This is a genomic window from Treponema sp. OMZ 790, from assembly GCF_024181285.1.
Lineage (GTDB): Bacteria > Spirochaetota > Spirochaetia > Treponematales > Treponemataceae > Treponema_B.
Map to the genome: position 1 here is coordinate 2,708,577 of NZ_CP051201.1, position 56,653 is coordinate 2,765,229.

The following is a 56,653-nucleotide window of genomic DNA, read 5'->3' on the forward strand; positions in this document are numbered from 1 at the left end:
ATCTCACAATACTGCGAACGCTCCTCCATCAAAAGAGCAAGATTTAATTTGGTTATTCCGTCTTGAGGATTTAAACCTTCAAGAGAAAGCAATATTTCTTCAGCCATATCAAAATCGCCGTTTTTGGTTTTGATTATCGCAGCCTGAGTCATTTCCTTTCGTATATCGGGGCGGAGGAGATTAAATATCTTTCTGTAATATTGTATATGAATATTTTCGCGGTCATAGGCAAAAACCGTAAGCATTCCGGCAAGAATCATTTCGGGACTCATATCTTCGGCTTTGAATTCTTCTTTTTTTTCGGTCTCTGATAATCGAATCGGAAGAGGAATAGAAGGATCCAAGCCTTCAAAAAATTTTTCTACTTGGTCCGCAGGTATATTAACGTATAAAAGCGAATCTATGGGATTGTGCATTTTTTCTCCTAAATTTTGTTAAACTAAGATTTTTAATAATTTATTCTGCAGAAACTTGATCAGAGGCAGCATTTGGAGGAAGAGGATTTAAAGAAGGCTGCTCAAGTCCTTCAGATTGTGAAAAAGATTCTGCAGGAGCAACATCATCCAAAAAATCATCTCCAAAACCGGCCGATGATGATTTTCTAAAAACGGAAAAGTGTTTATTTAAATACATCTTATACATCATAGGAATACTTTGAGGATAATATTGAATTGCAACAGCAACCAGATCTTTTCTTCCTTCGACAGGTTCCGTTCTTATCGTTCTTCCCTTTATACCGAAAACCGAATGAGGATCTTCAAAGGTAAATCGGAGTATTACCTCTTTATTCATTAAAAAATTAGCCACACCTACAAGAAGTATTTTTGAACCTGAAAATGAAAGGTCTCTGATAATACATCGCCTCGGAACATTATCAACATATACAACAGTTCCTTTTTCAACAAGTCCTATTCTTCTGCTTATTTCGGGAGTAAGCATAACTCTTTCATTTTGACGTTTTTGCGAGTTTATATTGGCTTCAAGCAATAGACCTAATTTTTCAATTAAATCATCCGGAGCTCTTTGAGTATATTCAAAGGTTATTAAGACAAGGTCATGATTACCGGCTTCATAAGCAGAAAGACCTATCAATTTGGCAGCAACAAAAAATGAAAGAGAATCTTTTCCATCAGAATCAAAAAAAGCAAATCGTATATTTACTGACGTTATACCGCTTCTCAATTTGTCGATAAAACCACTTTTTTTGCCGCAAATTATTTTAGCCTTTGTCATAGAAGCCGAATTGATAATGCAGGGCCATTGTCCGCCGGAACAGCGTACAAAAACTTGCTTAGGATCAAAATTCAGGGTAGAAACAACTTCTTTTGAGAAAGTTACATCTATATCTTTATATAAGTTGTAATATCTGTTTAACTGCTGACTTACTGCAAAGGCCATATTTATATGATAATGGTTATTCGGTAAAAGGTCAATAAGGCTGTAATAAAAAACCCGGGAACACTACGGCACAAAAAGAATTAATCTACCGCTGCTTCCTTCCGGATCTGACGGGGTTCGAAAAACCTTTCTTGCATAGGCCCCGGGACGGAGAGAGAGGGATTCGAACCCTCGGTACCATCTCTGGCACACACGACTTCCAATCGTGTACCTTCGACCACTCGGACATCTCTCCAAAAGTTAAGGAATGCGTTTACGATTAAACCTTTTCTCCGTAGTAAAACGGAGAGAGGGGGATTCGAACCCCCGGTACCTTGCGGTACAACGGTTTTCGAGACCGCCCGATTCGACCGCTCTCGCATCTCTCCAAAAAAAAAGCCGGTTGAAAATAAAAATATTTTTTCCGCCGGCTATTAGCGAGGCTAGGCGGGTTCGAACTGCCGACCTTCAGATCCGCAATCTGACGCTCTATCCAGCTGAGCTATAGCCTCAAAAAATTGTTCGGAGTAGGGGGGATTCGAACCCCCGGTACCCGTAAGGGTACAACTCCTTAGCAGGGAGCCCGATTCGACCGCTCTCGCACCACTCCAGAGTTTGTACAATCACAAACATTAACGGAGCGAGAGGGATTCGAACCCCCGGTACCTCTCAGCACAACGGTTTTCAAGACCGCCGCCTTCAACCGCTCGGCCATCGCTCCAAAATGTAGATGGTATAATAACCCAAAAAACAGCTTTTTGTCAATAGGTAAAATTTTGTTTTTAAAGGTGAGAATTTTAGCCATAGTTATATATTTATCTATATAATTAAATATACTTAATGTTTCACGTGAAACATTTTATAGTCTTGTATCACATAAGGCTTTATGATAAGATAACATCGGAGCAATTTATGAACATAGTATCAGCAGAAAAGGCAGCAGAACTTTGTATTGGGAACAATATTATTTCGGGTTTTTTTTCAAAACCTGTAAAAAAAGATTCATCAATTCAAAAGATAAAATTAAGAAAAATCATTTTAAAAAATCAAGAACAATATCAGTTTGAAATCTTTGAAGGCACAAAAGTTTCTCATAAAAATCTTTTATTTCAAACTCTAAAAAAAGAACTCGAAAGTCTTTTTTTGGATTTTAAGATTGCAGAATTTAACTCTTCAAAAAATCAGTTTATTTTCTTACAAAATAATAAAGGCAATATTAGTTTTAAGACAAAACCTATAAAAAAAGAAAATCATCCAAATAAAGCAGATGTATCGTCAACCGAAATTTTTGTACATAACAAACAAAAAGAATATATTTTGAACACCTCAAAAATGCCTATCTTTTTAAAAAAGCTTAATTTTTTTACGGATGAAGGAAAAATAATTCAAAGCAAATACCATAAATTCCGGCAGATAAATAAGTATCTGGAATTTATAAAATCGGTTTTGCCCGAATTAAAAGATATTTTAAAAGAAAAGAAGGAGCTGCAGATTGTAGATTTTGGCTGCGGAAAGGCCTATTTAAGTTTTGCTCTTTACTACTATTTGACTGAAATTGAAAGGATGCCGGTTAAGATATGCGGCTTGGATCTAAAAGAGGATGTTATAGATTTTTGTAATAATTTAAGCAAAGAATGCGGTTTTAAAAATCTTATCTTTAAAGTAGGGATATAGGCCGATTTAAGTTTGATAAGGATCCGGATATGGTTATAAGCCTCCACGCATGCAATACTGCGACCGATTTAGCTATAGCAAAAGCAATCAAAAGCGGCACAAAAATAATATTTGCAGTTCCCTGCTGCCAACATGAACTCAACGCTCAAATTCGAAAAAATAAGGACAAGGTTATAAAGTCTTTTTCGCCTATGCTTGATTACGGTATTATTACAGAAAAATTTGCTTCCCTTATGACGGATACAATTAGAGGAAAACTCCTCGAATCGGAAGGATATAGGGTGAGCGTAGAGGAATTTATCGAAACAGAACATACTCCTAAAAATATCGTAATCAAAGCCGTAAAACTAGATGACAAGGCCAAAAACAAAGATATGATTGTTGAAAAAGGCAAAGCGGAATTTAAAGAAATAAAACAAGCTTTTTTAATTGAGCCTTGCTTGGAAAAGCTGTTAAATGAAAACTAAGAAAAACAATGGTATAGAGGAAATTATGATATACGAACAAATAGATAGTCCTATCGGAAAGATACTTATCATTGCCGATAACTCCGGTTTAAAAGAATTGAGATTTGTAAACAAGGATTCTGTCATACAGATTCCTGAATCAACTCAAAAAAATGTCGAACAAGCCGTAAAAATCTGCACTCAAGCTAAAGAAGAATTAAAACAATACTTTGAAGGAAGTTTAAAACAATTTACGGTTCCTCTTGCTCCTGAAGGTACAGACTTCCAAAGGTCTGTCTGGAAAGAGCTTTGTAGAATACCTTACGGAAAAATTTTATCATATAAGCAGATTGCTCTAAATTTAAATAATCCTAAATCCTACCGTGCAGTAGGAAACGCCAACGGGAAAAATCCTATACCGATTATAATTCCATGCCACAGAGTAATCTGCACCAGAGGAAAATTAGGCGGTTTTTCCGCAGGCTTGGATCGTAAAAGATTTCTTTTAAACCTAGAGCAAAAAGAATGCCAAATCGAGCTAATTCCTCTTGTGGATAACTTGTGATAAACTTAGGTTAAAATTAAGCATAAAAGCAATGTTTCACGTGAAACATTTTTATTTATAAGATAGGCAAAAATAAGCCTAAAATAGCTTTTTTTATGGAGTTTTTAGAAATTTATCGGCTTTTTTCTCCATTTTTCAACAAAAAGATATCGATATAAAAAGATTTTATAAAATATTCTAATTTTTGCTTGTGGATAACTTGTTTATTAAATTTGAATAACTGTGAATATGTTGCTCTTTACTTATTCTTTTTTAAGATAGCTTTTTTTAGGGATTTTAGAGCTTTTGCCAATTCGGGAGGGAGATTTTTATCAGGCTCAGCAGCTGATTTTTGACTATCTTCTTCAATATCCGTTGTCAAGCCGTTTCTAAGATTTTCAGATACATCAGCTTTTTTCTTTAGATCAAATTCGGTCTCAACAAAAACCGATATATTTTGTATACCCAATGCAGGATAAAATTTCTTAAAATTATATATTATTTTTTTCTTTCGCATTAAAAGCTGCTGGCTCCAGCCTGTATGTTCGGTTTTTATAATTACCGTATCATTTTTTATATCGTAAAGCTCGCAATAAGATGCTAATTTTTGGTCACCTATCACTTTTTCCCAACTTTCATAAACGGATAGAGCTTGTTCTCCATCCAGATTTGAAGCAAGTTCAAGCATTTCATTGAATTTTTGAGAAAAATTATCTACTATTTCTTTTGAGGTTTTAAAAAGCTTCATATTTTTTACTCATACAGATTTTCTACGGCATTTTCTATAAACTTGAACCCCTTGGCCTTCCAATCGGGAGCCTTATCTATATGTTTAAAAGCCTTTTCAATATCAGTTGTAAAACCGGTATGGCTGCTTATAAGCATTTCACATTTTCTTTGAAGGGAGGTTTCTTTTAATTTAAATAGGGAGCGGATATTTTGTGCAGTGTCAATGTTCCATAGGTCATACATACTGTAGCCGCCTTCATCATTCATTATAAGGCAATCCCCGGAAAAGATGATTTTATTGTTCAAGATATAAGCAATATGACCAAGTGTGTGGCCCGGGGTAAGAACAGCTTCTATGCAGCACCCATCCAAATTAACGGCTTCTCCGTCTTCAAGACAGGTATAATCTTTAAATATTTTGATAGGAGTTTTAAGGTTAAAAAAAAGCACTTTTTTGCGGAAATAAATCGACTTAAGGTATTTTTCTTCTTCCTTTCCTAAAAATATTTTTGCATTCGGGAAGATATTATCACATCTCCCGTCAATGCCGCCGGCATGATCTAAATCTAAATGAGTTAAAAAAAGGTATTTTACATCGTTTTTGTCTATATTAAGCTCTTTTAAACCCTTAATAAGATTTTCACTGTTTTTATAGCCGGAATCTATGGCTATATAGTAGTTTTGTGCTTTGATTAAAAAGACATTTACGTCCTTATCTCTTATACAAAAAATATCATCCGTGATCTTCCCTGTAGGTATGGGATTGAGCATATTTTTGCCTTTAGTAATTTTAGGCTTTACCGTAGTTCCGAAAAATTCTATTAAGTTCATGCGTTTTCCTTCAAAGTATTTATCATACCTCGTTACACATAATACACCCTATTTTTTGTGTTTGTCAAATACCTTTAATTTTTTAATTTCTTTTAAACCTGTAAAATAATTATCTTCAATACGCACCATTCTTAAAAATTCATCTTTCTTATTTGAATTCACATTTATTCTTGAACTTAGGTAAAATTCGGTCTCCGGTTTTTCTTCTTTTATAAGCACTTCTTGAGATTCAAGTTTATCATATTCTTTTTTATAATCAAACTTGAGCTTTTGAAAAACCTCATCTGTCAACAAACAAGGACCGCAAATCCTTAGCCTTTCTTCTACGTTATTTTCTCGGATGTCTAAATAGGCACTTCTTATTAAAAAGGCAAGGCTGTAGTTTTCACTATCAGAAAGACAAAGATCCATACCCTTCCTTGTTCCGCCCTTTAAGTGATTGTTTTTAGTTTTATGCACATATAGCCTTCCGAAATTGTTCTTTTGTTTTTCGTTGCGATGAACACAATCATCCTCAAAGCAAGAGTCTTTAAAAAAATAGGCTTCGAGTTCGATAGGATCAATTGTTACAACACCCTTATTTCCTTTTATTTTAAATACATACCCGGATAAAAGAGTGTGCATTATATCTTGCAATATAGGAATTATTTTTTCCTCGGATGTTTGTTTTAATAGAGCATCGATTTTTGTTTTTAGGTCTGAAAAGGTTATTTCCATATTATATTATTTTTTAATGTGTCTAAATATATTTCAAGACTTTCTTTTAAAGAAGCAATGAGGAGTTTTTTAAAAGGAATCTCATTATTGTTTTGCTGCCAATTTTCGATTGCATTTAAATATTCGTTTCGCAGGCTGACCTTTATGACTGCAGGCGGAAAACCGTACCGGATGAGGATGAGGTTCATAATTAAGCGGGCTGTTCTGCCGTTTCCATCGATAAAAGGATGAATACTAACCAATTTTGTATGTGCTTCGGCAGCGATAAGTACAGGATGTTCTTCTTTTTTGGAAAAAAGCCAATTAAAATAGTTATCCATTTCATCAAGAATTTTAAGCGGATCACAGAATTTATGAATTGCGCCGTTCTTCAATCTAACATAAACGGGAACTTTTCTAAAAATGCCGGCATTTTCGGTGTCGATGCCTTTTAGTATGAGATGATGAATATTTAAAATATCATTGCGGGTAAAATCGCTTAAGTTCTTCTTTGAAAGTTTTTCTATATAATCTATGGCTTCTTTATGATTAACGATTTCTAAGTGTTCCCGAGCGGATTTGCCTCCGATAGTTATACCGTCCAAGAGCACAATACGCGTTTCTTGAAGATTGTATGTATTTCCTTCTATCGCTGTAGAGTTATAGGTAAAATCGACATCAAACAGTCTTTTAAGGTTTTCAAGCTGTTTAACCGAAAGAGGCCGTAATAAATCCAATTCTGCCTTGAGTTTGTCGATTTCAAGCAGTTCCGATTTTAAGTCCATAGCCTATTATAACCTGAAAAATTATTTAAGAAAAGACGGGGAGGATTGCTTTTCTGATTGTATCAATCACCATGAAAATTGAAACTAATCTATAATCACTAATCATTGAAATAATCTTTTCAAAGCCTCATTGGGTTCCGGCGGATTATCTAAAGCAGCAATCATTAAATCTCGATCCCGATTAGAAAGTATAAGAGTTTCATTTTCTGTTAAATCTCTCTGTGCTTGTTTTAATGCAGTCGAAAGAATATATGAAGATAGAGAAATATGCTTAAGCTCAGAAGCTCTCTCAAGTATAGATTTTTGGTGGCTGCTGGCTCTCAAATCAATTCTAACATTTTTTAATGTAATTGCCATTTTCGTTACCTCCATATTAAATATATCATAATACCTGTAATTTGTACACACAATATGATATAAAATCAGGGCAAACGCATCATAGTTTTATCTTCGCAAAAAACATAGGCTGTTCAACCCGCCCTTCGCCGCTGTGCGGCTGCAAGAGGGGTATTCACAGCCTATTTTTTTGCTATTTTATTTACCCTCATGATGCATTTGCCCTTTTTTGAAAAATATGCGAAATTTTGTTCAAAATTTTGCACAGTAAGGAAGGCAACCGCTTCAGAAACATTCCGGTGCGGTTGCCCTGATTTATGAAGTTAATATTTTCGGTCTTTACTAAAATTGTATATCCAACTTCTTTTTCTTTTTTGTGCAGTCTTTAAGATACAAATTGATTAAATTTTGATAGTTATACCAAATCTTCTATAGCCCAATCCTCAATTAATAAACCTTCGACTCTTGAAAACTCCCCGACATTGTGTGTTACCAGTGTTCCGTTGTTTGCTAAAACTGTCGCTGCAATCATCATATCATTGGGACCGATTATCACACCATTTGAAGATAAAATTTTTCTTAATTTTCCGTATTCTACAGATGATTTTTTATCAAAAACTGCTGTCGGATATAAATCCAAAAACGGTTTATAAACTGAAATTGTTTTTTCATAATCACTGGAATTTCTTGCTCCATATTCAAGCTCGGCAAGCACAACAGACGGAATGACTATATCTCTTTCATGTTCTTCCAGTTTTTCTCCAATCTTGCGAAATTTTCCCTTTATAAAATATATTACAATGTTTGAATCTAAAAAATACTTCACATTGCCTCCAGCTTTGTATCAGCAGAAAAATCAGGTTCAGCGGATATATTCATTTCGATATCTTTGCCGCTTCCAAAATATTGCCAGATATTTTTTTTATTTGAGTCATCTCTAAGGTCGAAAGGAAGACCATTAACTGCAACCGTTTTTTTCATAAAAATCCTGATAGCTGTAGGTAAATCCAGTCCGTAATGATTATAGATATTAGTAACTTCATCTTTTAGAGCTTCATCAACTCTGACTTGAACAAGTGCTGTATTTATCATTATTGCCTCCTTTTTTAAGTATTTACTATACATACATTTGTATTAATATTATATATTTAAATAACCTGTTTGTCAATTTATAGTAAGTTATAAAGATTTTTTTCACTGCCCTGCAATACGATTTTGTTCCATAACTTTTTTATAATCAAACTTATGTTCACATGCATAGCTGATAAATTCTTTTTCTTCTTCCGTTACCCTAATCTGAAATTTTAAGGGCGAGCCTAGTTTTTGTTTTCTACCGGCTCCGGCCTTTTGCCTCCATGCCCAAAATGAAATTCATAATAATTATCACCTGACAATTCTTTATATTCCGCCTCAGAAATTATCTTTTCATCAAATTCTACCTGTGATCTTAACTTTTTAACGACAAATCCTTCCGTATCTTTTACAAAAACATAATCCATAACTATTCTCCTTTTTTAATCTAATCCGATATATTTAAATTTAAATAGCTTTTCATTTTATTTATAATATCCAAATCTTTTATACGTTTAACAATCTTTTTCATCTTATGTTTATATTTATGTTCAATATAATATTCTATATCACCTTTAGATTTTTCTTGTATATCTTCAAAAAGTAATAATGAAAATTCTTTTATTATTTCTGAAATATCTTCATCAAAACAAAATTCAGCCATATCCAATTTATATTTATTTCGTTCGAAAAATTCCATATTTAATGCATTTTTTCTTTGGTTTATTTTAATATTTCTAGATAATTCATTAATATTAATGTCATTAATATCCAATATTTTATTTTGAATATTAAGTGGTTCATTCAATATAAAATATCTTAATTGACTATAAAAATCAACATCACTATTTTTCTCATGAAATATCAATACTTTCTCGGTAAGGCCGTAATATTTAGAAAATAAATAATAAATTTCATATCTTTTTTCAAATAAAATAATTTTATATTCTTTATCTGTTTGTCTTTTTTCTAACTTATATTGCTTATAAGCTATATAGGCTGTAAGAACCATTGTACCAATAGCACCTATCATTGATCCTGTTGCAGCCCAATCAATTTCTGAATACGGTAAAAAAGTAATAAATTTCATAATATCCTGCTAATATAATATTTAATTTATTTTTAATATCTAACCTACCTTTATCTCCAATTATTCATAAAATCTTTCACTTTTTCGTTTGCCATAGAATTTGCCAGTGATAAAGGAGAAATACCTGTATTGTTAGAAATATTTATATCTGCCCCTTTTTTTAATAGTTTCTCAACAATATCTGTTTTATTTTTAGATTTGAAAACAGCATAAAAAAGAGCTGTATTTCCAATATTATTAACTTTATTAATGTCAATATCTTTATCTAAAAGAAAATCTATCATCTCTTTTTTTTCATTTTGGATACAATACATCAATGGCGTAAATCCGTTTTTATCGATAACATCAGCACCTTTCTGATTGATTAATTCAGCAAACCATTCAAAATCATCTTCAATTATTGCGTTAATAATTTTATCCATAATTCTTCTCCAATATCTTTTTCTACTCCTTTAAAACTATCTATCGTAATATTTATAGCTTCACGTGAATGTCCTCTATTTCCACTCACACTTTCAAGCTGATAAATCGACACTTCTTTCATTTTTTCTCTAAAAAACTCCTCAGTTTTTCCATTTGCAAATGCTCTTTGAAGTTCATTTGTATATTCATGTCCATTTATATGTCCCATTTCAGGTGTACCTATAATTTCAGAACCATCAACTGCATCAAGAAAATTCCCTGTTTTTGGATTATATTGACCATTCATAATAGCAAGATTTTTTACTTCTTCTATTGTTTTATAACCTGGTTGTGCACGATGTTGCCCCTTTATTATTGCGGCACTTGATGGATCACAGTATGAAACTAATTGGCCATCCTTTCCTAGATATCCTACTATTCTTCCATTTTGATTATATAAAACAAAATTATCTTTATATTTTGCAATTTTAGCAACTTCATTTCCATATTTGTCAATAACAGAAGTAGAATTTTTCGCTATGTAATATATATCATCAGCATTATCAAGTCCAGCAAAACGGATGGTTTTTCCGATAGCTTTTCCATTTTTATCAAAAACAAAACTTGCTTTTGTACCTACTTTTGTATAAATATTTTTTTCAATAGCAATTGCTCCAGAAAAATTTTTTATGGATGTAAATGTACCTTGAGCAAATCCTGTAATTGCACCTATTAAATAACCATCTGCAGCTCCATTTATTGTTACATACATTAACTCATCGTTTCTATTTCCTTGGATATATGCAATACTTGCAGATGTTATTCCTCCAATAGTACCTCCACTCAAAGCAGCTATTGTTGTGGATTTTGCTATTACCAACATAGCAGTTGAAACAACTTGACCACCAGGTACTACCCATGAAACAATCCAAACAGTAGCAACTATAGATGTTCCAATGCCGAATTTTTTTACTGCACCATCATAACAAAATTCTATTTGTTTTTCTCTTTCAGCACGATTTTTGCTATATTTAAAAAAATTCTCATTTTGTCCTGACCACTGCCAATCAGAAAAGTATTGAAAAAATTTTTCTCTATTTTTAGGATCGATACTAGTAACTATTTCTAAAAATTTTCCATACTCACTCATATAAGAATCAACCATTGAATTTTGAATAATTGAATCTTCAATATTTTCATATGGATCAATATTATTTTTTTTTACAACTATATTATATGTACCTATTGATATATTATCTTCATTTATCAAATTTGAAGAGGAATTTAAAAATGAACTTTTTTTGTTCAAAAAATTACTCTCATCTGAAATTAATTTGTTTTCAGTATTAATAAAAGAATTATCAGAATTTATTATATTACTTTCAGATGAAAAAAAATCACTATCTTCATCAATAAAAGATTCAGTATATGATAAAACAGATAAACACAAAAAAACTAGACAAATAAATCTAAATTTCATTCTTTAACTAATAATGTATAATATCTAATTGAATCTTCAAAAGGATTTTCTTGAAATTCACCAGAAAAAATATCCATGACATGTGGAACAACAAAAAAACCTCGTATAAATGGTTTAATTTTATGAAAAAAGCTATTTTCAGATTGCTTTGTGACAAAAGTACCAAAAAATATAGCAATATTAATAGTATCATAATTGTAATTTAAAACATTTAATTGAAATTCTAATATTGCTTTATTTCCTTTCTTAGCTGGTATAATTATTGGAATAGCATTAAAATCATCATCGACTTTTATTATATTAGCTATGTCATTTTTTTCTAAAATAGTAATATCCTTAGATTGGAAAAAAGAATCTTCTACTTTAGTTTCCATTTTATATGCACCATCAAGACCTGTTGGATAAACTGGTGTGTTGTTAGGAAAAATAACTAAGCACACTATATCAGAATAAGTTGAGGATTTTTCAACAAAAAAATCGTACTTTAAAATAACATTTCCTTTGTTTGTTTTTACAGCTTTTGATTTACTTATTTGAGGTGACAAAAGTTCTACATATTGACCATCAGAATATCTTATAGATTGTTTAACTGTTATTCTACGTGATTCTGCAAAAGTTGAAAAAGCTAGGCAAATTATAAAAATTATAAAAATAAAATATTTCTTCATATTTTCTCCAATACTTACTTTAATCTTAATTAAATTTATTGATATTATACATCAATAAATCAAATTTTACAAGTTAATAGTTCAAAATTCAAATATTTTTTATAAAATACAAATTCTACTCCCTCTCCACACTAAACCTCCCATCTTCAACGAAAAATATTTTGGTGGTTTCTTTTTGGTAGTTTTTGTAGGGTTCGCCGGGGAGGAAGGTACAAAAGAGTTGTTCGTAGGGGGGGAGGAGTTCCATGAATTTTTGGCGTTTTTCGGGGTCGAGTTCTAGAAGAATATCGTCCATCAAAAAAATAGGTTTTCGGCCGGTTTTTTCGGAATAGATTTTAGCTTGAATCATTCTTAAAACAAGGGAGATAAGCCGCCTTTGGCCGTTTGAGGCTCTTTCGGTAAAGGGTTTTTTATCCTTTATAAAATGAATGCGGTCACGGTGGGGGCCTGTAGAACTTGTCCTATCAATCAAATCGTTTTGGCGTTTTTCCGCAAGCAAAATAAGCAAATCTTCTTCAGTTTCTACCTTGACCGAGGGACGGTAAACCATTTCTACACCGGAAACACCGCTTATCTCCTCGTAAATTGAAGAAAAATGCTTTGAATACTCATATACGATATTCTTTCTTTCATTTGTGATTAAAAGAGCAAGGGAAGTAAAAATTTCGTCTATAGAATCTAAAAGAGAAGCCTTTTTCTGCTCCAATATTACATTTCTTGATTTTAAGGCCTTTGAATATCTTACTAAGGTTTCTATAAAGTCGGAATTACAAAGCGAAACCGATTGATCTATAAAAAACCTCTTTCGGGAAGGAGTTCCGACAGCAAATTCTATATCGTCTCCGTGAAAAAGAATACAAGGAACAGTACTTATCAATTCCTTTGAATTTTTGATCTTTTTAAAATTCTTTTGAATGTCTTTTTTTTTATCTTGAATTATTATCGAAATTGTATGGCTTATTTGATCGTTTTCTTTATAAAGAGCCCTTACGCTGAATTCCTTTTCATCCCTTGTACATATTTGAGCTAAAGATCGGGTTCTAAAAGAAGTTCCATAGGAAGAAACATAAAGGGCTTCCAAAAAATTAGTCTTCCCCTGTCCGTTTTTTCCTACCAAAAAAACTTCGGGGGAAGAAATATCTACTGTGGCATTTTCCAGATTTCTAAAATTATAGAAAGAGGCGGAAAGAAAGGGCACTTAGAACCTTACTCCGTCTGCATCGGCATTATTATATGGAAAAAGTCTTCTTCCGGTTCGGGCTTCAATGTAATAGCCTTCATGGCTTCTGTAAATTCTACCTTTATTCTGTCCGAACTGATGGTTTTCAATGGGTCTTCGATATAAACATAGTTTAAGGCAAGCATAACCTCTTGGCCGTCATATTTACAGGGAATTTCTTCGCGTGCGCTTCCTATTTCGTTTTCCTGAGAAGAAATTATAAGAGAACCCGGAAGAATATTTAAAAAGATTCTTCTTGTTTTTAATTCTACCAAAAGAGAAACACGCTTTAAGGCTTCGATAAATTCGGTTCTTGAAACTTCAAATGAAAGGTTTTGATTTTCAGGGATTACCCTCTCGTAGTTCGGGAATTGACCGTCAATCAAAACGGAAGAGAATTTATAAGAGTTAAAATTAAAGAATATGTTTTTTTCTCCTATTCCTACTTCTATATTTCCTTCATCGGATGCTCTTTTATTGATGATGTTTAAAATTTTAGGAGGAACAATAACTCCTTTAAATTCGGGGATAGGGATTCCGAAATTTTTCTTAATATGAGCAAGGCGTCTTCCGTCGGTTGCAACAAAGTATAAAGAATCTTCTTTATTTTCGATATAGACACCGTTCATAAAATAGCGAGTTTCATCATCGGAAACAGAGAAAATAGTTTGATGTATCATTTCTTTAAATTCTTTTGTAGGAATGTTAAAGAAGTTTACATTTGTAGGTTCTGTAAAGGCAGGGAAGTCGTTTTCCGGTATTGTTTTAAGCTGGAATTTTGCTTTTTTTACTACAGATTTTATCGTGAGTTTTTGGTCTTTTTGCTCTATTTCTACTTCACCTGAGGGCAAGGATGAAAGAATACCGGCGAATTTATCGCAAAAAACAGTTGTTGAGCCTTCTTCAATGATATTTACGGGTATCTTTGTTTCAAAGCTTACCTTTATATCGGTTGCTTTTATTGTAAGGCTTCCGTCTTTAACCGATAACAATACGTTTGAAAGGATTGTTAGGGCTGTTTTTGTAGCTATAATTTCCTGAGCGATAGAGATTTCTTTTAAAAGGGTATCTCTGTCAAAACTTATTTTCATATTTTTTCTCCTTGTTTTATAATATCTATATTATAATATTAGTAGTTATAGTAGTAAGTCTTGTGAATTTGTTGATAAGCTGCTTAATTCTATATTGAATATAGAGTTATAATATTTATAAGTCCGTAAAATTATAAACATTTTATTACTGGTTATACAGCGGTAAAAGAATTATCCACAAAACTTGGATATATATTAACATATATTCTAAAAAAAATACAGGGGTTATACAATCAAAATGGAGTGTTTTATTTTGATTTTTTGTGTTATAATCTAATTTATGGAAAATACAAGTACTTCATCTATGGAAATAATTAATGCCGATATTACAAAATTAAGGTTTGATGCCATTGTAAACGCTGCAAATACCACTCTTTTAGGCGGAAGCGGGGTTGACGGGGCTATTCATGCCGCTGCAGGCCCTGAATTATTGGAAGAATGTAGAAAATTAAAAGGCTGTAAGACAGGGGAAGCTAAGATAACAAAGGCTTATAAACTTCCTTCAAAATATGTAATTCATACGCCGGGTCCTGTCTATGAAGGCGGAAATAGCGGAGAAGCTGAACTTTTAGCCGGTTCTTATAGATCATGCTTAAATTTGGCTCTTGAATACGGCTGTAAGTCCATAGCCTTTCCCTGTATAAGTACAGGAGTTTACGGTTATCCTAAAGAAGAAGCTGCAAAAATAGCCTTAAAAGAGATTTCAGCCTTTTTAAAAGAGCATAAGGATATGAAGGTTTTTATCGTTTGCTTTGGAAAGGAAAACGAGGAGATTTATAGAAGATTGATAGAAAAAAGCTATTCTACATAAAAAGTTTAACATATTCATCAAAAACAAATATTCTATTTCGTGAATAACCGGTCCGCTCTTTTAGTACATTTAGTTCAATAAAAGCATTTATCAAGCTATTGGCTGTCTTGGCGGTAATTTTCATTTCTTTTTGTAGAGAAGCACTCGTTATGACGGGACTATGAAAAAGGAGATATAAAAATTCGTTTGCGGTTTTAGTGCGTTTTCCAAGAGAAACTAATTTGTTTTTTTCCAAATCGGTTTTTAAGTCAATTATTTTCTTTAATGTTTGGGCCGAATTTTCGGCAGTTTGACTTACTCCTTCTAAAAAATACTTTATCCATTGAGAGAGATTATTTTTTGTACGGACAAAAGTGAGGTTATCATAATAAAGGGTCTTATTTTTTTCAAAAAAATCGGAAAGATACAAAAGAGGTTTTTGTAGAACCTTACTGTGTACCAAATAAAGACTTATTAAAAGTCTTCCGATTCTGCCGTTTCCGTCTAAAAAAGGATGTATAGTTTCAAACTGGTAATGAGCTATTGCAATGCGTATTAAGTGAGGAATGTTGATATTGTTGTTGTTTAAAAAAAGCTCAAAATCCGACAAAAGATCCGGAAGTTCTTCATGTGAAGGAGGAATAAAAACTGCATCTGAAAGAGTTGTTCCGCCTATCCAATTTTGAGAAATTCGGAATTCTCCCGGGCTTTTATGTTCTCCTCTTCCTGTTGAAAGTAATATTTTATGTGTATTTTTAATCAATCGATTTGAAAGCGGTAATTTTTCAAGCTCCTGTATTGCATTATTCATGGCTTTTACATAATTATGAACTTCCTGCCAATCATCTCTTTTTTCAGGGTCCAAATTATTTTGTTCATTTAAAGCTTCTTCAATATTTGTGCGAGTTCCTTCAATACGGTTCGATATAACAGCTTCTTTAAAAATATGCATTATGATAAACATATCTGCATCCGGAACCAAAGATGAAAAAGAATTTAATGCACCTAAATGAAAAGAAGCTTTTTCTAAAAGAGTGTTGATGGAGGGATCTTCCCATGAAAAATCATGATTTATTTTTTCAGGCATAAAATATTGATATTTATATCCTTGTTTTAAGCAGCCGGATTTAAAGTCTTTTATATCCATTTTTTCTCCTAATAGGCTCATTTTAACATAAATTTACTAAAATAACAAGTTATAATTTACTTTAAGTCATTAAAGTAAATTATGAAGATTTATAATTTACTTTAATGATGATTTTTGTAGGTAAGTTGTAAAACTATCAAGTATGTTTACTATTTTTTATTGTGTTTTTAAGAAATTTTTTTAATGTTTTTCCGTTTCGCCTTTTTGGGCAAGGTTTTCAAGCCATTTTAATTCATTTAAATAATCTTTTTCGGCTTGACTTAGGGTTTTCATCGAGTATTTTTTATACTCTGTTTCTACTTTATTTTCCATCTGCGGTCTAGAGATTGTTCCGCTGTCAGTTAAAAGATTCTCCCCTGCAGCTTCAAGTATTTTATCTACATGGGCTATCCAATCTTTCATTGTCATAGGAATTTCTTTTTCTGCTTGTCTTTCGGCAAAATCCAGATATCCTGATACCAAATTGTTTAAGCCTTTAAGCTCTTTTTCCGTCAAATAGTTTTTTGCCGTTTTTGCTTCCTTTAAAGTGGGAAGCTCTCCTTTAAAAACCGTAAGCCCCATAAACTCTTTTTCGCTATCTACGCGGCCGTAAATTAATTCGGCTGCCGTGTGATTGTGTATTGCATAATGCATCTTGTTTTGTACGGTTACAAAGAATAATTTGGCCTCTTCGGTATTTGCATTATAGTCCAGGCTGGTGGCAAATAAATCCAAGACCTGTCGGTAAAAGACCTTTTCGCTTGAACGGATATCCCTGATTCTGTCTAAAAGCTCTTTGAAATAATTGCCGCCGCCGAGGTTTTTTAGTCTGTCATCGTCCATGGCAAAGCCTTTAACGATGTATTCTTTTAAAATCGTTGTTGCGTAGTTTCTGAATTGTACACCCCGAATCGACCTTACCCGATAGCCTATCGCTAAAATCATATCGAGGGAATATATTGCCACTTTTTTTGTTTGTAGTTTATCAGGCATCGCTCCATGATGAGTGGTTGTCAACTTATAGTTGACAACCACTTGTTCATCCAGTTCTCTATCTTGGAAAATTGCTTTGATATGTTTACTGATATTTTGTTTTGTGGTTTGAAACAGCTCCGCAATCTCCGCTTGACTCAGCCATACAGTACCATGCTCTTTTTGCAGATTTATCTTTGCCTTTCCGTCTTCTGTAGTATAAATGATTATCTCTTTATTCATCTTCGAGCTCCTTTACGATTTTGTTTATGGCAGATCTTCGTTAATCTTACAATAAATTTAAGAGATTTCCAAGTATTGACAATAATATTTCTTTATTTATAATGTACTCGACTTAGGTAAAATCAAATGACTTCAAAGCCTTTAAATTTTAAAAACAAATTTTTTTCGATACTGCCTTTTAGGCTGCTCGCGGTCTTGTTCTTTTTGGCTCTTGTGTCGGCCTTGGCGCCCTTTGTGAGTTTTTGGGCTCTTTCAAAGACAATCGATGCTCTTTCAAATCTTTCTCAAGTTCAAAATGTCATCTTATACATAATCTTTATAGGGGCTTTTTTAGTTACAAACGATAGTTTCGAAGCTGTCCGCTGGACCTATTCTACCTACATGGAGGGAAAAATCTTTTTGGAGATGAAAGAAAGGCTTCTGGAAAAGGTTTCAAAATATGCGTACATCGACATCTTTGAAAATCCCGACTTTTTAAATAAGTTAAGACTTGCCGATCAGCTCATTCCAAAATTTAACAGCTTTTTTAATTCGCTTGCCATGCTTTTTTCGGGAGTGCTTGGCTCTCTCCCTTTTTTATGGATTGGAATTACGACAGCTTGGTGGGTGCCCCTTGTTCTGATTGCGGGTTTTTTACCGAGCTTAATTATAAAATGGAACCTTGAAGAAAGGCTATGGGCCTTGGAAATTCAAAACGGAGAGTCCTACAAGGAGGCGGCCGTTCATGAGCACATTCTTTTGGATTCTGCCTTTGCAAAAGAAATACGCCTTTGGAATGCCGCTTCCTTTATTCTAAAAAGATGGAAGAAGAATAGATATAAGCTTTTAAAGGAAACTTCTCATCTTAGAAATAAGAGCATGGGAATGACCCTTTTAGCCCATATTTTTGAGGGGCTTGTGGATTGTACTGTAATTGCATACTTATATATGCTTGTAAGCCGAAACGCCTTAACGACCGGATCCTTCGTTTTTGCGGTTACAGCGGTTATTCAGCTAAGACAAAATGCTTTTACCGTGCTTTTATTCGGTGTCGATCTTAAAAGCGATTTTAACAGGCTAAAGCCTTATTTTGATGTTATAAACTACGATGAAAGTATAATAGACAAAAGCCGTCCTTACGATGAGGAAATGAAGGCTTCTCAAGCAGAACAAAATGCCATAGTTTTAAAATCTCTTTCATTTTCTTATCCTAAATGTGAAAAAAAGGCTCTTAAAGATATAAACCTTGAAATAAAAAAAGGAGAAAAAATAACCCTTGTCGGGGCAAACGGTTCCGGTAAATCTACCCTGATTAAAATCATAGGTGGAATGTATCCCGATTTTGAAGGAGCTTATTTTTTTAATGGGAAAAATTCAAAAGATATTGAGGTTAATAAATTAAGAAGGTCTTTTGCAGCCGTTTATCAAGACTTTGCCCGTTTTCCTATGACTTTTGAAGAAAATGCAGCAATTTCCGAAATTGCCGAGCACTTTAACAATGAGCCGGATTCTTTTGGGCCTGAAAGAGAAGATTTTAAGATAGATGTCTTTAAATTTGAAGAGCTTTGTAAGTGCTTTCCGATAGCAAATTCCATGTTAGAACCTAAGACCTTGCTTACACGACAGTTTGAAGGCGGGCTTGATTTGTCGGGCGGACAATGGTAGAGACTTGCCCTAATGCGCTGTGCTTGGGCAGGCAGGGAAATAATTCTTTTGGATGAACCTACCTCAGCCCTTGATCCCGACTCCGAGCACGAGGTTCTTGAAGCTATGATTGAGCTTATGAGAGGGAAAACGGCAATAGTTGTTACGCATAGACTGGCCCTTTGCCGCAGTGTCGACAGAATAATAGTAATTGAAGACGGATCCATCGCCGAAACCGGCACTCATACCGAACTTATAAACAAAAACGGCCGCTACGCCGAAATGTTCAAAAAGCAAAGTGTTCGGTATAAATGAAAAAAGCCCTCGGAAGCGAGGGCTTTTTTGTTTAAGTGTTAGCGGGCGTATTCTACGATACGTGTTTCCCGAATCAAGGTTACGCGGATTCTTCCGGGGTACTGTAAATCGTTTTCGATTTTTTTTGCAATGTCCCGGGCCAAAATCTTGGTATCGGCATCGGAAATCTTTTCGTTGTTGATAACAACCCGCAATTCCCTTCCGGCTTGGATTGCATAAGCCTTTTCGACTCCGCTAAAGCCTTCAGCCAGCTGTTCAAGGTTTTCAAGCCGCTTAACGTAGTTATCCATAGTTTCGCGTCTTGCACCCGGACGGGCGGCTGAAATTGCATCTGCAATCTGCACTATTACCGATTCAATGCAGGTGGGCTCTATATCGTTGTGATGAGCACCTACGGCATTGACAACCCTCGGATCTTCATTGATCTTCTTTGCAAGCTCCATACCTATTTCTGCATGGTTTTTATCGGAATCGGTTTCTGCACCCTTTCCGACATCATGCAGCAAGGCACCGCGTTTTGCGATTTCGACATTTGCGCCGATTTCGCTTGCAATCATTCCTGCTATTATGGCAACCTCTTTAGAATGCTGAAGCACATTTTGTCCATAGCTCGTTCTAAAGTAGAGCCTTCCCAAGGCCCTTACACCTTCTTGGTTCATGTTATGGATACCGAGGTCGAATAAAACCCTTTCTCCTTCTTCATAAACCTTTTGCGAAATTTCTCTGGTTACCTTTTGTACAATCTCTTCAATGCGGGCCGGGTGAATTCGGCCGTCAAGAATCAACCTTTCCAAAGCAACCCTTGCAATTTCCTTGCGTACAGGGTCAAAACAAGATACTACAACAGCCTCAGGTGTATCGTCGATTATTATGTCTACACCGGTTAGAGTTTCCAAGGCTCGAATGTTGCGGCCTTCGCGGCCGATAATTCTTCCTTTCATCTCATCGCTGGGCAAGCTGACCGTTGAGACAGTGATGTCGCTCGCCGTTTCCGTTGCAAGACGTTGGATCGTCGTAATTAAAATATCGCGCGCCTTTTTTTCTGCTGTCAGCTGAGCTTCTTGTTCTATCTTGTTTATAATAGTAACCGCATCATGCTTTGCTTCAGTTTCCAAGTCGCGGATAATCAAATCCTTTGCCTGCTGCTGGGTTAAACCGGAAATTCTTTCCAATTCTTCCCTGTATCTTTCTTCTTCGCCGCTTAAAATTTCAGTACGCTCATCAAGTGCGGCTTCCCTCTTGACAAGCTCTTTTTCTTGTTTTTCAACAGTTTCGACACGTTTATCGAGAAGTTCCTCTTTTTGTGCCAACCTGCGTTCAAAACGCTGGAGATCGCTCCTGCGTTCCCGATTTTCCCGTTCCTGCTGTTTTTGTTCCCGAATCAGCTGCTCTTTTGCTTCAAGAAGAAATTCCTTCTTTTGAGCTTCAGCTTCTTTTATTGCCTCCTGTAAAATCCGTTCTGCACGTTGTTCAGAAGCAGATAGTTGAAATCTGGCATAAAGCCAGCGAATCGTCCATCCAAGAATTATACAGACAGCAGGAAGGATGACATACAAAATCCAGTTCATTGGTATGCTCCTAAAAAGTGTACTACTGTCCAGTCTCATAATACAGGCAATCGAAAAAAAAGTCAATAAAAATGAGGAAAATAAATAGAATTTATGTCTTGCCGTATATTTTAGAATTCCGTATATTGTAACCAATCGGGAAAAATGATTTTTTCTAAATCTAAATTATAAGGAGATGATTATGGCAGTATTGGATATTACAAGTGCTAACTTTGATGAGACCCTAAAGACTACCAAGCCCGTTTTAGTCGATTTTTGGGCTCCTTGGTGACCGGCATGTGTGCAGCTCAGTCCTGAGCTGGAGGCAGCCGAAGCGGAACTCGGCGATAAGGCTGTAATAACACAGTCTAACGTGGATAATGCACGCGAATTAGCAGTAAAATTTAAGTTTATGTCAATTCCTACCCTCGTCGTTTTAAAAGACGGAAAAGAGGTAGACAGGTACACAGGCTATATGCCTAAAAAAGACCTTGTAAACTTTGTTTCAAAGCATATCTAAAAGAAAAGGCGGGAGCTTTTAAAGCGTCCCGCCTTTTTTGTTTTTAAATGTAATCGGCCTTGTGGAGTATATCCCTTGCCTTGGGTAAGTCTTCTTCGCTTACCATAATTACGGGGCCAGTACAACCCATTCCCGTCTCGGCATAGATTCCTTCCTTCCAAAGAGCCTTGCAAGCGTCTTCGATTTCGATAACATCGATTCCGGGGATACCGGCATCAACCGTTTTCTTGGGCGGAGCCTTTACCTCTTCGGCAGCGGCTGCTGCAACGGGCTTTGCTCCGGGCATGTCTTCCAAGAGTTCATCCAAGCCTGCTTTTTTAGCGGCCTTGAGTTCTTCTGCATAAATGCCGTGAACATTGTTCTTTGCACAGTCTGCAACGAATTTTAAGGCGTTTGCGATTGCAGGAGCTCCGGATGCTCTCGAAATAATTCCGACAACATCATCATAGCCTGAACCGATACAGGGTCCGTAACCGAAGCCTGAACCTTCATAGCTTCCTCCGGTTACAAAGGAAGAAAATAGCTTAATGAGCAGGTTTCCTGTAAGGGTATCGCAAACCATTACATCGGGAGTTCCCTGCAAGAGATCGTTTCCTCTCATGCGGACACCTCCGTCTGCACGGTTTGATTCGGTGTAGCTTACCTTGTAACCCCTTTCCTTCATCTTGTTTAAGGCCTTTTCTATAACGGCGATGCCGTCAATGTTCAAAAGACCTACTGTGGGCTCGGCTATTCCTGAAGCCTTAGCAACGGCAATACCGCCGATAGCGTTTAAAAGCATGGCCTTGTAGCGGTTTGCATCGGTTGTTCCCGTAGTGGTAGCAAGAATCATCTCGCGTCCCTTTCCGGGGGTTACGACCTTTCCTACTGTGCTTACGCCCAAGGGGAAGTTATAGTGCATGGTTACACAGGCCTTAATTGTTCCTTCTTTAAAAAGGCGTTCCATTTCTTTATGAGCATCTTCGAGAGTTGCTGCAGGGAAATGCTTTAAGCCCTTTACTTCAGGGCCTCCGATAAGGATTACATCCAAATCGGGGTTCCTTTTTGCGGCAAGCTCTGCGGCATAAACAAGCTCTGCTTCGCCGTGTTCGCTTCCCGGAATGGTTAAACCGACGGGGAATCGGCCGGCAAATGAGCCGCCTTCAAGCCCTTCGGCAAGTCCTAAAAATAAATCAGCAATTTGTTTTTTATCTGCCATATTCTTATCTCCTTAGTTTTGGGATTTGAGAATATTTTCGGCTACGTTTCTCATTGCTTCGGCAACAATCTTCTTTATTCCGGCTGTGTCCTGACCTGCAGAAGCGGAGCCTTTTCCGTCATTGGCTTCAATCAAGAAGCTCAAGCCGTCAAAGAGGTTTGTAAGACGGCCGAGGAACAAACTTCCCTTTCCGATTATCATTGTATTTTTGAGTTTTCCTGCCATCATATCGCGGCGAGCATGTCCGATGAAGGGAACGCCTGAGGGGATGTGTCCCTGAGTGGGAGCAAAACCTACAACTCCGTGTTTTTTTACGAATTCGGCGATTTGAGCTTTTTCAAGCTGGCCTTTCATAACGCTTAAGGCTGCAATCATCTTTACGTTTGCTTCGGGTACGTTACCTGCACCTGCGGGAGCGGTAATTTCGTGGTTTTGAAGCTCTGCCGAGTATTTTTCGATGTCGGTCATCTTTAAGCCGGCTGCATTGAGGGGATCGTAGACCAATACGCTCATAACGGCCTGAGGAGCGGAACCGGAAGAAATTACGTGCTTTCCTACAACTTCGGTATTGATAACGGGGTTTACTCCGTCGTCTGCACTGAGCATAACGGCAAAGCCTCCGATCATATCTTCAAAGAGAGGTAGGTCTTTTTTTACATGGTCTTTTCCGTTCATACCGAGCTTGGGTACAGAACCTCCCGAAACGACCAATACGTTTTTAAAGATACCTGCTGCTACAAGGGCGGCTCCGTGGATTATTGCGTGAACGGGAGCTGCACAGAAGCCTCGAACGTCCGAACCAGTTGCGTTTACACAGCCTGATTTTTCTCCGACTGCCTTTGCAATGTTTCCGCCTCCTCTCTGGTTAATATCGCCTGCGGCTTCTTCCGAACATTCGATGATGTATTCGACATCTTTCATATCGATGCCTTCGAGTTTTCCCATGTGCCATGCGGAAAGAATACCGGAAGCCTTTGTGGCGAGGTTTTCGAGCATGGTGTGGGCACTCAAGTTTTCGTCTGTGTCGTGAGCCTGCTTTACACAACCGATGAGCTTTCCCTGTTCGTAGAGGCCTTCAGCCGTGTGAGCGTCTACCATTTTTTGGATTTCTGCAATGTCGTGGCCTTCTCCGAGCTTAATATCCTGAGTTTTCATAATAGGATGATTTTCGATGAGTTTTGCAGCTTCGGCTGTGAATTCCTTTGAGAAATAAACGAGTTCAAAAACGTCGGCATGTTTCATCAAGATGTAGAACTCGGCCTGAGTCATAATTTCGCCGAATTTACCCTTTTTTTCGGCCTTTTTTGCGTCCTTGTACCAAGGTTCGGGGATTTTTTCCAAATCTTCGGGAGCCATGTTTCCGATATAAACTTGGTTAGGCGGATAGTTTACTGCCTCTTCAAAGCTTCGTAAGTGAGAGGGGATTGCCTTTAAATATTCATCCTCAGGGTTTGCAAGCCTTGTGCCTGTTTGAGTTGAACCGTTGTGAAAGAGAAGATCGGGAGCATGAACTAGGATGTAGCTTGCTCCTTTTATAGCGACTTTTGCCATAATGCCTCCAAAAAATTTATATAAAATTTAAAATGATTTGCCAATTAATAACGATGGCTTTTTTATTCTATATTAAATTCGTTTATTATTCAAGTATCCGTTAAATTGCCAAAGCTTCTGTTGTTAGTTGTTAAAGATTTCGCCGCAAGGTTAAGGATTAATCTTTCATAATTTTCGGCTGGCATTTTTATATTTTTTGTGGTATAATCCCACACTGATTTTTTTAAAAAAGCTTTTCGGGAGAATTTTTATGTCAATTTTTCAAGCTATTATTTTGGGAGCCGTTCAAGGCTTTGCTGAGTTTTTACCTGTTTCAAGTTCGGGGCACTTGGCTGTTGTAGAATATTTTTTTAAACAAGAAGATCTGCCCATCCTTTTTGACATACTTTTGCATGTTGCTACCCTTGCAGCTGTCTGCACGGTTTTTGCAAAAAAAATTGCCGGGCTTTTTTGTGTTTTAGGCAGATTTATAATAAGAAAATCCAAACCGGAAGATAAAGAAGATTTAAACATAATAGCCGCAATCATAATCGCTACGGCAATTACGGGAGTAATAGGCCTGCTCTTAAGGGACTGGGTGAAGGTCATAGATATCCGTTTTATACCCATATTTTTTATAGTTACCGGACTTCTTTTAATAGCCTCATCTAAAATAAAATGCGGCAAATCTTCAAAAAAGATAGGTCTAATCACAGCCATTGTTACGGGATTTGCTCAAGGAATCGGAGTTATACCCGGTATTTCTCGTTCAGGAAGTACTATTTCGGCTTCTCTTTTTGCAGGCCTTGATCGTGAAAAAGCCGGAGAATTTTCGTTTTTATTGTCCATACCGGCGATTCTTGCCGCATTTATACTTGAAGTTAAATCTGCCGATAATCTGTTTGCAGGTATAAGCCCCATAGCTTTAATTGCCGGAATGATAAGTGCCTTCATTGTAGGTTATTTTTCTCTTCGGTTTTTGCTTACACTTATAAAAAAAGGAAAGCTCATGTACTTTGCTTTCTATTTAATTCCTCTCGGAATAGGACTTAGCGTCTATTTTTGGGGTTTTGCCGGATAATTTTACACAGTCGGAGTTGAAATTTGATAGAAGAATCAAAATTTAGAATTATATCTATTTTATTGGGAATACTTATTTTTATATGCTCAATATACATAGCCCTTGCTGTTCTTTTGCCTATTTTCGGCTTTAAAGGATACATCTTTCCGTTTGAAAAAATAGGAACAATTCTCTTTTCCACATATAGATTTTCTTCTTTGCTTATACCAATTATTCTTCTTTATTCTTCAATTTTGTTGATGATTCCGGGCTGGTCACTGCATTCAAAATTTTTATTGTCATTTATGCCGGTTTATTTTTTGACCTGCGTTTTGGGAGAGCATTTGATTTATTTTTTGCTTCCTAAGATTATAAATGAAACAGTACAAGAGTTTACCAAGATTACCATAACCCTCTCAACAGCTCTTTTACTTGTAATAGAAGTTTTTCTTACTCTTATGTTAACCGAAAGGTTGAATAAAAAAGCATATCTTCCGCCTCAAGAAGAAGAAATTGAAGATATTATAGGCGACAGTTATCCTTCACCGGAAACAGCTGCGGTTTTCGGTGAAAGAAGTGAGGCAGACAAAACGGGTTTTTGGTTAAAATCAAATACAACTAAATTTGCACCCGACACAAATAGGCAGAGGTTATCGAGCGCCATGCTTACACGTAATCAATTTATAAAGCCGCAGTTCGACAGCACTGCCGAAGAAGTTAAAGAAGAAGCACCTCCTCTTGAAAATGTAGATGCAGATATAAAGATAGACATAGGAGATTCTCCTTCTTCTGAGGCAAAAAAAAGTATAATAGATTCTCTTGTCGTTATAGAAGACATAAGTATTGAACAGGATTTGGAAGAACTCGGCTCCATAGATGAGGGCGAAAAAGATTTATCGAACTCAAACACTCAAGAACTTCCCGAACCTAAAATTGAGGAGCCCGATTACTTTGAAGAAGATAACGATATTTCCGAGGCAGAAGAAGATGATGACGATGACGATGAAGATGATTTACAGCCGGAAGAAACCGAGGATGAAGACGCAGATATTCTCTTTTCGGATGAATTAAGCGACGATATAGAAATCAGTGCTGCTCAGCCGCTTAAACCTAAGGCTGATACAAGAGATAAAAAGAAGGGATATCATATTCCTTATGACTTATTAACAAAGTATCCCGGAAATGAATATTGGATTGTCGATGATTCGACTCGAAAAGCCGCAGTAGCTTTAAAAAATACCTTTGAAGAATTTAATATAAGTATAGAAATTACAGGTATCAGAAAAGGGCCCGTAGTTACCATGTTTGAGGTATTACCCCCTCCGGGAATCAAGCTGGGTAAAATTACGGCTCTTCAAGACAATATCGCTTTGCGGCTTGCAGCTCAAAGTGTGCGTATTGTTGCTCCTATTCCGGGAAAACAAGCCGTAGGTATTGAGGTGCCTAATGAATCGAGAGCTATCGTCGGTTTTAGGGAACTAATCGAAACGCAAATTCCCGAAACCGAAAAAATGGGAATACCCATTGTGCTGGGAAAAGACGTAACGGGAGAACCTCAAACTTTGGATCTTTGTCAGACTCCTCACCTTTTGATAGCCGGTGCTACCGGATCGGGTAAATCCGTTTGTGTTAACTCTATTATTCTTTCAATACTTTATAATAAAAGCCCCGAAGAAGTAAAGCTCCTCTTGGTTGACCCAAAAATTGTAGAGCTTAAACTTTACAACGGCATCGGTCACTTATTGACACCCGTTATTACGGAGCCTAAAAAAGCTTTACAGGGTTTACAGTACTGTATATGCGAAATGGAAAGGCGATATGCAATGCTTGATTCTATGAGTGTTCGGGATATTAAAAGCTATAATAAAAAGATAAAGCGCGAAAAGATTGCAGCTGAACCTCTGCCCTACATCGTAATAATAATTGACGAATTTGCGGATCTTATGGCAACTACGGGCAAGGAGCTTGAAGCTACCGTTTCAAGGCTTTGTGCTATGAGCCGTGCCGTAGGTATTCACTTGGTACTTGCAACCCAAAGGCCTTCGACCAACGTAATTACCGGTTTAATCAAGGCGAACATTCCCAGCAGAATAGCCTTTATGGTTGCCTCGCGTGTTGACAGCCAAATTATTCTTGATAATATCGGGGCCGAAAAACTTTTAGGAAAAGGAGACATGCTCTATGTAAGTACGACTAAACCCTTCCCGGCCCGAATCCAAGGTACCTTTGTTTCGGATGATGAGGTTGAACAAGTTGTTGAATGTGTAAAGACCTTCGGCGAACCCGATTACATAGATGACGAAATATTTGTAGATGATGAAGAATATTCGCAAGGCTCACTTTTTGGAGAAGAAAGCGATCCTCTTTATGATGAAGCTTTGGAAATTGTTTTGGCGGAAGGAAAGGCTTCGGCTTCTTATATTCAAAGACGGCTCAAAATAGGTTATAACCGTGCTGCCCGCATTGTGGAAGAAATGGAAGAGCGCGGAGTGGTAGGTCCTGCAAACGGCTCAAAACCAAGGGAAGTAATTACACATTCTTAAAAAATAACTATGTGAGGTAAAATTTATGATTTGTAACGCTTTATTTTCAGATTTTTATGAATTGACAATGGCTCAAGGTTTTTGGAAAAAAGGAAATAACAGTAAAACCGTTTTTGAAATGTTTTTTAGATCAAATCCTTTTAAGGGAGGTTATTCTGTCTTTGCAGGATTGGAACCTCTTTTAGAAACTATTAAAAATTTTCATTTTGAAAAGAGCGATATCTACTGGCTTAAATCCCTCGGAATATTCGAAAAAGATTTTTTAGAATTTATTGCAGGTTTTAAATTTTCAGGTAATATTTGGGCAATGAAGGAAGGAAGTGTAGTTTTTCCCAATGAACCTTTAATCCGTATTGAAGCTGATGCAGTTGAAGCTTTGCTTTTGGAAGGCTTGATACTGAACATGATAAATTTTCAAACTCTTATTGCTACCAAAACAGCTAGAATTTGGCAGGCTTCAAAAAAAGGAGCCATCATGGAATTCGGTCTTCGACGGGCCCAAGGCAATGACGGTGCTATGAGTGCAACAAGAGCTGCCTACATAGGAGGAGCTTTCGGTACGAGTAATTCTCTGGCTGCCAAAGAACTCGGCATTCCGGCTCTCGGTACGATGGCTCATTCATGGATAATGTCCTTTAAAAATGAAGAAGATGCTTTTCAGTCTTATGCCGACATTTATCCGGATAATTCCATATTCTTAATAGATACTTATGACACCCTCCGCTCAGGTATTGTAAATGCAATTAAGGTCGGAAAACGTCTACAAGAAAAAGGGAAAAACTTCGGAGTCCGCCTTGATTCGGGAGATATTTATTATTTGAGTAAGGATGTAAGAAAACGCCTTGATGAAGCCGGCTGCCCTAATGCAAAAATTTCGGTTTCAAATGAACTTACGGAAGAAATCGTAGAATCCCTTGTTCAAAACAATGCGCCCATAGATTCTTGGGGTGTCGGAACTCATATGGTTACAGGAGGAAATGAAGCTTCACTTACAGGTGTCTACAAAATGGCCGCCCGTAAAAACGCAGGAGAAGCTGAATGGACTCCGGTTATGAAGTTTTCGGATAATCCTGCAAAGATGACCAACCCTGCATGTAAACAGGTTTGGAGATTATACAACGCTGACGGATCCTTTAAGGCCGATGTTTTAACTCTTGAAGATGAGAAAATTGAAGAGGGCATAGAGCAAACTTTTTATCATCCTGCAAATGATTATCAGAATTTTACGTTTACACCTGCAAAAGTTGAAGCTCTTTTAGAAAAGCGCATCGAAAACGGAAAAGCTGTAGGTAAGATTCCAAGCCTTAAAGAAATCAAGGCCTATGCCGAAAAACAGCTTGATAGTTTGGATTATACCTCAAAGCGTCTTTTAAACCCGCATATATACAAGGTTTCTTTAAGCGAAAAAATGAGAAATTTGAAACAACAGCTTATAAAAAATAAGCCGGTTTTTCCCATACATTAATATTCTATTTTTTAGTAGCTGCCGTAAATAACGATTTTATTTTTTCCTTCTTTTTTTGCCTTATATAGAGCAGAATCTGCTTGACCGATTATTTCGGTTATGAGTTTTCCTTTTGAGAATTTACTCATACCGGCACTGAAGCTTATATTGGGGTTTTGTAATTTGAAAAAGCAGTTTTGATTAAAGAAATTTTTGCTTTCATTCATCAGTTTATCGGCGCAGCCTTCATCCGATTTTATTATTACCAGAAATTCTTCTCCGCCGTACCTAAATGCTGTAAATAAGTCTCCCGAATAGGAATTTAGGGTTTGTCCCAAAGTTCTTATAACTTCATCGCCGTATAGATGGCCGTAAGTATCATTGATTTTTTTAAAATCGTCTAAATCTATTATTACTATATATACATCGCCTTCATAATCTTGTATCCGATTGATATATGTTCTAAATGCAGCACGGGAGTACAATCCTGAAAGATCATCTACCATCATACCGTACCAATATTTTTCTTTTTCCTGTATGGCATTTAGTATTTTTGAAAGTTCTGCTTTATTATGGTTAAGGATATATTTTGCCGTAATATAGCATACAATAAGAATACACCCCAGTACCATAAAGTCTAGGATATACTGGCTTGTTATATTGTGATCGCCGTCATATTTTATGAAAAAAACGGCTAGTACTGTTCCGGTAAAAGAAAATAAGGATGTGATTCCTGTTAACATTTTGTCGTTATAAACCGTCGATAAAAATATCATAACCAAAAAACCGGCATAAATTGTAACAAAAGCTTGATGAACTACAATATAAAAGAAAGCTTGAAATAAAGAACTTAACATTACAAAATAATTTTTGGTTTTTGAATTACAGCATTTATTGTTAAATATTTTTGTTATAAGATACAGTGAAAAATTAACTGAAAATGGAATAAGTACATATTTAAAAAAATATTTATCGAAAGATAAACTCATTTCATTTTTATCAATAAAGTAGTAAGCAATTTCAAAACAACATGCAATGATAATGATGATAAGCTGGGTTCGTATATGAATTAGCCTGAATTGTACCTGCAGGGAATTTATTTCGTCATTCGCAATTTGGATATTATCGTTGAAAAAATTATATAGCTTATTTTTGCTTATAATATCTTTATTAGCACAGTCAGACTTGTTCATACTATTACTACTCCATAAAAAATATCTCTTATTGAGACAGTTATTGTATCATACTTTTAAGATAATTCACATTATAAGATAAAAGAACTGCAGAGAAAAAATTTTCTCTGCAGCATGGATGGTTATTCTTCTTTACTCAACATATAATAAAGGCTTTTTACTAAGGTACCTGTAGCTTTTTCTTTTAGGTAGCCGAAGTTTTCCGTAATGTAAGCTGTTCCTGCAATGTCAATATGAATCCACGGAATATCTTCTTTTGCAAGGAAGGAGCCGACAAAAAGTCCTGCCGTCATCATTCCTCCGGATTTTCCTCCGGTATTTTTTAAATCGGCTACTTTTGATTCGTTCATTTTTTTGTAGTACTCGATAGCGGGCATTCTCCAAACAATTTCACCGGCTCTTTCATTTGCCTTTACAAGTTCTGCAAAGAATTCGTCGTTGTTGGTAACTGCCCCGCTTACTTGTTCACCAAATGCTGCTACACAGGCTCCGGTAAGGGTTGCAAGGTCAATCAGCTTTGTTGCACCCAAATTATTGGTGGCATAATAAACGGCGTCTGCCAAAGTCAATCGGCCTTCTGCATCGGTGTTAATAATTTCGATAGTTTTGCCGCTCATTGAGCCGATAATGTCTCCGTTTCTGAAACCGTCACCTGAAATCATGTTTTCGCAAGAAGCAACTACAGCTACAACATTCACTTTTGCTTTTAGATCTGCCAATGCATGCATGGTACCGATAACCGTACCCGAACCGCCCATATCGGTAAACATTGTTACCATACTTGTTGCGGGTTTAATGGCATATCCGCCGCTGTCGTAGGTTAGGCCCTTACCGACAAGAGCAATTTTTTCTTTTGAGTCGGGATTATTATAATATTCCATAACAATGAGTTTAGGCTCTTTTGCACTTGCTCTTGCTACACTGAGGAATGCTTCCATTTTAAGAGCTTCAATTTCTTTTTTTCCGTGAATGGTAACTTTTACACCTTTTGCTTCCAGTTTTTCTTTGGCAATTTGCGCTAAGGTTTCAGGATAGATTACGTTCGGCGGCTCATTTACCAAGTCGCGGGTTAAGAACACGGCTTCCATAAGTTTGACGGCTTCGCCGATTCCTTTTTCTGCTCTGTCTTCCTTGCCTTTTTCAGGGTTGTAATTAACAGTAATTTCCATTAATTCTTTGCGGTCGCTTTTAAACTTGTCGTATTGGTAGGTTGCATGAAGCATGCCTTCTGCAATTGCTGAAGCTGTTTTATAAGTGCATAGATTATTGAGTTTAGGAATATTAAGCTCAACCTCTGTAACCTTGTTCTTTAAAAGTTCTGAAGAGGCCTTAAAAAAAGTTTTTCTTAAAACTTCCAAATCAATTTTTTCTTCTTTACCCAGTCCTATAAAAAGATGAGCTTTAAGATTTGAATCGAGGCTGTAGTAAACTTCTTCCGCCTTTCCCGAAAACAATTCTTTTTCTTTTAAGTGGGTAAGAAACTCGCCTTCGATTTTTTCTTCATAAACCAACTGTGCAGCAACACCGCCGTGTTTTGCAATGTTAAATTTCATAGTTCCTCCAAAATCTATTGTTTTAATGTTGTTTTTTACATCATACAATATACATATTTTAAAAACTTGCTACAAGATGTAGGGAGTAAAATAGTTTTCAAAATCGAATTATTTTAACTACTCTTATGTAAAGTGAAACGGCAGATAAAAATCCTACCGTTATATATGCACAAAGTACAATGCAGTTAAATAATTTTATGTGCAATGCCGAATGTAATATTATTGCTATGAGCGGAACCGCGTATAATATAACGGCAACAAAGCGCCCTATTTTATCGAAAAATAAAGGTCGATCGGTTTTTAGTTTTTTGTTAAACACATATGATGTCAAACAAAACTCCGTAAATTTTATTAGTATTATTATAATCATACCTGCCGGTAATAATCCTTGCGTATACAGGATATAACTTGCAGTGAAAATAAAGAAAAAATCCGTTCCGGCATCCAGAACAGCTCCTATTTTGCTTTCCGAATTATAATAGCGGGCAAGTTTTCCGTCAAAGAAATCAGTTAACGCTATTACGGAAAATAATATGCCGCAAAAGAAAACTCTGCGTTCTTCATAAAACAATACGATATCGAATATGATGGAAAGAGGCAGTCTTAATAAGGTTAAGCTATTTATTAAAATCTTTTTCATGCGTTGTAGATAAAACGGTATTTTCGGAGACTATACCTTTTACAAAGTATAGAGTAAGAAGCCTGATTACTTCGCTGCAGCCTTCAAAATCTGAATCCGTTATATGGCAATCAATATAGTATAAAAACTCATATACTCTCTTTAATTGAGACGCCAATCGATTTTTGATTTTTAATTCTTTCATTTTTTTATTGAGTACATCAGTTAAAAATTGATGAAACTGATTGTCTTTTTTTCCTTGCTCGGAAAGATAATAAGCGTGTAAAAGTTTTGAGATTTTGGGATTACTCCATTCCGCCATTATCTTATTTCCGAATAAGTGTTTTGAAGTTACAGAAAATAAGGATTCAACAACTATTTCGATCGGCATCTGCCAATCGACTTGCTCCATAACCAATTGCCGAATTCTTGTATTTTCACATTTATATACTTCTAAAAATATATCTTCTTTGGAAACATAATGTTTGTAAAAAGAACCCGTTGCAACATTTATCGCTTTTGTAATATCCGAAATATTTGTTCCCTTGTATCCTTTTTTTGCAAAAATATCATGTGCGCTAATCAAAAGCTCTTCTTTTTTATCCATTTCGTCCTCGTTATGAATGAATATTTTTTAATATTCATTCATAACACAAGGTTTTATTTTTGTCAAGACGAAATAAGTTAAAATTGATTATTTTTTTGCAATTATTTTAACTTCAGTCCTTGCAAGTATGCCATTTTTATTTCTCCGGCTCCGACAAATTCATTGTACTTAGGGTCGATAGTGTTTTTATCCGTATCCGATAAGCTCTTGTATAAATTCATATATTGCTTTTTATGAGGGCTTTGATTAATTCTGGTTTGCAATACCTGTTGTGCCAAGTCTTTATATCCGAATGCAAGAAAATAAGATAACGAAATATGTAATCCGTGTTTGCCGCTCTGTTGTATAATTTCTTCAGGTGAGCCGTAAAATACTTCAAATATCGGAAGAACCGTATCCGTAATGGCTTTTTGCAATTCCGAAACCGTAGGCGAATAATTTGGTTTTGCCAAATCCCATGTTTTATACTCGCTGCTTAAAATATAACAAAGCTGTTTGGTGTAAACTATTCCGCTGCAATACTCGTTTTTGTATGCCGTAATATCAAATTCTTTTACAGCTTTTGAATACACTCTGATATGGGGAATAATCTCTATGCTATTTTTGTCATTATAGTGTGAGGACTGAAAATAAATCTCTAAAGTAATATCCTTACTCGGCTTTTTGGAAACCGTTTGTCCCTTTTGCTTTGCTTTAAATCCCTGTAAAAGTAACGGCGCCGTTATTTCATTACAGCCCTTTAAAAATATATCTCTCGGTTTTTCGATCATAACTTACTCCTTATTTAATTCAATATATTCATTTGCCGCAGTCTCCATTTCCGAAATTCCCTTCAACATTTTTGTAGAATATTCTGCATTTTTCTTTTGTAAAAGCTTGGATAATACCGTCCGAAGCCCATAAAAGAGGGTGCTGAAAATTCTTTTCCGCAAATTCAATATCACTGCGATAAAATGTGTTCGGGTGTAATTTTTTCTCATCTTCAACTGTCATTCGGTACGGCCACGGGTGGTGATGACCGAAACTTCTTTTGCAAACACTGCAATTTCCATTATTCAAGACACCGTAAGAAACCTTGCCCTCATATTCAATGCGCACCGATTTTGAGCGCTCAACATCAAAGTGCATTGTATACAAAAAATTGCAAATATAGTATCCGCGCGATTTTTCAAACGGAATAAAATCAATTCCTTGCATATTGTATGTATGATATAATTCATAAAACCGCTGACTTGCAATGAATACACCATCTAAAGTACCAAAGAAAAATTTCTTTTTTCGTATTTTAACTATCTTTGCCGCTTGTAAAATTGCTTCATCACGGTTTAATACCATCTTGCATGCGTCACAATAGTCTATTTTTATTTTATCACCCAACTCTAAATACAGATTCCGCTCATCGCTGTCGCCATAGATATGGCAATACTTCATCATCTCACCTCCCATTTATAAATGTTTAGCGATGTTGTCATCGCCAAGCCAGCAGAGGTATTGCTCCTGCGGTATGACCAGTTCCATTATTTCTGAGTTCTCGACTAAAAAAGCCTTTAGATATAAATCCCCTTTTTCCCATTTCAAAAACTTCAATTCGTCATATACATCATAATCTCCGTCAAGACAGGAAATAATATCAACAAATTTCGGATTCTCACTCATCGGATTTTCAAAATCGAAGAGTTGAACACCATAAGGACAAGCCCAATAACAGCCCTCCACCGCAAGCACATTGTTTGCAGGGTGATAATGCACTTTCGTCCAAATAAATGTTTCCACTCCCTCAAAAGAACACTCCGGAAAAAACTGCATGATTTCTCCGCTTTCCATATCAAGTACACTGTATCCGTATAAATCCTGTCTGAAAATCAGATACTCTTTGCCGTTTTTATGTGAAATCAGTTGATAAAATACGGAAGAATCGTTAAAGCAATGCCATTTTGTGTAAAGAACATCACCGGCATAAAGAAAACATTCGGCACCTCGATAATGATACTCTCCAATGCTCCCGGAGTAATGATGAACGTGAATCTTGTAATCCTTTCGATTTCCTTTGATTACTATCTCTTTCGTATCTGTCCTGTTTTCATCACAAAATAACGGCATCAGTTCTTGCATATGTAATCTGTATTTATCTGTATTAACTGCGTTTGACATATTATTCTCCCCATTTTTCCATATATGCTTCAACACTTTTTTGCAAATCATCAAGGTAATTAGAATACTCACTCGGTAAATCTTTGATTACGCTCATGTCATTACTGTCAAAATGATAAATGATATGCTTTAATATCTGTATTTGAATAAAAAATAATTTTTTGCAAGCTTCTTTATCAACTGTTTTTTGAGCTCGAATATATTCACATAAATCGTTTAGTGCTTCTATATTAAATCTATTTTCTTCGTGCAGATAATACATAAAGCTTTTATTCTCCGAATAATAATTTTTCTCAATTACATTCTTCATCGCTAACCCTCAATCCGTGGTGACTTTAACACCCCAGAATCCACACATCCAGTTCTCGGTATTCAGGGGATATATCTCATTCGCTTCGTTTAGCAAAAGGTGTATTTTTTCTTTTCGTTTATTTTTCGCAGTTTCGGTTTTTAAACTATCTATTCCTTCAATTAGTCTTTGTGCTTCTCCCTTTAATTTATGCCACTTGCTCCAGTCATTATCCGACATTTTTTCAGACTTTTCTTTTAAGACATCTAAGTGCAAAAATTTTTCTGCCAGTTTATTAACATCTTCAGGTTCTCCGAATAGTGCCGGTTCAAAATAAATATCGCCGGGAAAATTCGTTTCCAAAAATAATTTCAGTTTTTCACTTACATATATTTCCTGAGCTTTTAATGAATGTGTTATAAAAATATCTTTTGTTGACAGTGTTGATTTTACTAATTTTTCTTGTGCATCTTTTTCATCATAATATGAGTACCCGTCTTTTTCGGGAATTAAAGCATATAAGTTTCCCAACCCTTGCGATAAAACTTCATTGTGTTTTTTGTTTGTAATATATTCTTCAGCATCCATATCTGCCGATGGATATATCTCAGGTTCATCTTTTGATAAATCCCAATCCTGCCAGTTTAATTTGACAATTTTATCTTTGCATACTTTTACAAAATTGAAATGTAAAAAGTTTTTCTCTATCAGTTTTTTTACCTGTTCTTTTACTATGATAACGGGATATTCTCTGTCATATTGACTTCTATAAAGCGGCGGACAAAAAGGTGCTGTCCGTAAAATGCAGTGTTCTTGTTTCTTTTTATTGAAGTAATAGATTCCCTGCCATAATATTTCTCCGTAATCACCCCACGGCATTTTTTTATTTTGTAATATATAAATCATTGTTTTCCTTCTGCCGTCTTTTCATCGAAATCATCCATTAATTTTTGATAATATTTCTCTAATTGTTTTACATTCCGTGCCCGCTTTAAAGAATCGGCATCATTTTTATCGGTGTAAATCAACCATTTATCATACAACTCATCTAAAATTTTATGTCCTGTTTCGGTTAAGTCGAGATTCGTATATGAGAATTTGATAATCCTGCCTTCGATATCCACAGGATTTACTTTGAGCAACTTTTTTTCATAGGCAAAACGGAGAAAAGTAAGGTGCTCGTCATACAAACTATGAATTATTTCAGGATATCCTCTGTAACTTTGAAATAAAAATTCGATATCGATTACGACTTCTTTGAGAAAATATAATTCATGATACACATACTCTATGATCTTGATAAGCCGATCCTTGTCTTCCAGATCTCCAACCTCAATAAATTGATAATATCGCCAGTCGAATAAATTTACTATTTTAAAATCCCGGAGTACATTTTCAGGTTTTTTAAAAGTCGGAGCATAAAGAACATAAAACTTTTCCTGATACAAAACCCCGACTCGCTTTCCCGACACAAGTACGATATATTCGCCGAAAAGAGATTCCAGCGAAAAGTTGTTTATCCCTTTGCATTGCTTTTCCATGTACTTAGCAAATTTTTTTGTTGTCATTTATTATCTCCTATAAAGTAATCAATCGAGCATACTTTGCAGCTCCCTTTAAATAGGTTTAATTCTGCTGCAAGCAATTTATATTTATCCGTAATAACCCGACAGCATTTTTTTATTTTGTAATATATAAATCATTGTTTTTCTCCTGAAGTTTTTTCGATTCATTTTTATCCGTGCCAAGCATAATACATTCCTTGAGAAGCGGCACGATTAATATTTTTACTGTTCATCCAAGTATAAGTTTTTTTTATTTCTATCAATGTGAACACTCCTCAAATTAATTATATTTTCATTATTCTGCAATCAACGCTGAAAAATAATTATCCGCCATTATGCTTATTCATAAATGCACCCCGCATTTTGTAAATTGCGTTTGAGTTCTTGTTTTATCCAGCCTGTTTTTTCATTTTCCAATAGGCTCTTTATTTTTTCCGTATAGCGGTAAAATTTCAATTTGTTCAGTTCCGAAACGGCAAAACCATAAAGGTCATTATCATCCAAAAGAATTCCCAATACATTCGCAATAGACGGTATATCCGAAAAATAATGCAATAACATTACAAAACTCTCCCTGCCCTTGCGGTACTTCTTCGTTTGAACTATCGTTAAAATTTCTTGTAAAAGCAAATCGCTTCTCTTATCTTTTTTCATCTTAGCAATTTCCGGCCGTATTTTTGCTCCAACCATCCATATTTCCGTTTCAAAAACCATTCTCTCCGGCATATCTTTAAACAAAGTTTTTTCTTTATAATTCTTTTTTTCAAAAAGGTTTTCACAATAATTTAAAATATAGCCTTTCTTATTAAGGGCGGTAACAAGATCAAATGTGTTTGAAGACATAATCTTTTTCTCCTCCTCATTCAAAATTAATTATATCACATTTTCCCCTTTTTGTTAGTCAGTCAAACGGAAAAATAATTTTGAATACTTATAAAAAACCGGCAGATGTGATATAATTGGAAAAACGATAAAAATGAGTAACTCGATTTGAATGGCAATTTAGATTATAAAGGAAATTTACAATCAATGGAGAAAAAATAAGATGAGTAAATTGAATCACGAGTTTTTCGGTGTTCTTGATACCGCAAAAGATTTGGCCGGCGGATTAGAAAATGCTTTTAGTGATGGGATAGGAGTGCTTTGGGAAAAGGAATACAATGGAAGCATTGTAACACTTTGGTATGATAATGCCTACGAATTGAAAATAAATACTTTAGATGCTTTTGCAAAGCTTCTAAAAAACTTGGAAGAGTATAAGAAAACTGCAAGGCTTGCTTTAAAAGAGTATTTAAAAAAAGATGATGAATATATCACTTTTCATAAAGAAGAATTAGAATCGGATGTGCCTGCTGATGTTTCCGAGTTTGTGGAAAAAATGCAGATAAAATCCATTGCACTATGGGCCGGTGAAGATTTTATCGCTGTAGACTTTATGATTGATCCGGAGGAAAGTGATGAAATTCTCTGTGTAAAATTTAATCGCAGCTTAGAAGTGGAAAGTATAGATTGGGAAAGTTAGGAAAATGAGAATAGAATAATGGTTAGCAATCAAGGTGTATACATCCCTAAAATTTAGGGAAGTACTAAAAACTTTTGCTTTTAAGGCTGCCCTTTAGTTTTTAAGGAAATATAAAGCAATGAATTTATCAATTTAATTTGGGGGATATGATACGGTAATATTGGATTTAAATCCGTTAAAAAACCTTATGAATTTAAAACATCTGCATTTAGATTTTAACGGAGAGCTTAAAAATACAGCTGTGTTATGCGAAATGGAGCAGCTTGTTACTTTGAAAATTAACTCTTATAAAGTAGATTATTTTAGCCCTTTGGAAAACCTTCCCAAACATTTAGAAGAACATGAATTGAATTTTTAAGGGGGAAGAGAATGAATGATAAGACAAAGAGTAATGGCGGTGCTGATTTATATCAAATGCATACATGGACGTACACATTTGATACCGAGTTTAATAAAGATTTTTAACCTTTATTGAACATAGCAATGGTTTTAACCAATCGATCTCCTGCCGATGTTCCGGTTTACCAAAACTCAACAAATTAAAAATGTACAAGAGTCTATATTGTTAATCACATCTTAAACTTCTTCACTTCATTTGCCAGATTTTCAATGCTTGCTTTATTCTTTTGAGTAATTTCGTTTACTTCCGTTACGGCGTTGCTTATCTGCACCGCTCCCGAAGCCATTTCGTTCATGCTGCCTGTGATGAGGTGTGTCAGTTCGTCGAGTTTGCGCATTTCTTCGGCTATTTCTTCGCCTCCTTTGAGCATTTCCGCCGAGCCTGCCTGCACTTCGGATGTAACCGTGTTGATGTCGCGGATAGCCGTTAAAACTTCGCGGCTGCCGTTTTCCTGTTCCCGCATGGCATTTATCAGGTTTTGGCTCATTGTTTTTACCTGATCGGATAGACTGAAAATCATGTTGAATTTTTCTTCTGCCGTTTTTGCGGAAGCCGAGAGGCTTTCAATTTCCGCACCCAATACTTTAAGCGTCGCGGTGATGGTTTTTCCCTGCGTACTGGATTCTTCTGCGAGTTTGCGGATTTCATCGGCAACGACGGCAAAACCTTTTCCCGCTTCTCCGGCATGGGCGGCTTCGATTGCGGCGTTCATTGCCAAAAGGTTGGTTTGGCTTGCAATGTGCTGAATTACGTTTGACGCTTCCAAAAGCCCGCCCGATTCTTCTGCAATTTGTTGGGTTACGGTGTTTGCACCCGTTACCGTTTCCTTTCCGTCGGCGGTTGCATCCGCAAGGGTTTTAATCACTTCGTTGGTTTTATCGAGGGTTTGAGTGATGGAAGCGATATTGCTTACCATTTGTTCAACGGCGGAAGAAGACTCGGCAACGCTTGCCGCTTGATTTTCTATACTGCCGTTTAATTGGCGTATGGTGCGGATAATTTCTTCCACTGTGGCTGCGGTTTCGGTTACGCTTGCCGCCTGTGTCATTGCCTGTTGTTTTACCCCGTCGATATTGGTGCTTATTTGGTGCACGGCGCTTGCGGTTTCAGTCATGTTGCTTGCAAGCTCGGTACCGATGTTTGTCATTTCGCCGGTGTTTTCGCCGACCGCTTTGATGGACAAGGCGATTTTTTCGATTGTTTGGTTAAAATACCGCGAAAGTGCGGTAATTTCGTCATTGCCTTTTATAGGAAGTCTGACCGTTAAATCGCCCTTTCTGCCGACGATATTCTTTAATGCTTCAACTGCATTGCGGATAGGCTGAACTATTTTGTAAGACATAAAATAGACTGCAATAAGTGAAAGCAGCAGCATGATACCGCCTGACAAGGCAATATCTTTTAAAAGGGTATAAAACATTTGCAGTATTTCGTTATGCTCAACAAATACCGCTATGTGCCAGTCGATGTCCTTTAGCGGATATGTTTGTACAACCCACTTTTTCCCGTCCATAGAAACCGTTTTCACTTCTCCCGCACCGATATTTTGTAAATGTTTGATTGCGGATATTGATGAATCTTTTAAGTTTGTAAAGTTCAGATTTTTATGATTGGGGTCGGCTAAAATGATACCGTCGCTTTGCGTAAGCATTACGTAGCCGGTATTGCCTATCCGTATGTTACTGATAAATTCCGTGAGGTTTGTAAGGTCAACGTCTATACCGAAGCAGCCTAAAAGCTCGTTATCGTCCGAATGCACGGTATGGGCAAAGGTTATACACGGTACGCCTGAAGTTGACATATATGCGGAACTGACAACGGCTGTAGACGGTTTTTCTACAGCTTGCTTATACCATGCTCTGCTGCGCGGGTCATAACCGCCTCTTTGTGAGCTGCGTAAAAGCGCATGACCGCCCCATTTTGTACCTAAAAAGATATTGATAAATTCGGGATAGACGCTTTCCATTTCTTTAAAAAAGATTCGTATGTCTTTTTCGGATGCGCTTTTTTCAAAGTTTTTTTCAAAAATTTCGCCTGTTTCATTTATATAGCTGTGAAAACTGCTATCCGCTTTTTTTGAAGCAGGATGCCGGGCGCATAATTTTACCGTTTTTTTGCTGTTTTCTATAAAAAGAGAAATATTTCCGTCTATGCCGGAAAATTGCTGCTGTGTAAGATTGATAAACTGTTGTATGCTCATCTTATAAATGCGCAATCCCATAACAGTGCAAATCAATAAGAGCAGCAAGGTGATCATTACGGTCATGGTTGTAATGCACCTTCCCATAATCGAAATACCTTTACCGTTTTTTATATTTGTGTTCATATTTGACCTCCTGTATTTTCAAAAGCCGTTTACCTAAAACCTTGCTTAAAATTATAATTTATCTTGTGTTAAGGAGGTGTGTTGAATTGAAATTGACTATAATAAAATAGGAGACAGTATAAAAAAGTATGAAGTATACTTTCAAAGCATATATTGATTATCCTTAATTTCGGGGATAATATACATGTTTTCTTTTTTCATGTCAAGTACTCTCCTCGTTTTTCTGTTTTTAGATAATTTTTATTATACCGATAGTATACCATAAAAAATTCTTTATGTTAAGAGTGCCAACTATCTTGTCACAATAACCCCTGTACACATTATATCATATTTCCCCTGCTTTGTGAGTTAGTTAAATTAAAAAATAACCTATGTATTTAATAAATCAAAAAGCTGTAATTGTATTTTTTTTATCCTTTGAAAAAAGTCCGCTTATGGCAGTAATTATATTTTCGCCAGCATTTTAAAAGCGATATAAAGTTTTGCTAAATCATGATTGGCATTACGAAGCCCTTCAACTTCATAACCGCTTTCCCCCAATACATCACCTGCTTCTAAAAAATTATACAGCTCCATTTGATTGAAATCACAAACTGCCTGTACTCCGGCAAGTTCCATTTCTACGGCAATACAGCCTTCGCTTCTTCTCTTATTTACAAGTCCTACAGTTTCTCTAATCATTGAGTCTGTTGTCCAAACTTTTCCCTGCACATAAGGGATATTTAATTCTTCAAATAGCGCTGCTACCTTATTGCTGTTTTTAATTTTAATATAGGTAGTGGGAGCGGCATAATAATAAGAGCAGCCTTCTCCCCTGTAACTCTCGGTCGGAATAATATACTTGCCTACGGTTATTTCTTTATTCAAACTTCCGCAAGAACCGAACATAATAAATTTAGTTGCTCCTGTTGTCCAGTTTGCCTCAAAACATTCGCCAGCAGCTATCGCGGAACCGATGGAGGATAAATAAAAAGCAATATCTTCTCCGTTTAAATTCATTTTATATATAGGCGTACTACCATTACAAGCCGTTAAACAGGCTACCTCACAACATTCAAAGGTTTCGAGTAGATGGTCATAAATTTTTTTGGATAAAATAATCAAACATTTTTCTAATAAATTCTTTTTCTCTCCATAAAAATCTTTTAAACTGATAATCGGTTTTGTTTCGATGTCATAACATGATGTAATCATTTTTTCTCTTAAAATTACACATTTAACAAATCATTTTTTAATTGAAATAATAAATATGAGTTTCAGCATTTTTATTTGTAGCTAGTATATCATTTTCGTAAGAATCACGCAATCTTCTGTACATAGTTTTTGCGTAAATACGCATTTTTTATTTATGTGTAGTTCTTATAACCGAAAGAGGCTTTTCAAAACTTTCACCGGTATATTACACTTATGATAAAATATTGATATAATAAGCTGATCAGATAAATCAAAAATTATAGAGGTCTATATGATTAGTATTCAAGAAATTCCCATAGATGAAATACAAGATTTCTGGAGCCGGCATATTAGCTATTTGATTGATGACGGCATAATTACAGATAAAGAAGACATTGAATATTTTACCGGTAATGAGTACAGAGGCGTTCTGGAAGCTCATATGATACGCGATACCGATAAACAGCACATGGTTTACTTTATTCGAAATAAAAAACAGATAGGAGCCGCATCTTACTGCACTTATCAGACTGAAGATGGAAAATGCTTTATTTTGGATTATTGGATTTTTCCTGAATATAGAGGAAATGGAACAGGGCATCTTTGTTTTAAAGCCTTAGAACAATACACTAAAAGCGGCGGAGCAAAGTATTATGAGCTGAATAGCAGTAAAGAAAATTCCATACGCTTTTGGAAATCGCTTGGGTTTATTGAAAACGGCAAAGATGAATGGGATATGCTCTTACTGATAAAACGATAACACCAGATCAAAATAATACAGGTCAAAGTCAAAAATATAGCACAAAATTAGATAATGAGAGGGAGAATATATTTTATACTACAAGGGTAAAAGTGATGAATATAAAACGAATAGATAGATACGATGACAAAAGATTTTCAAAGACTGTACTGTTACAGCATGGTGCTTATGAGATTAACGGCGAACCGTACGAAGTTGAGATTATAGATTCGGAATGTGCGGTTATTCGGGGAAAAGTTTCCGGTAAGTATTCATTCTTAGCAGAAGAATTCCGTTTTCATGCGCCCCACATTTTTAAATTTATAAAATCAGATGGAACAATGATTTTTGAGTTCTCTCCGCCGGAAAAATTTAACCTGCCGTTAAATTTAATTCAACCTTCACAGTTTTACGTGAGCAGCAAAAAACTTCAGGCTATCCGCTCTTTTATTAAAAAAGCGGAAGATATTGTCATTCCGGTAATCCGGATAAAAGATCGCTATGTTTCACTGGACGGTCATACACGTTTATATCTGGCACATGAAAAAAAATGGAAAACAGTTCGTGCAGTAATCTCCGAAACGGATGAATGGATTTGGCAATTTATCGAAGAGGCAGAAAAAAGAGATATTTACTGTCCGTCCGATTTGCAGTTGGTATCTCAAGAAGAATACGAAATATGTTGGAATGCTTTCTGCGATAAAATATTCGGTAGAAAATCATAAATTACAATTTACTAATATGTTTTAATATTGTTTTTAATGGATTGAACGGTGTCTTCCACACAATTTCTTTTTCTTCATCATCTACAATATAGTTTATTTCATTCCTTTACATTGCTTTTCCATGTACTTGGCAAATTTTTTTGTTGTCATTTATTACCTTATTTATGTTAAGTTCGGATACAAACCGAATATATGTTAATATTATACGCATACAATGGGTGAAAAACATTTTACACTGCAATGTTTTTCCCAAGTAAATTGTTAATGCATTCTTCCATATATGCCTGATTGTGTTCTTTGTAAATGGGATGTGTTTTTTTTATTTTTTTTAAATCCGCATACGGAATACATTTTTTACCGCGATAATTTTTGTCCAACCATTCTTCAGAAACCTTATACCCTCTTTTATGCATTTCGTTCATGACAAGTTGATGGTACTGAAAGAGTTTATACGGTGAGTATAAAAATACATAATTCACTACCGAGTGCTTTTTACCCCAGCCGTTTCCGCGTAATGCACAGCACTCTCTGTGCTGCCCGAGAAGCTGCTGAGCCGGAAGTTTTGCTATAAGGTCTTCATGCCATAACCGCATTGTTTTCCTCCGTTTTATTCGTGCGGAGGGTTTAATACCCGCCGTTTCTCGGCTACGCTCTGCGTCGTAACAAAGGGTATTAAAGCCGACTGCAGCCACCTTATGAGAACATACAATGCGAAACATTGAGCATTGTACCCCGATGCTCTGCGTCGGGGTTGTTGATTATTTTTTGATTGTGTCTTATGTATGTTCCCTTTGCAATTATTTAATTATGTATTAGTTTGCTAAAATGAAATTTATTAATCGGACAATATTTTTTTTAACATCACATATTCATTCGTTCTATACTCTTCCTTAAAACCGCAGCTAATAAATAGTCTTATCGCAGGATTGTCAATTGCAATATCATCAAATATTTCTTTTACTCCGTTGCATTTTGCATTTTCACATAATAGCATTAATGCAGTTCTTCCATATCCCTTTTTACGCTGAGGTGCATATATAATAACATTGGCAATGTATATTCTTCTTTTATCATCAAAGTGATAAGCGGCTTCACCTACGAATTCATTATCATTTTTTATATATCTGTAAAAATATTTGTCATCATTATTTGCAATCCATTTATTATACCATTGTTCCCATTTATGACAGGGAAATGGAACGGTTCCGCCCCATGAATGATTATATGCCATAGTTTTTTCATCATTCATGATTTTTTCCCTAAACCATAAGTCTTCAATTGCGGGAGTATATAGTTTTACAGTCATTTCTGCCTCAAGTTTTATTTTAGCCGGCTCGTTATCTGTAAGCCGATAAAATATTCCTAACCTTGCCATACAGCACCTCTGTTTTATTCGATTATATTATAGCGATTTATTATAAACTATTCTTGTTATCTTGTCTAAGGGGTTCTTTTATGTTAAACTTGATGAAGACGTTGAAGGTCTTAGGAGGCTTTTATGATGAATAAAATAATTGAATGTGTTCCTAACTTTAGTAACGGACGCGATCCTGAAGTTTTGGAAAAAATTATTGCTCCGTTCCGCGGAAGAGAAAAGGTAAAATTGCTTGATTACGAATCCGACAAGGATCATAACCGCTCTGTTGTAACTGTAATCGGTGAACCTGAAGAGCTTAAAAAAGCCGTGGTCGAAGCTATAGGCATAGCTGCTAATTTAATCGACTTGCGTAAACATGAGGGAGCTCACCCCAGAATGGGCGCTACCGATGTTGTCCCCTTTATTCCGATCAAAAATTCCTCGATGGAGGAGTGTATTGAACTTTCTAAAGACGTCGGAAAACTTATTTGGGAGCAGCATAAGATTCCCGTCTTCTTATACGAGAAATCGGCATCTGCCCCTGAGCGTGAAAATCTTTCTACTATCCGAAAGGGGCAGTTTGAAGGAATGGCCGAAAAGGTAAAACAGGCAGAATGGAAGCCCGACTTCGGAGGAACAGAAATTCATCCTTCAGCAGGAGTTACAGCAGTCGGCTGCCGAATGCCGCTCGTTGCATTTAACGTAAACTTGGCCACAAATGATCTTTCAATTGCAGATAAAATTGCAAAAAAAGTCAGGTACATAGGTGGCGGCTTACGATTCGTTAAAGCAATGGGTGTAGATCTTACAGAGCGCGGAATAGTTCAGGTTTCAATGAACATGACGGATTATACAAAAACTTCTCTTTATCAATCATACGAAATGGTAAAGATGGAAGCAAAACGCTATGGAGTAAATGTTGTCGGCACGGAAATTGTAGGTCTTACACCTATGGCCGCCTTAATGGATGCTGCTTCGTATTATCTCCAAATTGAAAACTTCGAATTTAACCAGATTATTGAAGCAAGGTTGCTTGAATAGAACCTAGAAAATACTTAAAAACAGATTATCGGCAAATATCCGGTAATCTGTTTTTTTTGTGGAGATATTTAAGTTATTAAAAATAATCTAGTTTTTTATTCAAAAAGTTAATGAATTATTAAAAAAAATTAATTTTTTTATCGTTTCTTACTAGAAAAAAAATCATAAATATGATAGCCTCGTCCAACAAATCTTAATTGTATATTTTATAATCATTCTATTTTTAAATTGTAATTAAAACAAAATACTTAGACAGGAGCCTATGATGGTAAATTTAAAAGCGCATCAAAGTAAGACTCGTTTTTCTATTTTGAATAAGCTTGTTATTTTTTTTGGTACATTGATTTTGATTGCAGGATTTACAATGGGTGCTGCAGCACTCTACATTGCAAGGAATGCCTTGAACGAAAAAATTGAAAAATCTCTTATTATTAAAGCGTCAGATACTGCAGAAATAATAGATGGAAGAATCCGTGCCTTTGTTCAATTTTTGGAAGGTTTAGCTCGAATGCCTTCGCTCAGAGATAATAATCTCTCATACGTAGAAAAAACCGAAAGCCTCTTTCATGAAGCAGTGATGAATCCTAATATCGAATTTTTTGGTGTATGCGATTTAAACGGACTAGCATATGTTTCAAGCGGACAGACTTTAAAAGTTAATGATAAAGATTGGTTTAAAATATCAAAACAAGGTGTTCCGTTCGTTGCAGAACCGGATATAAGTCTTAAAACAAAGAAAATGCAAATGATAGTTGCTGTTCCTATATTTGATAACGATAAGACTGTTATTGGGGTTTTAAGTGTTGGAACAAATGCTTTTATTCTTTCAAATTTTGTCCGTGATATAGTAATAGGAGAAACAGGAGGTTGTTATATTCTAGGTTTAAATGGAACCATTATTGCTCATAAGGATAGAGGACTTGTTTCTTCCAAAGCGAATAGGGTAAAAGGTGCTGCTGCCAATGAATTATTGAAAGATGTGTCAGAATTTGAAAAACAGGCTATTAATACGAATTCTTCCAAAGTTAAGCGGTTTGTACATGAAAATAAAAAACAGATTGCTTCTTTTGCCCGTATGAAAACTACTTCATGGACTGTAGTTGTAAACGCTCCGCTTAATGAATTGACGGGCAGTATAAGCGCATTAAGAACTGCTTTGAGACTTTTGGGGCTTATAATGGTTGTAATATCCATCGTTATAACTGTTTTAATAGCTCTGACTATTGTAAAACCTATTAAGGGTGTTGTAGATGCTCTTAAAAATATTGCCGAAGGCGAAGGAGACCTCACAGTCCAACTCCCTGTAAAAGGAAATGATGAAATATCGGACTTATCTATTTATTTTAATAACACGATAAGAAAGATAGGTAACTCCGTTAGAACAGTCGGAAACGATACTCAATCTATGCAGAAAATAGGTAATGAACTTGCCGCCAATATGACTGAAACGGCAAGTGCAATCAATCAGATAAGTGCAAATATTGACGGGGTTAAGCAACAAACTCTTACACAGGCTGCAAGTGTTACAGAAACTGCAGCAACAGTTGACCAAATAATAAAAACTATTCAACAACTAAATGGAGCCATAGAATTGCAGGCTGCAAGCGTTGCAAGGTCTTCTTCTGCAGTAGAACAAATGGTGAGCAATATAAGTTTAATCAATCAAACTCTTAAAAAGACAGATGATGCTATCAAAAATCTTGCAGATGCCACAGCTGATGGAAAGGGGGCATTAACTGAATCGAATAGTATAACTCAAAAAATAGCTGAAGAGTCCGGAGGTCTTTTGGAAGCCTCTAGCGTGATTCAGCATATTGCAAGTCAGACAAATTTGCTTGCAATGAACGCCGCAATCGAAGCCGCTCATGCAGGAGAATCGGGCAAAGGTTTTGCCGTAGTGGCTGATGAAATTAGGAAATTGGCAGAAGAATCAAGTTCACAGGGAAGAACAATAACTGCGACTCTTAAAATATTAAGTAAAGAAATTGAAGCTCTTTCTTCATCTTCAAAAGTCGCAGAAGATAAATTTGATGTTATTTTCGGCCTTTCAGATCAGGTAAAAAAGATGAGTACCAGTCTGATGAATGCTATGAAAGAGCAAGAGTATGGAAGTCAGGAAATTCTCAGCACTATTAAAGACATAACTGAAGTAACTTCAAGAGTAAACGACGGTTCTGCAGAGATGCTTGCCGGAGGGAAAAATGTTGCAGTTGAAATGCAAAAACTTGATAATCTTACAAGGGTTATAACCGACAGTATGAATGAAATGGCTGCGGGAGCTTCGCAAATAAATGAGGCAACACAAGAAGTTCATGAAATCAGTCAAAAAAACAGAAAAAGCATCGAAAATTTGGCTGATGAAGTAGGAAAATTTAAAGTTTAATTTTATAAAAATCTTTTTCTTGTAAAAAACATAAAAGAGCTGAAAGAAATACTTTAATTTCTCTTTCAGCTCTTTTATATAAAAGTATTGACATTTTCAGATATTCACATGATAATTAAATTGTATGCAAGCCAATTACTTAAGGAGTAAAGATTTATGAGTAATAGAAAGAACAGATTTATCGATGGTGTGAAGGAGTTTTTAAAGGCTGAGTTTTCCGAAGATTTTATTTCGGAAGTTACGGAAAAAGCATGGAATCGATACGATTCTTTAATTTTGGAAAATGCCAATGAGCCCAAAATAATGTGGACTCACACAAGAGAAAGGATATATCCGGGCATTGCCGTTTTTTATGCTTTGCTTGATATGGGGGTCGAAAGAGAAAAATCGGCTCTTCTTTTAAAAAATTATTATAAAAAAAGAAGCGAAAAACCGGCAGCAATGATTCAAAAGATAATGAAGATTCCGGGGCTATATAAAAAAGTTCCAAAATTTTTTGCACGAATGACTAAAAAAGTTTTTGGAGAACCGGCAGGATTTAAAGCTCGTTTTTATGAAGAAAAGAAAGATGCTATCAAGTTTGATATGCTTGTATGCCCCTATCAAGAAATATGCAAAAAATATGGCTGTCCTGAAATAGTCGAAATGTATTGTGATGCAGACGATGTTTGTTACGGTAATATGCATCCGAAAATTCAATGGCTTAGAACCAAAACTCTCGGTAAAGGCGGGGATTGCTGTGATTTTGAAGTACGGGTTTTAAAATAATTAAAAATTAATTTTGTTATGATTTAAAGGAATTTAAAAAAAAGGCTTGACAGCAAAAAAAAGGGGTGGTACACTATGAGCCATAATAACTTATAGGAGGCTTTTTAATGAAAAAGTATGTACCGGAACCATTTAGAATTAAAATGGTTGAACCCATCAAAATGACAACGCGTGAGGACCGCATTAAGTATCTTGAAAAAGCAAAATACAACATGTTCAACTTGCGCGGTGAAGATGTCTATATTGACTTATTGACTGACAGCGGAACTAACGCAATGAGCGATAAGCAGTGGGGCGGCGTTATGGTCGGGGATGAGGCCTATGCCGGAGGAAAAAGTTATTTTAAATTGGTTGAAGCCGGTCAAGATATTTTCGGATATGAATTTATCCAGCCTGTTCATCAGGGCCGCGCCGCAGAAAAAGTATTATTCCCCTTACTTCTTCAAAAAGGTCAAGTAGCTATATCAAACATGTTTTTCGATACAACCAGAGCTCACGTAACCCTCGCAGGAGGACGTCCGCTCGACTGCGTATGTAAAGAAGCAAAAAAACCTTCAGAATATGCTCCTTTTAAAGGAAACATGGATGTCGAAAAACTTGAACAGCTTATTAACGAACATGGAAAAGAAAAAGTCGGCATGATTGTAATGACAATTACCAACAACTCTGCCGGCGGACAAGCTGTTTCGATTCAGAACATCCGTGATGTTGCCAAAGTTGCAAAAAAATACGGTATCTTGTTCAATATCGACGCTGCACGATTTGCAGAAAATGCATACTTTGTAAAACAAAGAGAAGAAGAATTCAAGAATAAATCCATTAAAGAAATTATTCGTGAAATGTTCAGCTATGCAGACACATTTACAATGAGCGCAAAAAAAGATGCTATTGTTAATATGGGCGGTTTAATAGGTATTAAAAACAACCAAGAAATCTATCAAAGAATAAAGGGTAACTGTATTTCTTTTGAAGGTTTTATTACCTACGGAGGTCTTGCCGGACGCGATCTTGAAGCCCTCGCCATCGGTTTATATGAAGGCATTGATGAGGAATATTTAAAATACCGAAATGCTTCTATGGAATACCTTGCTTCTCAGCTTCTTGATGCCGGTATTGCCATTCAAAACCCGGCAGGCGGGCACGGCGTTTATGTTGATGCCAATGCAATGTTCCCCCATATTCCGTATTACGAATTTCCCGGTCACACTCTTTGTGTCGAGTTGTATAAAGAAGCCGGAATCCGAACATGCGATATCGGTTCCTTTATGCTCGGAAACGACCCCGAAACCGGAGAACAAATCAAATCGGAATTCGAATTTGCCCGTCTTGCAATTCCGAGACGAGTATATACACAGTCTCACTTAGATGTTATTGCAGGAGCTTTAATCAACATTAAAGAAAGAGCATCTCAAGTCAAGGGCTACAAGATTATCTGGGAACCGCCGATTTTAAGACACTTCCAAGCTCATTTGGAACCTATAAAATAATTGCCGTCTTTTAAGGAAAAAACCGATTAGTCCTACGGATTAATCGGTTTTTTCTTTAAAGAAGGTAAGGCAGAAAATCAAATACAAAAGGCGGCATATAAAGGGACAATCTTTTTTTTATTTTCAAAGCCGAAATTTTTTGAAGAAAGCTTTACGGCATATTCGGGATTATATGTTTCCATATAGACCTTTAAACTCTTGGCTCTGGTATTGTCCGCCGATTTTACCTCAATGGGAATAATCTTATCTTTCCGTTTTATTATAAAATCTATTTCTGCTTCTCTTTCGGATTCCCAATAATAAGTTCGATAGCCGTTTATAGAAAGCTGAACCTGTACATAATTTTTTCTGCCGAATTCTAAGATAGAATAGGTTTTACCCGCCTGTCTTGCTCCTTGCAATATTAGAGGTTTACGATGCTTGCCGGTTTTCCATTTTTCTAAATCTTTGCTGATTTTTCTGTACATAGCCTGTTTTCCTGTAGTTTATAGTAAAATTAGAGCAAATATTCGTATATTTATCAAGGATAAATTTATAAAAAATTGCATTAAAACACAGGAAATGTTGGTTTTTTCTACATCTTCGCCGCTTTTATAATGCTTTGTGAATTCTTTTGAATTATCGTATCTTAAATCAATGAAATCAAGATTGAATATCTTTTGATGAATTTCTTTATGCTCTCATAACAGATTTATTAAATAATCATATAACATTGTAGGAGAAAATATCAAAGGTTTTTTTAAATCAGATTCAAGAAAATCCTTATCACCTGTAAGAATAATATCAGCATTATGAAAAAGAGCATCGCTTAACACCGGAATATCTTTTTTATCGCGGATCATGTCATATCGTTTCTCTGTGCTTGTACAGAATATAAATGGTAAACTGCGATATAGCGAATAAATTCTATCTGCTTTTGAACTCCAGTTTTCCTCAAGTTTTGCTTTAAATTCCAAATCTGCATATTCAGAAATAAGCAAGTCATACCCATTATCAAAAAGTATCTCTAAAAGGTTGCCTGCCTTCCCTGCAAATACAAATGCAGAAATAAGAACATTCGTATCTAAAAAAATCCGCATTATTCTAACCGTGAACGGCGGAAATCCGCCATATCTGATAACATTTCTTCTTCAGAAGCCCAACCTTTATCATCTGTAAAAATTTTCTGTATTTGGCGAATAGTGGTCTTGGCATTTTTTTGACGAGAGCTGATAAGAAACTCAATATATTTTGTCACGGCACGATAATCTTCCTCCGATAACATTTTCATCATTTGTGTAAGTTCAGAAGCGGCAATCGGCATTTTATACCTCCTATATAATTCATACTATAAATATTTTATCATATTTTTTCAAAAAAAAATAGCAAGGAAGAATTTATGCAAATTTCTTTATGCTCTCATAACAGATTTAACCCCTATCCATAGTTAAGCATTGATCCCATCAATCCTACACCCTTTGCAAGGTTTGCGGTTTTTGGACATAGGGAAAACGGTAATCGGATAGGCTGAACTCAAAGGTTTCTCTGTTTACTATGCCGAGCGGTTTATCGCTTTCGTACAGCTGCATAAGAAAATCTACCGCCTGAGCGCACGAGTGGTAGGTTCCGAATGCTTTGTCATAATCGTAGTCTGTGATGTCATTGGCGATATTGCCGAAGTTTGTTTTTGTGGCGGCGGGGGCAAAAACCTTTGCCTGCATTTTTGCGCCCGCTCCGGTCAACTCCCGGCTTAAGCCTTCGGTAAAAGAGGCGGCAAAAAATTTCGTTGCGCAATAGCTAACCGCAGACGGGACAATCGTATACCCGCCGACGGACGACACGTTGATAAGCTGGGTATTTTCTTTATTTGCAAAATCCCGCACATACAAAGCCGAAAAAAGCGCAACCGCTTCTACATTGAGCTTCAACATATCTTCCAGTTTTGCAAGGTTTTGATTTTCCACGCTGCAATAATCGCCGAAGCCCGCATTATTGATCCATGTTTCGATATCCAGCTCCTTTACCGAATTGTATAGGGCATAGATATTTTCTTTTTCGGTAAGGTCGTATACCTTAATGATGACCTCCGCCGAAGCATTGCCGGCTCCGGCAATTTCGGTTTTCAACTTTTCAAGCTTCTCTTTAGTGCGTGCAACGGCAATGATGTTTTTCCCGCGCTGCGCAAACCGCTTTGCCGCTTCGTATCCGATACCTGAACTTGCACCGGTGATAACTACGTATTTTTTCATCTTTTTACCTCTTTAGAGTTAATTTTTTATAGTATTCGATTTTTTCACGGATTTTTGCTAAGCCGCGGGTTTTGGTTTCAAGTTCCGCTAAAAGGCGCTTTTCGTGTTCTTGGAGCATTTTAAGCCGCTCGGGTGCAGTGCTCTCTCCCTTTTCACGAAGTTCGGCAAACTCGGCTATCTGTGCTATGGGCATACCGGTTGCTTTTAAGCGGAATACAAATTCCATCCAAGCGATGTCCGTCTCCGTAAATTCTCGATACCCGTTTTTTCTTCTGCGGATAGGCTTTAACACGCCTATTCTTTCATAATAGCGGAGCGCCGAATCGCTTACGCCGAGTTTAGAGGCAAATTCTTTAATCGTCATGGCTGTTCCCTTCAAAGGTAATTTTATAGAGCGAATTATCTCCCCACGCTGCAATGTACAGTTCCTTTGAATCGGTGTCGGCAATAAGCCCGACGGGAGAAACCGGTTTGTCGGTAAGATGTTCGGTTTTTCCGTCCGTAAGCGAAATACGGTAGAGCCCCTTGCCGCCGTAATCGACGGTCAAAACGGAATCAGGCTGAAACGGATCGGGAATGAGTCCCGCTGCGGGCGCATTCAGCGTTTTACTCAAAACGGTGAGCTCGGCATTTTTTGCTTGGTAAAGGTAGATTGTGCCGGTGATGTCGTTAATGACATAGCGGTCTTTGCCCGCCTGAATAGCCGCAACCGGAGTGCTCAAGCCTTTATCGGCAAGTACCGAGATTTTTCCTTCCGGCGATACGGAAAGAACTCTGCTTTTTCCCCGCTCGGCGACAAGCAGGTTGCCGTTATCATCAAAGGTTATACCGGCAACAACACTGAGCCCTGAAATAAAAGTGCTTTTTTTACCGTTTTGCACTTTGTAGATTACACCCCCGCTGTAGGTTGCTATGTATAAAGCGTCCTTGGTGTCGATTGCAAGACCGGAAGGAGAAGGAATATCTTTTATAACCGTTTCAATTTTTCCCGAACGGTAGCGGTCAATTCGTCCTGCACTCCAGTTTGCAATGTACAAATAGCCCTTGCTGTCAAAAGCCATTCCGACAGGGGCGGAAAGAGATGAAGCTAATTTTTTTATCCCGATGTGCTCTTTTGCAAAAAGATTGCAGTGTGCCAAAACCGCCGTACCGATTAAAAAAACACCCATGTGAATTTTATTCATATTAAAACCTCCCTTAAAATTCAGCAACCGCAGGAATTTTCCAATTCCGAGGATTGCTGAATTTAGTGCTTTCGCAACGCAAATGAGAAAGCATATAATATGCGAGTTTGTGAAAACAAACTCGGCGTTTAACAAGGCAGGCCCTATCTTGGCTGCCGCAGTTAAACATCCTGATTTATGTATCTTTTAATAATATAAACCTTGCAGTTAGGTTCAAGGCAAGAGGTTTTTGGAAAATATTTTGTAGAAGAGAGGGGAATGTACTGGATTTTTAATTAAACAATCTTCCTAGCACACCCGCTTTTCCGTGGCGGTAGACTTTTCTATCATGCTGCGGTAGAGGGCGGATTAATCGTGCCGGCAATTTCGGTTTTAAGCTTTTCAAGTTTCTCTTTAGTGCGTGCAACCGCAATGATGTTTTTCCCGCGCTGCGCAAACCGCTTTGCCGCTTCGTATCCGATACCTGAACTTGCACCGGTGATAACTACGTATTTTTTCATCTTTTTACCTTTTTACCTCATTTACATGGCTAATTCTTAATCATCATCATCATCTTCTTCTTCATAATCATAATCATCTTCATCTTTTTCAAATTCCTTTTGAAGATTTTTATAGTCGCTTAAAAATTCGTATGTTTTTTTCGAAAGAGTTAGTTTTAAAACTCCGGTATCGAATGTCATATTTATTTTTTTTGTGCCTTTGTACAAATACAGCTGCCCATATAGATTTTCATCATCTACAAATGAATAACGCAGCAGTACTTCGCGTCCTTTATGAATGCTTTCGGAAGGCAAAAGGTCTTTTAAATTTCTTTCTTCCGGCTCGTCTTTCGATACATCGTCCCCATATAAGGCGGTCTCGAATATATTTGAGGCTTTCTTTCCTGAAAGAAATAATAATAGAGAGCCTTTACTGTCGTATATGCGGGTATAAGTATGTTCTGCAGAATACGAAAGCCGGCTTTTTACTTCGGCGGGCTTACTGACAATTCCGTATGCATATTTGAAGAGCTTCCATGTTAATTCTTTAGGAACCCCCTCCATTTCCTGCAATGGCGTCATTCGGCAAAGAGGATAATTTTTATACACTATAAACTTGAAAGTCTTTTCTTCGCCTGCACCGTAATCATACGAAAGAACATAACGGTATAACACTTGAGCGTCTTTAGGTAATTCCGTAAACGAAGCTTCGTCAGCCGCTGTCACCAAAGCTTCTCGAAAAAGCAGATACAAGGCATTGACTTCGTCTTCATCGGTTATCCTGTGTACAATCTTATCTTTTGCATCGTAAACCGTAAAGTTATTGATTCCATAGGCAAAGGCACTTACACCGCCTGCCGCCGCTACCGTTAAAAACGGTATCATAAAAAGTTTTTTCATAATGTTTACTCCTTTAGTCTAATTTATAATTCCATTTAACTTTTTCAGTCAATACTGTGTTAAGTGTACTCTTAAAAAAGCGAGTATAAAATGCGCGGCAAAAATCAAAAACGGAACATACATAACAGCCCGTATTTTATTTAGATCGTCTCTAAAAGTTGAGGTTTTTAGAGGTTTCCTTTATTCAATTTTTGTATGCTTCCCAAACCGGAAGAATGCAGATTAAGGTGCTGAGGATCTCCGGCATACCGGATAGAACCTGAACCCGATACATCCGCTTCCAATTTTCTTTTTGCATATATTTCAACTGTGCCCAAACCCGAAATTGTGCAAACGGCTTCTTCCGTTTCCAAATCAAAAGCTTTTATTTTGCCCGAACCTGAAACGGTAAGACTGCATTTTTCCGTCTTACCCATTAAATGAATAGTGCCCATACCCGCTATTCCGGTATCTATACTGCCGGAATGTATATCGGCTGTCATATCCCCTGAGCCCGAAATGGTAAACGAGCATTTTTCAGCTTCGGCTTTTAAGTTCATATTCCCTATACCCGAAATATCGGCCTCTATGCTGCTTGCACTTACATCGGCTGTTACGGAACTTATACCGCCTAC

Annotated in this window: 60 protein-coding genes, 5 tRNA genes, 1 other RNA gene and 1 pseudogene (2 of these 67 only partly in view); 16 read left to right on the forward strand and 51 right to left on the reverse strand. The window is 36.2% G+C overall.

Translation table 11 applies throughout. From position 1 onward, the window contains the following. From E4O01_RS12790 to E4O01_RS12825, 8 genes are all read right to left on the reverse strand, one after another. Positions 1-416, reverse strand: partial view of a tetratricopeptide repeat protein gene (locus E4O01_RS12790; protein ID WP_253692565.1) — the 5' portion only. Its footprint begins 718 nt before the window's first position; the window shows 416 of its 1,134 coding nt (coding positions 1-416); it begins with the start codon at positions 414-416; the stop codon falls past the left edge of the window. Between the two features lie 40 nt (positions 417-456). After that, on the reverse strand, positions 457-1,398 hold the full coding sequence (locus E4O01_RS12795) for a PilZ domain-containing protein (RefSeq protein ID WP_253692566.1): 942 nt from the start codon (positions 1,396-1,398) through the stop codon (positions 457-459). A gap of 49 nt (positions 1,399-1,447) precedes the next feature. Next, positions 1,448-1,546: signal recognition particle sRNA small type (ffs, locus tag E4O01_RS12800), an RNA gene on the reverse strand. Next, positions 1,547-1,633: transfer RNA gene (locus E4O01_RS12805), tRNA-Ser, on the reverse strand. It lies immediately after the preceding RNA gene. 48 nt (positions 1,634-1,681) lie between these two features. Next, positions 1,682-1,766, reverse strand: a tRNA-Ser gene (locus E4O01_RS12810). A 49-nt stretch (positions 1,767-1,815) separates the two neighbouring features. Then, positions 1,816-1,889, reverse strand: a tRNA-Arg gene (locus E4O01_RS12815). An 11-nt stretch (positions 1,890-1,900) separates the two neighbouring features. After that, positions 1,901-1,987, reverse strand: a tRNA-Ser gene (locus tag E4O01_RS12820). A gap of 26 nt (positions 1,988-2,013) precedes the next feature. Continuing rightward, a tRNA-Ser gene (locus tag E4O01_RS12825) sits at positions 2,014-2,098 on the reverse strand. Positions 2,099-2,289: 191 nt separating this feature from the next. Between E4O01_RS12825 and E4O01_RS12830 the strand changes: the two genes are divergently transcribed. From E4O01_RS12830 to E4O01_RS12840, 3 genes are read left to right on the forward strand one after another with little or no spacing between them, the layout of a single operon-like run. Beyond that, positions 2,290-3,051 (forward strand): methyltransferase, encoded by a 762-nt coding sequence (locus E4O01_RS12830; protein ID WP_253692567.1) that lies wholly within the window; start codon positions 2,290-2,292, stop codon positions 3,049-3,051. A 29-nt stretch (positions 3,052-3,080) separates the two neighbouring features. Continuing rightward, positions 3,081-3,518, forward strand: coding sequence for a methyltransferase (locus tag E4O01_RS12835; protein WP_253692568.1), 438 nt, complete (start codon positions 3,081-3,083; stop codon positions 3,516-3,518). Positions 3,519-3,543: 25 nt separating this feature from the next. Further along, positions 3,544-4,062, forward strand: coding sequence for a methylated-DNA--[protein]-cysteine S-methyltransferase (locus tag E4O01_RS12840; protein ID WP_253692569.1), 519 nt, complete (start codon positions 3,544-3,546; stop codon positions 4,060-4,062). 238 nt (positions 4,063-4,300) lie between these two features. Here E4O01_RS12840 and E4O01_RS12845 read toward each other — a convergent pair whose 3' ends face one another. The 14 genes from E4O01_RS12845 to dnaN form a co-directional block, all read right to left on the reverse strand. Beyond that, on the reverse strand, positions 4,301-4,789 hold the full coding sequence (locus tag E4O01_RS12845; protein ID WP_253692570.1) for a DciA family protein: 489 nt from the start codon (positions 4,787-4,789) through the stop codon (positions 4,301-4,303). Positions 4,790-4,794: 5 nt separating this feature from the next. Continuing rightward, positions 4,795-5,601: an MBL fold metallo-hydrolase gene (locus E4O01_RS12850; RefSeq protein ID WP_253692571.1), complete on the reverse strand. Its 807-nt coding sequence runs from the start codon at positions 5,599-5,601 to the stop codon at positions 4,795-4,797. A gap of 48 nt (positions 5,602-5,649) precedes the next feature. After that, a complete protein-coding gene (locus E4O01_RS12855) occupies positions 5,650-6,318 on the reverse strand; it encodes a hypothetical protein (RefSeq protein ID WP_253692572.1) in 669 nt (222 codons plus the stop codon). Then, complete coding sequence (locus tag E4O01_RS12860) at positions 6,309-7,082, reverse strand: Fic family protein (RefSeq protein WP_253692573.1); 774 nt, start codon at positions 7,080-7,082, stop codon at positions 6,309-6,311. Before E4O01_RS12860 ends, E4O01_RS12855 begins: the two co-directional genes overlap by 10 nt. Positions 7,083-7,184: 102 nt before the next feature. Further along, positions 7,185-7,439, reverse strand: a complete 255-nt coding sequence (locus E4O01_RS12865) for a type II toxin-antitoxin system TacA family antitoxin (protein ID WP_253686168.1) — start codon at positions 7,437-7,439, stop codon at positions 7,185-7,187. Between the two features lie 394 nt (positions 7,440-7,833). Further along, positions 7,834-8,244 (reverse strand): PIN domain-containing protein, encoded by a 411-nt coding sequence (locus tag E4O01_RS12870; protein ID WP_253692574.1) that lies wholly within the window; start codon positions 8,242-8,244, stop codon positions 7,834-7,836. Next, positions 8,241-8,510 carry a type II toxin-antitoxin system RelB/DinJ family antitoxin gene (locus E4O01_RS12875; RefSeq protein ID WP_016524781.1) on the reverse strand — a complete coding sequence of 90 codons (270 nt, stop codon included), beginning with the start codon at positions 8,508-8,510 and terminating at the stop codon, positions 8,241-8,243. The genes E4O01_RS12870 and E4O01_RS12875 overlap by 4 nt, the downstream gene beginning before the upstream one ends. A 224-nt stretch (positions 8,511-8,734) precedes the next feature. Beyond that, positions 8,735-8,917, reverse strand: coding sequence for a hypothetical protein (locus E4O01_RS12880; protein WP_253692575.1), 183 nt, complete (start codon positions 8,915-8,917; stop codon positions 8,735-8,737). Between the two features lie 20 nt (positions 8,918-8,937). Beyond that, entirely contained in the window at positions 8,938-9,579 is a 642-nt protein-coding gene (locus E4O01_RS12885; protein WP_253692576.1) for a hypothetical protein, read from the reverse strand. Positions 9,580-9,629: 50 nt separating this feature from the next. Then, positions 9,630-10,001: an ankyrin repeat domain-containing protein gene (locus tag E4O01_RS12890; RefSeq protein WP_253692577.1), complete on the reverse strand. Its 372-nt coding sequence runs from the start codon at positions 9,999-10,001 to the stop codon at positions 9,630-9,632. Next, the gene (locus E4O01_RS12895) at positions 9,977-11,461 is read right to left on the reverse strand and encodes a GH-E family nuclease (RefSeq protein ID WP_253692578.1); all 1,485 of its coding nucleotides are present in this window, start codon (positions 11,459-11,461) and stop codon (positions 9,977-9,979) included. The genes E4O01_RS12890 and E4O01_RS12895 overlap by 25 nt, the downstream gene beginning before the upstream one ends. Beyond that, complete coding sequence (locus E4O01_RS12900; RefSeq protein WP_253692579.1) at positions 11,458-12,129, reverse strand: hypothetical protein; 672 nt, start codon at positions 12,127-12,129, stop codon at positions 11,458-11,460. Before E4O01_RS12900 ends, E4O01_RS12895 begins: the two co-directional genes overlap by 4 nt. A gap of 115 nt (positions 12,130-12,244) precedes the next feature. Continuing rightward, a complete protein-coding gene (locus E4O01_RS12905; protein ID WP_253692580.1) occupies positions 12,245-13,327 on the reverse strand; it encodes a DNA replication/repair protein RecF in 1,083 nt (360 codons plus the stop codon). Positions 13,328-13,335: 8 nt separating this feature from the next. Beyond that, positions 13,336-14,439 carry a DNA polymerase III subunit beta gene (gene dnaN / locus E4O01_RS12910; protein WP_253692581.1) on the reverse strand — a complete coding sequence of 368 codons (1,104 nt, stop codon included), beginning with the start codon at positions 14,437-14,439 and terminating at the stop codon, positions 13,336-13,338. Between the two features lie 280 nt (positions 14,440-14,719). Here dnaN and E4O01_RS12915 point away from each other — a divergent pair, with 280 nt between their 5' ends. Then, entirely contained in the window at positions 14,720-15,250 is a 531-nt protein-coding gene (locus E4O01_RS12915) for an O-acetyl-ADP-ribose deacetylase (RefSeq protein WP_253692582.1), read from the forward strand. Here E4O01_RS12915 and E4O01_RS12920 read toward each other — a convergent pair. Then, positions 15,243-16,376, reverse strand: coding sequence for a Fic family protein (locus E4O01_RS12920; protein ID WP_253692583.1), 1,134 nt, complete (start codon positions 16,374-16,376; stop codon positions 15,243-15,245). The two genes, E4O01_RS12915 and E4O01_RS12920, sit on opposite strands and share 8 nt — an antisense overlap. Positions 16,377-16,556: 180 nt before the next feature. Continuing rightward, positions 16,557-17,570, reverse strand: coding sequence for a virulence RhuM family protein (locus E4O01_RS12925; protein WP_253692584.1), 1,014 nt, complete (start codon positions 17,568-17,570; stop codon positions 16,557-16,559). 126 nt (positions 17,571-17,696) lie between these two features. Here E4O01_RS12925 and E4O01_RS12930 point away from each other — a divergent pair. After that, positions 17,697-19,508: pseudogene (locus tag E4O01_RS12930) on the forward strand (ABC transporter ATP-binding protein). Positions 19,509-19,546: 38 nt separating this feature from the next. Here E4O01_RS12930 and rny read toward each other — a convergent pair. Next, positions 19,547-21,076, reverse strand: coding sequence for a ribonuclease Y (gene rny / locus E4O01_RS12935; RefSeq protein WP_253692585.1), 1,530 nt, complete (start codon positions 21,074-21,076; stop codon positions 19,547-19,549). Positions 21,077-21,251: 175 nt separating this feature from the next. On the opposite strand from rny, the gene trxA reads away from it, so the two are divergent. Beyond that, positions 21,252-21,575: a thioredoxin gene (trxA, locus tag E4O01_RS12940; protein ID WP_253692586.1), complete on the forward strand. Its 324-nt coding sequence runs from the start codon at positions 21,252-21,254 to the stop codon at positions 21,573-21,575. A 43-nt stretch (positions 21,576-21,618) separates the two neighbouring features. Here trxA and grdD read toward each other — a convergent pair whose 3' ends face one another. Together grdD and grdC are read right to left on the reverse strand one after the other, a co-directional pair. Beyond that, positions 21,619-22,773 (reverse strand): glycine/sarcosine/betaine reductase complex component C subunit alpha, encoded by a 1,155-nt coding sequence (gene grdD, locus E4O01_RS12945; protein ID WP_253686139.1) that lies wholly within the window; start codon positions 22,771-22,773, stop codon positions 21,619-21,621. Between the two features lie 12 nt (positions 22,774-22,785). Further along, on the reverse strand, positions 22,786-24,324 hold the full coding sequence (grdC, locus tag E4O01_RS12950; RefSeq protein ID WP_253692587.1) for a glycine/sarcosine/betaine reductase complex component C subunit beta: 1,539 nt from the start codon (positions 24,322-24,324) through the stop codon (positions 22,786-22,788). Positions 24,325-24,574: 250 nt separating this feature from the next. On the opposite strand from grdC, the gene E4O01_RS12955 reads away from it, so the two are divergent. From E4O01_RS12955 to E4O01_RS12965, 3 genes are read left to right on the forward strand one after another with little or no spacing between them, the layout of a single operon-like run. Beyond that, positions 24,575-25,384, forward strand: a complete 810-nt coding sequence (locus E4O01_RS12955) for an undecaprenyl-diphosphate phosphatase (RefSeq protein ID WP_253692588.1) — start codon at positions 24,575-24,577, stop codon at positions 25,382-25,384. 23 nt (positions 25,385-25,407) lie between these two features. Beyond that, positions 25,408-27,906, forward strand: a complete 2,499-nt coding sequence (locus E4O01_RS12960) for a DNA translocase FtsK (RefSeq protein WP_253692589.1) — start codon at positions 25,408-25,410, stop codon at positions 27,904-27,906. 25 nt (positions 27,907-27,931) lie between these two features. Beyond that, positions 27,932-29,371, forward strand: coding sequence for a nicotinate phosphoribosyltransferase (locus E4O01_RS12965; RefSeq protein ID WP_253692590.1), 1,440 nt, complete (start codon positions 27,932-27,934; stop codon positions 29,369-29,371). An 11-nt stretch (positions 29,372-29,382) separates the two neighbouring features. On the opposite strand, the gene E4O01_RS12970 is transcribed toward E4O01_RS12965, so the two are convergent. From E4O01_RS12970 to E4O01_RS13020, 11 genes are all read right to left on the reverse strand, one after another. Continuing rightward, on the reverse strand, positions 29,383-30,543 hold the full coding sequence (locus E4O01_RS12970) for a GGDEF domain-containing protein (RefSeq protein WP_253692591.1): 1,161 nt from the start codon (positions 30,541-30,543) through the stop codon (positions 29,383-29,385). Positions 30,544-30,665: 122 nt separating this feature from the next. Next, positions 30,666-32,096, reverse strand: a complete 1,431-nt coding sequence (locus tag E4O01_RS12975) for a cysteinylglycinase (protein WP_253692592.1) — start codon at positions 32,094-32,096, stop codon at positions 30,666-30,668. A 97-nt stretch (positions 32,097-32,193) separates the two neighbouring features. Beyond that, positions 32,194-32,736 (reverse strand): CDP-alcohol phosphatidyltransferase family protein, encoded by a 543-nt coding sequence (locus tag E4O01_RS12980; RefSeq protein ID WP_253692593.1) that lies wholly within the window; start codon positions 32,734-32,736, stop codon positions 32,194-32,196. Next, positions 32,714-33,322, reverse strand: coding sequence for a TetR/AcrR family transcriptional regulator (locus tag E4O01_RS12985; RefSeq protein WP_253692594.1), 609 nt, complete (start codon positions 33,320-33,322; stop codon positions 32,714-32,716). Before E4O01_RS12985 ends, E4O01_RS12980 begins: the two co-directional genes overlap by 23 nt. 101 nt (positions 33,323-33,423) lie before the next feature. Next, positions 33,424-34,092: a DUF4304 domain-containing protein gene (locus E4O01_RS12990; RefSeq protein WP_253692595.1), complete on the reverse strand. Its 669-nt coding sequence runs from the start codon at positions 34,090-34,092 to the stop codon at positions 33,424-33,426. Between the two features lie 28 nt (positions 34,093-34,120). Then, a complete protein-coding gene (locus tag E4O01_RS12995) occupies positions 34,121-34,756 on the reverse strand; it encodes a hypothetical protein (protein WP_253692596.1) in 636 nt (211 codons plus the stop codon). A 12-nt stretch (positions 34,757-34,768) separates the two neighbouring features. Next, positions 34,769-35,473 (reverse strand): hypothetical protein, encoded by a 705-nt coding sequence (locus tag E4O01_RS13000; protein WP_253692597.1) that lies wholly within the window; start codon positions 35,471-35,473, stop codon positions 34,769-34,771. 1 nt (position 35,474) lies between these two features. Further along, positions 35,475-35,783 (reverse strand): hypothetical protein, encoded by a 309-nt coding sequence (locus tag E4O01_RS13005; RefSeq protein ID WP_253692598.1) that lies wholly within the window; start codon positions 35,781-35,783, stop codon positions 35,475-35,477. 9 nt (positions 35,784-35,792) lie between these two features. Continuing rightward, on the reverse strand, positions 35,793-36,668 hold the full coding sequence (locus E4O01_RS13010) for a hypothetical protein (protein ID WP_253692599.1): 876 nt from the start codon (positions 36,666-36,668) through the stop codon (positions 35,793-35,795). Next, entirely contained in the window at positions 36,665-37,330 is a 666-nt protein-coding gene (locus E4O01_RS13015) for a hypothetical protein (RefSeq protein WP_253692600.1), read from the reverse strand. The genes E4O01_RS13010 and E4O01_RS13015 overlap by 4 nt, the downstream gene beginning before the upstream one ends. Positions 37,331-37,666: 336 nt before the next feature. Then, a complete protein-coding gene (locus tag E4O01_RS13020; RefSeq protein ID WP_253692601.1) occupies positions 37,667-38,170 on the reverse strand; it encodes a hypothetical protein in 504 nt (167 codons plus the stop codon). 202 nt (positions 38,171-38,372) lie between these two features. Here E4O01_RS13020 and E4O01_RS13025 point away from each other — a divergent pair, with 202 nt between their 5' ends. Continuing rightward, entirely contained in the window at positions 38,373-38,849 is a 477-nt protein-coding gene (locus E4O01_RS13025) for a DUF2004 domain-containing protein (RefSeq protein ID WP_253692602.1), read from the forward strand. A 569-nt stretch (positions 38,850-39,418) separates the two neighbouring features. On the opposite strand, the gene E4O01_RS13030 is transcribed toward E4O01_RS13025, so the two are convergent. Together E4O01_RS13030 and E4O01_RS13035 are read right to left on the reverse strand one after the other, a co-directional pair. Continuing rightward, positions 39,419-41,575 carry a methyl-accepting chemotaxis protein gene (locus tag E4O01_RS13030; protein ID WP_253692603.1) on the reverse strand — a complete coding sequence of 719 codons (2,157 nt, stop codon included), beginning with the start codon at positions 41,573-41,575 and terminating at the stop codon, positions 39,419-39,421. 444 nt (positions 41,576-42,019) lie between these two features. Then, positions 42,020-42,769, reverse strand: coding sequence for a nucleoside phosphorylase (locus E4O01_RS13035; protein WP_253692604.1), 750 nt, complete (start codon positions 42,767-42,769; stop codon positions 42,020-42,022). A gap of 271 nt (positions 42,770-43,040) precedes the next feature. On the opposite strand from E4O01_RS13035, the gene E4O01_RS13040 reads away from it, so the two are divergent. After that, a complete protein-coding gene (locus tag E4O01_RS13040; protein WP_253692605.1) occupies positions 43,041-43,508 on the forward strand; it encodes a GNAT family N-acetyltransferase in 468 nt (155 codons plus the stop codon). Between the two features lie 95 nt (positions 43,509-43,603). Next, positions 43,604-44,212: a hypothetical protein gene (locus E4O01_RS13045; protein WP_253692606.1), complete on the forward strand. Its 609-nt coding sequence runs from the start codon at positions 43,604-43,606 to the stop codon at positions 44,210-44,212. 230 nt (positions 44,213-44,442) lie between these two features. Here the strand turns inward: E4O01_RS13045 and E4O01_RS13050 are convergent, their stop codons facing one another. Then, on the reverse strand, positions 44,443-44,805 hold the full coding sequence (locus E4O01_RS13050; protein WP_253692607.1) for a TIGR02328 family protein: 363 nt from the start codon (positions 44,803-44,805) through the stop codon (positions 44,443-44,445). Positions 44,806-45,047: 242 nt separating this feature from the next. Then, positions 45,048-45,587 (reverse strand): GNAT family N-acetyltransferase, encoded by a 540-nt coding sequence (locus tag E4O01_RS13055; protein ID WP_253692608.1) that lies wholly within the window; start codon positions 45,585-45,587, stop codon positions 45,048-45,050. Positions 45,588-45,710: 123 nt separating this feature from the next. Between E4O01_RS13055 and ftcD the strand changes: the two genes are divergently transcribed. The 4 genes from ftcD (at position 45,711) to E4O01_RS13075 (ending at position 51,248) form a co-directional block, all read left to right on the forward strand. Continuing rightward, positions 45,711-46,610: a glutamate formimidoyltransferase gene (gene ftcD / locus E4O01_RS13060; RefSeq protein ID WP_253692609.1), complete on the forward strand. Its 900-nt coding sequence runs from the start codon at positions 45,711-45,713 to the stop codon at positions 46,608-46,610. A 265-nt stretch (positions 46,611-46,875) separates the two neighbouring features. Beyond that, positions 46,876-48,993, forward strand: coding sequence for a methyl-accepting chemotaxis protein (locus E4O01_RS13065; protein WP_253695220.1), 2,118 nt, complete (start codon positions 46,876-46,878; stop codon positions 48,991-48,993). Between the two features lie 156 nt (positions 48,994-49,149). Then, entirely contained in the window at positions 49,150-49,761 is a 612-nt protein-coding gene (locus E4O01_RS13070) for an L-2-amino-thiazoline-4-carboxylic acid hydrolase (protein ID WP_253692610.1), read from the forward strand. Between the two features lie 107 nt (positions 49,762-49,868). Next, positions 49,869-51,248, forward strand: coding sequence for a tryptophanase (locus tag E4O01_RS13075; RefSeq protein ID WP_253692611.1), 1,380 nt, complete (start codon positions 49,869-49,871; stop codon positions 51,246-51,248). A gap of 77 nt (positions 51,249-51,325) precedes the next feature. Here E4O01_RS13075 and E4O01_RS13080 read toward each other — a convergent pair whose 3' ends face one another. From E4O01_RS13080 to E4O01_RS13120, 9 genes are all read right to left on the reverse strand, one after another. Beyond that, positions 51,326-51,715, reverse strand: coding sequence for a DUF4143 domain-containing protein (locus E4O01_RS13080; protein ID WP_253692612.1), 390 nt, complete (start codon positions 51,713-51,715; stop codon positions 51,326-51,328). A 213-nt stretch (positions 51,716-51,928) separates the two neighbouring features. Beyond that, complete coding sequence (locus tag E4O01_RS13085) at positions 51,929-52,327, reverse strand: putative toxin-antitoxin system toxin component, PIN family (protein ID WP_253692613.1); 399 nt, start codon at positions 52,325-52,327, stop codon at positions 51,929-51,931. Beyond that, positions 52,327-52,551: a hypothetical protein gene (locus E4O01_RS13090; protein WP_253692614.1), complete on the reverse strand. Its 225-nt coding sequence runs from the start codon at positions 52,549-52,551 to the stop codon at positions 52,327-52,329. Before E4O01_RS13090 ends, E4O01_RS13085 begins: the two co-directional genes overlap by 1 nt. 145 nt (positions 52,552-52,696) lie before the next feature. After that, entirely contained in the window at positions 52,697-53,476 is a 780-nt protein-coding gene (locus tag E4O01_RS13095; RefSeq protein ID WP_253692615.1) for an SDR family NAD(P)-dependent oxidoreductase, read from the reverse strand. Between the two features lie 4 nt (positions 53,477-53,480). Further along, a complete protein-coding gene (locus E4O01_RS13100) occupies positions 53,481-53,840 on the reverse strand; it encodes a MerR family transcriptional regulator (RefSeq protein ID WP_253692616.1) in 360 nt (119 codons plus the stop codon). Further along, positions 53,830-54,660, reverse strand: coding sequence for a Vgb family protein (locus E4O01_RS13105; protein WP_253692617.1), 831 nt, complete (start codon positions 54,658-54,660; stop codon positions 53,830-53,832). The genes E4O01_RS13100 and E4O01_RS13105 overlap by 11 nt, the downstream gene beginning before the upstream one ends. A gap of 326 nt (positions 54,661-54,986) precedes the next feature. Further along, positions 54,987-55,160, reverse strand: coding sequence for an SDR family NAD(P)-dependent oxidoreductase (locus E4O01_RS13110; protein WP_253692618.1), 174 nt, complete (start codon positions 55,158-55,160; stop codon positions 54,987-54,989). A 36-nt stretch (positions 55,161-55,196) separates the two neighbouring features. Continuing rightward, a complete protein-coding gene (locus E4O01_RS13115) occupies positions 55,197-56,039 on the reverse strand; it encodes a cysteine protease (protein WP_253692619.1) in 843 nt (280 codons plus the stop codon). Positions 56,040-56,206: 167 nt separating this feature from the next. Beyond that, a protein-coding gene (locus E4O01_RS13120) for a head GIN domain-containing protein (protein WP_253692623.1) crosses the window boundary here: on the reverse strand, positions 56,207-56,653 show its 3' portion. It continues 408 nt past the right edge of the window; 447 of the gene's 855 nt are visible here — the last part of the coding sequence; the start codon falls outside the window, past its right edge; it ends in the stop codon at positions 56,207-56,209.

Excerpts from the sequence above, each read along its gene's own strand:
- E4O01_RS12915 (WP_253692582.1), top strand. The coding sequence starts at position 14,720 with ATGGAAAATACAAGTACTTCATCTATGGAAATAATTAATGCCGATATT.
- E4O01_RS12860 (WP_253692573.1), bottom strand. The coding sequence starts at position 7,082 with ATGGACTTAAAATCGGAACTGCTTGAAATCGACAAACTCAAGGCAGAA.
- ftcD (WP_253692609.1), top strand. The coding sequence starts at position 45,711 with ATGATGAATAAAATAATTGAATGTGTTCCTAACTTTAGTAACGGACGC.
- E4O01_RS13065 (WP_253695220.1), top strand. The coding sequence starts at position 46,876 with ATGGTAAATTTAAAAGCGCATCAAAGTAAGACTCGTTTTTCTATTTTG.
- E4O01_RS13045 (WP_253692606.1), top strand. The coding sequence starts at position 43,604 with ATGAATATAAAACGAATAGATAGATACGATGACAAAAGATTTTCAAAG.
- grdD (WP_253686139.1), bottom strand. The coding sequence starts at position 22,773 with ATGGCAGATAAAAAACAAATTGCTGATTTATTTTTAGGACTTGCCGAA.
- E4O01_RS13080 (WP_253692612.1), bottom strand. The coding sequence starts at position 51,715 with ATGTACAGAAAAATCAGCAAAGATTTAGAAAAATGGAAAACCGGCAAG.
- E4O01_RS13025 (WP_253692602.1), top strand. The coding sequence starts at position 38,373 with ATGAGTAAATTGAATCACGAGTTTTTCGGTGTTCTTGATACCGCAAAA.
- E4O01_RS13000 (WP_253692597.1), bottom strand. The coding sequence starts at position 35,473 with ATGTCAAACGCAGTTAATACAGATAAATACAGATTACATATGCAAGAA.
- E4O01_RS13050 (WP_253692607.1), bottom strand. The coding sequence starts at position 44,805 with ATGCGGTTATGGCATGAAGACCTTATAGCAAAACTTCCGGCTCAGCAG.
- E4O01_RS12865 (WP_253686168.1), bottom strand. The coding sequence starts at position 7,439 with ATGGCAATTACATTAAAAAATGTTAGAATTGATTTGAGAGCCAGCAGC.
- E4O01_RS12965 (WP_253692590.1), top strand. The coding sequence starts at position 27,932 with ATGATTTGTAACGCTTTATTTTCAGATTTTTATGAATTGACAATGGCT.
- E4O01_RS13010 (WP_253692599.1), bottom strand. The coding sequence starts at position 36,668 with ATGATTTATATATTACAAAATAAAAAAATGCCGTGGGGTGATTACGGA.
- E4O01_RS12855 (WP_253692572.1), bottom strand. The coding sequence starts at position 6,318 with ATGGAAATAACCTTTTCAGACCTAAAAACAAAAATCGATGCTCTATTA.
- E4O01_RS13105 (WP_253692617.1), bottom strand. The coding sequence starts at position 54,660 with ATGAATAAAATTCACATGGGTGTTTTTTTAATCGGTACGGCGGTTTTG.
- E4O01_RS12955 (WP_253692588.1), top strand. The coding sequence starts at position 24,575 with ATGTCAATTTTTCAAGCTATTATTTTGGGAGCCGTTCAAGGCTTTGCT.
- E4O01_RS13020 (WP_253692601.1), bottom strand. The coding sequence starts at position 38,170 with ATGTCTTCAAACACATTTGATCTTGTTACCGCCCTTAATAAGAAAGGC.
- E4O01_RS13040 (WP_253692605.1), top strand. The coding sequence starts at position 43,041 with ATGATTAGTATTCAAGAAATTCCCATAGATGAAATACAAGATTTCTGG.
- E4O01_RS13100 (WP_253692616.1), bottom strand. The coding sequence starts at position 53,840 with ATGACGATTAAAGAATTTGCCTCTAAACTCGGCGTAAGCGATTCGGCG.
- E4O01_RS12895 (WP_253692578.1), bottom strand. The coding sequence starts at position 11,461 with ATGAAATTTAGATTTATTTGTCTAGTTTTTTTGTGTTTATCTGTTTTA.
- E4O01_RS12990 (WP_253692595.1), bottom strand. The coding sequence starts at position 34,092 with ATGATCGAAAAACCGAGAGATATATTTTTAAAGGGCTGTAATGAAATA.
- E4O01_RS12985 (WP_253692594.1), bottom strand. The coding sequence starts at position 33,322 with ATGGATAAAAAAGAAGAGCTTTTGATTAGCGCACATGATATTTTTGCA.
- E4O01_RS12995 (WP_253692596.1), bottom strand. The coding sequence starts at position 34,756 with ATGATGAAGTATTGCCATATCTATGGCGACAGCGATGAGCGGAATCTG.
- E4O01_RS12880 (WP_253692575.1), bottom strand. The coding sequence starts at position 8,917 with ATGGATTATGTTTTTGTAAAAGATACGGAAGGATTTGTCGTTAAAAAG.
- E4O01_RS13090 (WP_253692614.1), bottom strand. The coding sequence starts at position 52,551 with ATGCCGATTGCCGCTTCTGAACTTACACAAATGATGAAAATGTTATCG.
- E4O01_RS12925 (WP_253692584.1), bottom strand. The coding sequence starts at position 17,570 with ATGAATAAAGAGATAATCATTTATACTACAGAAGACGGAAAGGCAAAG.
- E4O01_RS13095 (WP_253692615.1), bottom strand. The coding sequence starts at position 53,476 with ATGAAAAAATACGTAGTTATCACCGGTGCAAGTTCAGGTATCGGATAC.
- E4O01_RS12830 (WP_253692567.1), top strand. The coding sequence starts at position 2,290 with ATGAACATAGTATCAGCAGAAAAGGCAGCAGAACTTTGTATTGGGAAC.
- E4O01_RS12835 (WP_253692568.1), top strand. The coding sequence starts at position 3,081 with ATGGTTATAAGCCTCCACGCATGCAATACTGCGACCGATTTAGCTATA.
- E4O01_RS13070 (WP_253692610.1), top strand. The coding sequence starts at position 49,150 with ATGAGTAATAGAAAGAACAGATTTATCGATGGTGTGAAGGAGTTTTTA.
- grdC (WP_253692587.1), bottom strand. The coding sequence starts at position 24,324 with ATGGCAAAAGTCGCTATAAAAGGAGCAAGCTACATCCTAGTTCATGCT.
- E4O01_RS12885 (WP_253692576.1), bottom strand. The coding sequence starts at position 9,579 with ATGAAATTTATTACTTTTTTACCGTATTCAGAAATTGATTGGGCTGCA.
- rny (WP_253692585.1), bottom strand. The coding sequence starts at position 21,076 with ATGAACTGGATTTTGTATGTCATCCTTCCTGCTGTCTGTATAATTCTT.
- E4O01_RS12795 (WP_253692566.1), bottom strand. The coding sequence starts at position 1,398 with ATGGCCTTTGCAGTAAGTCAGCAGTTAAACAGATATTACAACTTATAT.
- E4O01_RS12850 (WP_253692571.1), bottom strand. The coding sequence starts at position 5,601 with ATGAACTTAATAGAATTTTTCGGAACTACGGTAAAGCCTAAAATTACT.
- E4O01_RS12980 (WP_253692593.1), bottom strand. The coding sequence starts at position 32,736 with ATGAAAAAGATTTTAATAAATAGCTTAACCTTATTAAGACTGCCTCTT.
- E4O01_RS12975 (WP_253692592.1), bottom strand. The coding sequence starts at position 32,096 with ATGAAATTTAACATTGCAAAACACGGCGGTGTTGCTGCACAGTTGGTT.
- dnaN (WP_253692581.1), bottom strand. The coding sequence starts at position 14,439 with ATGAAAATAAGTTTTGACAGAGATACCCTTTTAAAAGAAATCTCTATC.
- E4O01_RS12840 (WP_253692569.1), top strand. The coding sequence starts at position 3,544 with ATGATATACGAACAAATAGATAGTCCTATCGGAAAGATACTTATCATT.
- E4O01_RS13030 (WP_253692603.1), bottom strand. The coding sequence starts at position 41,575 with ATGAACACAAATATAAAAAACGGTAAAGGTATTTCGATTATGGGAAGG.
- E4O01_RS13035 (WP_253692604.1), bottom strand. The coding sequence starts at position 42,769 with ATGATTACATCATGTTATGACATCGAAACAAAACCGATTATCAGTTTA.
- E4O01_RS12845 (WP_253692570.1), bottom strand. The coding sequence starts at position 4,789 with ATGAAGCTTTTTAAAACCTCAAAAGAAATAGTAGATAATTTTTCTCAA.
- E4O01_RS12875 (WP_016524781.1), bottom strand. The coding sequence starts at position 8,510 with ATGATAAATACAGCACTTGTTCAAGTCAGAGTTGATGAAGCTCTAAAA.
- E4O01_RS13075 (WP_253692611.1), top strand. The coding sequence starts at position 49,869 with ATGAAAAAGTATGTACCGGAACCATTTAGAATTAAAATGGTTGAACCC.
- E4O01_RS13085 (WP_253692613.1), bottom strand. The coding sequence starts at position 52,327 with ATGCGGATTTTTTTAGATACGAATGTTCTTATTTCTGCATTTGTATTT.
- E4O01_RS12890 (WP_253692577.1), bottom strand. The coding sequence starts at position 10,001 with ATGGATAAAATTATTAACGCAATAATTGAAGATGATTTTGAATGGTTT.
- E4O01_RS13055 (WP_253692608.1), bottom strand. The coding sequence starts at position 45,587 with ATGGCAAGGTTAGGAATATTTTATCGGCTTACAGATAACGAGCCGGCT.
- E4O01_RS13005 (WP_253692598.1), bottom strand. The coding sequence starts at position 35,783 with ATGAAGAATGTAATTGAGAAAAATTATTATTCGGAGAATAAAAGCTTT.
- E4O01_RS13110 (WP_253692618.1), bottom strand. The coding sequence starts at position 55,160 with ATGAAAAAATACGTAGTTATCACCGGTGCAAGTTCAGGTATCGGATAC.
- E4O01_RS12920 (WP_253692583.1), bottom strand. The coding sequence starts at position 16,376 with ATGGATATAAAAGACTTTAAATCCGGCTGCTTAAAACAAGGATATAAA.
- E4O01_RS13115 (WP_253692619.1), bottom strand. The coding sequence starts at position 56,039 with ATGAAAAAACTTTTTATGATACCGTTTTTAACGGTAGCGGCGGCAGGC.
- E4O01_RS12900 (WP_253692579.1), bottom strand. The coding sequence starts at position 12,129 with ATGAAGAAATATTTTATTTTTATAATTTTTATAATTTGCCTAGCTTTT.
- E4O01_RS12970 (WP_253692591.1), bottom strand. The coding sequence starts at position 30,543 with ATGAACAAGTCTGACTGTGCTAATAAAGATATTATAAGCAAAAATAAG.
- E4O01_RS13015 (WP_253692600.1), bottom strand. The coding sequence starts at position 37,330 with ATGACAACAAAAAAATTTGCTAAGTACATGGAAAAGCAATGCAAAGGG.